The sequence below is a fragment of the Kushneria indalinina DSM 14324 genome (assembly GCF_003385845.1).
GTDB lineage: Bacteria > Pseudomonadota > Gammaproteobacteria > Pseudomonadales > Halomonadaceae > Kushneria > Kushneria indalinina.
On record NZ_QRDJ01000006.1, the window covers coordinates 401,538 to 457,925 of the forward strand.

A 56,388-nucleotide genomic window follows, 5' to 3' on the forward strand; every position below is an offset into this window, starting at 1 on the left:
GTGGATTTTCTGCTGACGGCAGGCGCGATCGGTATCCTGTGCAAGAAAAACGCCTCGATTTCGGGCGCGGAAGTCGGATGCCAGGGTGAAGTGGGGTCGGCCTGCGCCATGGCGGCGGCCGGACTTTGCCAGGTCATGGGTGGCACGCCCGAGCAGGTGGAAAATGCCGCCGAGATCGGCCTTGAGCACAATCTGGGTCTGACCTGCGACCCGGTTGGCGGTCTGGTGCAGGTGCCCTGCATCGAGCGCAATGCCATTGCCTCGGTCAAGGCCATCAATGCGGCGCAGTTTGCGCTCAACGGTGATGGCACCCACTTTATCTCGCTGGATCATGCCATTCGGACCATGCGTGATACCGGCCGGGACATGCAGAGCAAGTACAAGGAAACCTCGCTGGGCGGGCTTGCCATCAACTACGGTCTGGCCGTTAACGCCATCGAGTGTTGAACCTCGAGCGGGTCATGGGGATGGCCTCATGACCCGCTCATGACCACCAGCGCGTAGGCGGCCACCCCGGCCGCTACCGGCAGCCCGAGCGACCGCGTTGTGTACCAGCCCGAAAGTGTCGCAAGACTTCCCATCATCGTGGCGCCCCAGGTCAGTGCACTGCCGGGCTGGGGCGCCAGCGATATCCCCAGAAGCGCTGCAATCATCAGCGGTGCCAGCATCCCGGGCCATGCCGGTATGGCCGCCTCTCTTTCAGTGACAGACGCCTCGCTCCGCCGTCGCTGCATCCAGTAAAGTGGCAACATCCGGATCAGGAGCGTACCGAGGGCCGTGGCCCCTGCGGCCAGCCAGATGGCGTTATTCATGATGATGTCCTGTCCGCGGTTTCAGGTGAGAGATAAAGGCACAGCGCCCCGAGTGCCGCCGCCAGCGGAACAGCAACGTTGGTCAGGTTCAGAAGGGCGAGCAGCAGGGCAGAGAGGACACTTGCCAGCAGGGCCATGGCCCAGCGCATCGACGTGCATCGTGGTGCCAGCAGCACCAGAAACAGTGCCGGCAGCGCAAAGGCCAGCGCATCAGCCAGCAGTGGCCACTGCATGATCAACTGCTCACCGGCAAGGCTGCCCACCAGGGTGCCGCCGCCCCAGCCTGCCCATGCCACAAGGGCGGTGCTGGCAAACCAGCTCATGCGATCCCTTTCGGCCAGTAAAGGCAGGCGATAGTGCGCCAGAGCAAAAACCTGATCCGTCAGACCATGCATCAGCCATGGCCAGCGCCGACTGTCAGAAAGCCATGGCGCGAGCGAGAGGGAATAGACAACGTGTCGGGCATTGATCAAAAGCGTCATGACCACCGTCAGCCATAGCGATGCCCCGCCTGCAATCATGCCCACGAACAGAAACTGCGAGGCGCCGGCGTAGATCAAAAGTGACAGCGCCGTGGCTTCAAGGGCACTGAATCCGGCCTGACTGGCGACCAGCCCGAAGGAGAGTGCCACCGGCAAATAGCCACTCAGCAGCGGCAGGGCTTCACGCGCGCCCATTCGCCAGGCCGGGGCATTCATGCCAGACCCTCATCAGGATAAAAAATGGTCACCAGTACCCTGGCACCCTGGCTGCCTGCCAGGTAGGCGTGTGGCCGATCCGCCGTAAACTGATGCACTGCCTGCGCATTAAGCGGTACGAGTGCGTTTTCGGTCCCGGCCTGCAGGCTGCCGGCAATGACCTGAAGCGTTTCGCGTGTCCCCGTCGCGTGTGCACTGGCGTGGCGCTGGGCATTGGGGGCAAGTGCCATCAGATAGATATCCACCGACGGGGTATCATGCTGGCGATCAAGCAGGGACACCGAGATATCGTCCTCGGTCACGCAACTCTGCGCCGAGGCGATCAGCGCGCTGAAGGGGATCTCCAGCTGAAGTGCCAGACGCCACAGGGTATCCAGCGTCGGATTGCCCTTGCCCTGTTCCAGTCGCGACAGGTTAGATTTGGCAAGGCCGGCCCTGTCGGCCAGAAAGGTCAGAGACCACGCTCTATGCCGGCGCAGCGTAGCCACGCGGTCTCCCAGACGCTTCAAGTCATCATCGTTCATGGTATCTGCTGCCTATCGTTCTATATATGAAACGTTCTATATATGGAACGATGGATTGTCAACCCATGCTCCTGAGGCCCGCGACCGAAAGAGAAGAGGCCGCCGGTTGAATGAAGACTTATGAAGGGATTGTCACGCCAGTGACATAGTGGTGTAGGATCGTAGACTATCGTCTCGACTCGTGGGGAGTTTCGTGTTATGCGCCAACCCATGGTGTTACGTCTTCATGCCTCCGGCATTCCGATCGACTGGTTGACGCTTGAAGAAGCGGCGGTTTTGATGTCGCGCGCTTTTGAAGGTGGGGTGGTCTGGGCCGACGGCGAGGCCGCCTACCGCCTGCATGGCGGTACCAGTTCGCTGACCGGGCAACAGTCCTTTATCGATATTCCTGAAGTGATCGGCGTGTCGCCGCCCGTCAATGCCATGCTGGCGTTTGAGCATACCGGCTTCAATCGGGTGCTATGCAAGTATCGTGAAGGGCTTTGCTGCGCCTATTGCGGGGTTACGGTGACGCGCCAGGCGCTGACGATTGATCACATTCTGCCGCGCTCGCGCGGTGGGCAGCTCTCGATGCTCAACGCCGTGGCCTGTTGCCAGCGCTGCAATAGCCTCAAGGGCAATCGTACGCCGGAGGAAGCGGGCATGGCGCTGCTGTTGAAACCCTTTGTGCCCACCATGGCGGAAGTGCTCTACATGATGCGGCCTAAAGCCATGACGGCCAGACAGCTCTGGTATCTGAAATGTCAGTTCAAGAACGCGCCTCTTCGTGCCTATCTGACACAAGCTCTGGCGGCCTGAAGAACGTTGGCATTCAGTACTGCATCAGTTTCGTCATGCGCTCGCTCAAGAGCGTGCCTCCCAGCATGATCTGAGACGGGGCAATCGGCACGAAACGCTGATCCTTCCAGAGCGCGCTGTGGTGCTCATCGAAGGTGACAATGGGGGTGAGGTCGGTGCGCTGGGCCTGCGGTAGAATCAGCGGGGTCAGATTGTCGAGTATCAGATAACCGCCGTTATCCATCCGGTAACGTAAAACGGCGTGATAGGTTGGTGTCAGCGCGTCTCTGGCAGCCAGGAAGTCGAGCCTTTGCGCCGGCATGCCGGTCTCTCGCAGTATCTGGTACTTGGCGATGGCGAAGTCTTCGCAGTCGCCATGGCCCTCGCGTGTCAGGCGATTAAACCCCTTCCAGATATCGATCTCTTCTTCCTGCTGGCGCGCTGCATTGTTGATCACCCGATTGACGTATTGCAGCTGCGCCAGCCCTCCATATTGACCCACCTGTTTGACCAGCTCGGCTCTTGACTGGGTGATGGCCATCTCGGTGGTATCGTCCCACCAGGTAAAGGTGTGCGCCGATGCGGTCAGGGGGGCTGCAAGGCAACCGATCATCAGGGTGGCGGCGAGAACATGATGCGCAGACATGGGCGGTTACCGACAGGATCATGGGCGGGTGAAGAGCGACATCCCCATGATGGCCCGTGTCGATTGCAGACCATGGCATGATCAGGCCCCCCGGAAGAGGCCATTTTGCCCTTATCGGCTCGAAACGCCCTCGACGCCTTCCAGCACCGAGTCGTATTCGCCGGCACTGGCGATGACACTAAAGGCACCATCGGTTTCCAGCACGACCGCATGCACCTGTTCGATATCCGCCATGCCCCTTTCACGCACGGCCGCCAGGATTTCTGCTTTTACTACGCGCTCACGCTGCATGGCATCATCACAGTACTGGCCCTTGAAAAGCAGCAGGGTGGGCTGGGACTTGATCAGTTTGAGTACTCCGCGCGAGCGTACCGAGGTAAAGGTGATCACAAACTGCAAAAGCACGATCACGATAAAGGCGGTCACACTCTGGGCAAGGGAGACCTGCGTCGAGGTCAGCGCCGTGGCCAGAATGGACCCCAGCGCGATGGTGGTGACGAAATCAAACGCGTTCCATTTGGAGAGGGTGCGCTTGCCCGAGACGCGCAGAACGATGATCAGGGCCACGTAACTGAGGATACCGACCACAATCGTGTGCATGATGGGGTTCATGAACTGTACCTTTTGAGCAGGAAAGAAAGTAAGCCTTCAGGGTAGATGTACAAGTGGCCTGGTGTCAGACGCCCGCAGAAAAATGCCGACGCCGTGTCGTGTCAAAACGATAAATCCGGAGATGTCTCATGACGGACAAACCCTCACCGATACGCTGCCAGTGGGTTCAGGGCCACCCATTGCTGGCGCACTATCACGACCATGAATGGGGCGTACCGGAGCCTGATGGTCAGGCGCTGTGGGAGAAGCTGATACTCGATGGTTTCCAGGCAGGGCTGTCATGGCTGACCGTGCTGAAAAAGCGCGAGGCATTTCGTGAGGCCTTCGAGGGCTTCGACCCCGAGCGCGTTGCCCGTTTTAACGAACGCGATATCGAGCGTCTGCTCGGCAATGCCGGCATCATTCGCTCACGTGCCAAGATCGAGGCGGCCATCGGCAATGCCCGGGCATTTTTGCGCATGCAGGATCAGGGCGAGAATTTCGCCACGTTTTGCTGGTCGATGGTAGAACACCGGCCGCTTCAGAATTCGCCTCCGGTACCGGCGCATACGCCACTGTCTGTTTCCTTTTCAAAAGCACTCAGGGCCAGAGGCTTTAAATTTGCGGGGCCGACCATCGTGTATGCCTGGATGCAGGCCACGGGGATGGTCAATGATCACGCCCCTGACTGTCATCGGCGTCAGGTCGTGGCAGCCATGGGCGATACCACGATTGCGCGTCGATCATGAGGGCGTTTCAGGGCAGGGTGCCGGCCGACATGGGTCGGCCGGCGGCTCCTCTAGAGTTGAAGGTTAATGATTAATGAAACTGTCTTGCCCAGAGAATCAGGCAATGTGTTCATGAATGACAGCCTCGGGGAAATAGCGACGCAGCATGCGGTTTTGAAAGCCATCCACGAAGCTTGAGTTGATGATGATGATGAATCGCTCATAAGGCTGGTTCGGGTCTTCCTGCCGCAGCGCCTTTGCCCCGTGGAAGAGGCGATCATCACGCAAATGAAGCACGTCTCCGGGCTCCATGACCTGGTCGGCCAGCAACTCCTGGCCCGCACGATCAGCGTAAAGGACGCTTTCAGCACCGCTGACGTTGTGACGATCCAGTACCATGATGCTCAGGTAGCGGCAGCCATCGGCATGAATACCCTGTCCCTGCAGCGGATCAAGTTCGCCTGAACCCTTGACGCCGGTAATCTGCATCAGGATTGGCTCATTGGCATCAAGCCCCCACAGACCTGCCCAGGCTTCCACAAAGGCACGAACATCGGGGCGATCCAGAAAGTCCTGCTCCAGTGCCGGATACCAGCGCAACTTGTCCGCCATGCTTTCGGCATCGTTGTACTGTCCCCCCTGCGCCATGGGGCACTCACCCAGGCTTTTCATCCGGCCCTGCTCGTCAAGGGCAAGCCAGGACATGCGCTTCCAGCGGCGGTCAACGTAGGGGTCTCGAGGAAGGTCACGGGTAAATGCCTGCCATGCCCCCAGGTCGATACGATCGCGAACATGGGTAAAGCTCCAGTCATGTTCGGCCAGTGCTGTATGGACGTTTTGCTGCCACCAGGATTGTGCGTTGGTAGTAGTCATCTTTTTCTCCTGAAAGGATAAGGGATTACGCCGAGTGTCGGCATTTGCCGACAGCCAGCATCCTGATGTTATGGGCTTTCAGGGGGTGTTTGATGATTGTTGGCGGCAGTTGGGCAGGAATCACGGCCGCTATCAGCACATCGGTAAAGCTTCAATTATTCCTTTTGACATGTCGTAAGCTGTTATGCTGACAAAAGACGACAGTATTTTTTACCAGCCGAACCTTTAACCGGTCATATCAGGATTAATCGGAGATGCGCATTTCGCACAAGTATCCGCGCTACGGCCTTGTCCTCTGGATCGTGGGTCTGTTATCGGTGCTGGTCATTACACCTTTCATTGGTGCGCAAAATCTGGCGATCATGGTTCTAGGGTTGGCACTTCTGGTGGTTCTGCTGGCCTGGCATCGAAGCCGGCTGCGTAATCATCAGCTCTACCAGCAGCTTCATCATCCAGCCAACCGCTTAAGCAGCCATGAGCGGTTGCGCTATGATCGAAGCGAACAGCGCTTTCGAGCCCTGCTTGAAAGTCTGCCGCGCGTGGCGGTGCAGGGTTACGATCGTAAAAGACGCGTTATTTACTGGAATGCTGCCAGCACGCAGCTCTACGGCTATATGCCCGATGAGGTGATGGGCTGCCGGTTCGAGGAGCTGATTATTCCCGCGGGCATGCGCGAATCGGTGGTGCGTGCCCATCAGAGCTGGATTAATGAGGGGGTGGAAATCCCCGCCAGTGAAATGGAGCTGGTGCACAAGTCAGGGCGCAACGTGGCGGTGTTTTCTCACCATGTCATGCTTGGACAGCACACTGACAATCCGCTGATGTTCTGCGTCGATGTTGATCTTTCGGTACAAAAGCAGGCACATCGTGACCTGGAATTTATCCGGCGCTATGACCCTCTGACCCTGTTACCCAACCGGGCGGCCTTCGTTGCCGAACTCAATCGCGTGCTCGAAGACGAGGAACGCCAAAGGGCGCCGCTGGCGGTCTTTTTCATTGATATCGAAAATTTCTCCGCGATCAATGACACCCTGGGATATGAGCAGGGCAATCACCTGTTGACCCAGGTGGCCGAGCGGCTTTCGCAGCATTGCTATACCTCTGATCTGCTGGCACGTTTTGGTAACGACGAGTTCGTTATGGCCTGTACGCACCTTGATTCCAGACGCCATGCGCTTCAGTTGATCGACCGTGTCGACAGCATGTTTGAACTGCCTTTCATGCTGGATGGCGAGCCTCACCGCGTCACGGTCAGCCAGGGCATCAGTCTCTTCCCTGATAACGGCGAGGATGCCCAGTCGCTGATTTATGCCGCCAACGTGGCACGTAATCGGGCCAGAACACCCGGTGAAAACCGGTTTCAGATATTCAGTCATGAGTTTCATCGTGATCTTATCTACCAGCATGAGTTGCTCAAGCGCCTGGAAAACGCCATCGATCACCAGGAGCTGGCACTGCACTTTCAGCCTCAGATCTCGCGTAGCGGGCGTATCGAAAGCATGGAGGCATTACTGCGCTGGTTTCCCACCGGTGGCGGCATGGTCTCGCCGGCGGAGTTTATTCCCCTGGCCGAGCGTTTTGGGCTGATGGAGCAGTTGGGGAACTGGTCCATTGAGGCACTATGCTCTCAGCAGGCTCGATGGAAATCACAGGGGCTTCATGGCTACCGTGTGGATATCAATCTCTCCGGCGAGCATCTGCGCTCCACCGCGATGCTGGAGAAGCTGGAAAAAACCATGCAGCGCTACCAGCTGTCCATGCGTGATGTGGGTATCGAGATTACCGAAAACGTATTGGTGCAGGCCGATGAAACGGTGAAAGCCCATCTGCAGGCGCTTTATCACCGCGGCATGAAAATTGCCATCGACGACTTTGGTACCGGCTATTCATCGCTTGCCTATCTAAAACAGTTTCCCGTCACCTCACTCAAGATTGATCGTACCTTTGTGATGGATGCCCCCGAGAATCTACAGGATCGTGCCATTCTGGCCGGTATCGTCTTTATTGGTCATCGACTCGGTCTTGAGGTTATTGCCGAAGGTGTGGAGACCAGTGAACAGCTCGAACTTGTTCACGAGCTCAATGTCGATCTGATCCAGGGCTTTTATTACTTCCGCTCCATGCGTGCCGAGCGTATTACGCCCCTGCTCGAAACCCAGCCCCTGTTTCAGGGCCGGCACGGGCCTACCCTGAAAAAATGAGGAAGGTCGGGGTGGGGTGGTAGAAAACAGTCACGCCAAAAACTTCACGGGAATGTCATTTTGGTCATGTCTGCCAGCCCCCTGTATGGGCAGCCCAGCTGAGGGCCAATCCCGCTTGTTTCTTCTAAATGATTGATTTTTTGCTATTTACATAATCCAGGTTAGCGGCATTCCAGGCCGATTCGTCCAACAATAGCGTCTATCTTTGGACGGTAATGCATCAATTATTACTATAATACTGAGTGGCTTTATCAACGCTATTCAGGGGTGCATGCCATGTTGGACAGGGATCGCTGCCTGGTGCGTAACTTCAAATACTACTGTGCGCTTGACGAGACAGAAGCCGAACTTCTGGCAGCGCTGGAAAAGACGCCTCAGAACGTGTCGAATGCCCAGATGCTATGGGAAGAGAACCATCCCGCTGACACCCTGTGTGTTCTCAGCGAGGGCTGGGCTTATTCATATCGATCGATGGACGATGGTACCCGACAGATCCTGAATATCTTTTTGCCGGGGGATCTGGTCGGGCTGGGCGACTTGTCGCCTCGACGTCATCTCACGTCGGTGGCCATGCTGACAGAAGGGGTTATCTGTCGTTTTCCACTCACGAATCTGACGGACATTTTTACGACATCACCAAAATTGACCACGGTACTGTTTTCGCTGGCGGGGCAACAGCAGGCCATCATGGCAGAAAGACTGGTCAATATGGGCCGGCGCACCGCGCGTGAAAAGGTAGCCCATTTTATCTGTGAAATGCATCTGCGCTTAAGCAAGACCTGCCCAAACATTACGCATCGGTTCAACCTGCCACTTTCACAGCAGGTGCTGGCAGATGTTCTGGGACTTTCTGCCGTACATGTCAGTCGTACCTTTTCCGAACTACGTGAGGAAGGGCTTTTATATCGTGAGCGCAATCGAATCAACATTCCGGATCTGAAAGCCTTTTATGAAGTGGCCAATTTTTCGGATGCCTATCTCAGTGATAGTGTCGATGAGCTGCTGAAAATGTCTGAAAAGGGTAATAATGGTGTGGGCCTGCGTTGAGGCATTTACCTGAATACGGTTGAAGCCATCGCCGTTTTGAAGACCTGATGCATTTTCGGGACGGCCGGGGCCAGGGCAGTCTGCTACAGCCGCTCTTGCACTATCTGATCCAGCGTTACCATGTTCACGTCGCTGACAGGCCGCAGCGCACTCCGCTTATTCGGCGTCTCTCATGTCAGTCGGTTTCTCCCATTGGTTGCTGTTTCCTCTTTTTGTGGCTCACTATACTGCGGCAACAGGTTGGTATTCGACTCGAGCCGGTCTGCGACGTTCGGTGCCGGCAGGTATATCAGGCTGTTTTGGGCCAGGATTTAACGTATTTGTTGCGCCAGTGATAAACCCATAGTGGAGACAACCATGACGCAGTCCATCGAACAGTTGAGCGCCACCCGAAGCCATGGAGGATGGGTCAAGCGCTTCAGCCATCGCTCGCAGGTGCTTGATTGCGACATGACCTTTGGCATCTTTTTACCTCCGCAGGCAGAACAAGGCCCCGTACCGGTACTCTGGTGGCTGTCCGGACTGACCTGTAACGATGAAAACTTCATGCAAAAGGCCGGTGCCCAGAAAATGGCCGCCAGGCTGGGCATGGCCATCGTGTGTCCGGACACCAGTCCGCGAGGCACCGACCTGCCGGGCGAGCATGAAAGCTACGATTTTGGTTCGGGCGCCGGCTTTTATCTTAATGCTGGACAGGAGCCCTGGCGCCGGCACTATCACATGTATGACTATGTGACGAGCGAGCTGGCGTCACTGGTACGCGAACATTTCCCCATCAGCGAGCGCGAAGCCATCAGCGGCCATTCCATGGGCGGTCACGGCGCGTTGATCTGTGCGCTGAAACAGCCCGGCCGCTATGCCAGTGTCTCGGCCTTTTCACCTGTAGTGAATCCGGTGGACTGCCCCTGGGGCGAAAAGGCCTTCAGCCATTATCTGGGCGATGATCGCGCCGAGTGGTCGGATTGGGATGCCTGTGAGCTCGTGCTTGCCGGGGCTTCCAAACAGCCCATGCTTGTCGATCAGGGGGAGAACGATCAGTTTCTGACCGAACAGCTCAAGCCCGATCATCTGGAAAAAGCGTGTCACATTCAGGGCGTCTCGCTGAAGCTGCGTCGTCATGAAGGTTATGACCACAGCTATTTCTTCGTGGCAAGCTTCATTGATGACCATCTTGAGTATCATGCGCATCATCTTTTTGCAGATCAGGCATAACCGTTCACCGTGGTGACGGTCTGGTGTTTTCCGGGGCCCCTCTGCGAGCCCCGGTTGCGTATGGGTGATGAGCATATTGCAGGGGCATCCATGGGCCACTGCGTGTAACCTGTCGCCTTCAATAATCACCGGACGGCGCTGACTGACCCGGCAGGCGAGCGCGACGGCAAGGAAGAGGGGACGAAGCATTGATCGGACAGTTGCTGCGATGGTGTGTCAGAATTTTTTTGGGGGCCATCGTGCTTTCGATACTGCTGGTCATCCTGTTTCGTTTCGTGCCGCTGCCCGGTTCAATGGTCATGCTGGAGCGCAAGGTCGTCGCCATCATGGATCGTGAGCCCATGGCGCTTCAGTATCACTGGACGCCATGGCGCTCGCTGTCTGACCAGGCAAAACTGGCCGTCATTGCCGCCGAGGATCAGAAATTTCCCTATCACTACGGGTTTGATCTTGATCAGGTATATGCTGCCATCCAGGCCTGGAAGCAGGGCAAAAGCCTGCGCGGGGCCAGCACCATCAGCCAGCAGACGGCCAAGAATGTCTTTTTATGGTCGGATCGCAGCTGGCTTCGCAAGGGTCTTGAAGTCTGGTTTACGCTTTTGATCGAACTGATATGGCCCAAGGAGCGCATTCTGGAGGTCTATCTCAACGTTGTGGAGTGGGATCGAGGGGTGTTTGGACTGGAAGCGGCCGCCCAGCACTATTACGGCATCGGCGCCAGCCAGGTCACGGCAGACCAGGCCGCCCTGCTGGCCGCCATTTTGCCCAATCCTCGCGGCTGGAGCCCGACCGCGCCCAGCGCCCGCGTGGCACAGCGCAGTGCCTGGGTGAGACAGCAAATGAGACAGCTGGGCGGCACACGCTTTTTACAGCGTCTATAGTGGGTTGGGCCGCGGATGTGACGGGGCAGGCAATAAAGCCTTTAAAATTAATTACATGCAGTAACAAAGTCAGTTGAACTTAATTTGTCTTGCGGCGTCATAATGACAGTACGCATGCATTGAAAAGCAAAGGTAAGTCAGGAGGATGTTCATGAAACGTTTTGCCGCAGTTGTTTCCGCATCGCTGGTCGCGACCGGCCTCGCTGCCACGCCAGCACTTGCCGCTCAAGAGCAGCCGGCTCAGGGTGCCCAGGGCCAGCAGCAGTCACAGAATTTCAGCGATGACCAGCTGCAGAACTTTGCCTCTGCTTCTCAGGAAATTGCAGGCATCTCTCAGGATTACACCCAGCAGCTGCAGGGTGCTGACGATGCCGATGCTCAGCAGAGCATCCGCGAAGAGGCCAATCAGAAAATGGTTCAGGCTGTCCAAGACAACGATCTGGAAGTCGAGCAGTTCAACCAGATTGGTCAGGCCGTCCAGAACGATCCTCAGATGATGCAAAAGGTTCAGCAGATGGCGCAGCAACAGCAGTAAGCCTCTCGCCGAACCATGAAGGCCGCTTCCCCGGAAGCGGCTTTTTTTATGCCTGACAATGCGTTTTTACATTCATGGTTAGAGCAAACTTTAATTATCTACTAAAGTCTCACCCCTGGTAACTTAAGACCAGCAAAAGGCTGGTGACATTCAGGGATGAAGACGGACGTATATGACGGATCAAAAGGCCTCCAGCGGTATAGGCTACATACTTTCCATCTGCCTTGTGGCAGCACTGGGTGGCATCCTTTTCGGCTATGACACGGCCGTGATTTCAGGTGCCATCGATTCCATTACTACCTATTTTGATCTATCGCCCACCATGAAGGGCTGGGCAGTATCGAGCGTTGTCATCGGCAGCATTGTTGGTGCGCTGGGGGCCGGGTATCTGGCCAACATCCTGGGGCGTCGCATGACCATGATGACGGCGGCGGTACTGTTTCTGATTTCGGCGCTTGGGTCGGCACTGGCGCCGACCTTCTGGTTTTACATCATCCTGCGATTGGTTGGCGGTGTGGCCGTGGGTATCGCCAGTGTGGTGTCGCCCATGTACATGGGCGAGCTGGCACCGCAACACTGGCGTGGCCGTACGCTGAGCATGTTTCAGCAATCGCTTGTGGTCGGACAGACGATCGTTTTTTTCGTGAACTACTTTATCGCTCGCGATGTGGCCCAGTCCTGGCTTGATAACTACGGCTGGCGCTGGATGCTGGGTTCCGAGGCCATTCCGGCCATCCTTTTTGGGGCGCTGCTTTTCCTGGTTCCCGAGTCGCCGCGCTGGTGCATCATGCACGGTCAGCCAGACCGTGCTCGAAAGATCCTGGCAAAGTTCACGGCCAAAAAGGATATCGACCCGATGGTCGAGGAAGTGCGCAACTCCCTCGATGAGGGCAAATCCTCCGGTCGTCGCGCCATGAATCGCCAGCTTCGCCAGGAAAAGCGCAGCTCGCGCAGTGCACTCAGAAAGCCGGTCATGATGGGCATTGCGCTGGTCGGCATATTTCTATCCGCCGCGCAGCAGCTCTCCGGCATCAATGTGGTGATGTATTACGCTCCGACCGTGCTCTCGGGGGTGACCGACAGCACTGGCAGCGCGCTGTTGCAAACGGGCTATATCGGATTGATCTTCATAGTGGGCAATCTGGCGGGCATGTATCTGATCGACCGCGTCGGACGCGTCCAGCTTCTGACCATCGGTTCACTGGCCTGTATTGTAAGCATGGCCGTGTTGGGGACCGTGTTCTGGTTCGACGTACAGGGTTACACTGCCATGATCGCCATCATGGTGTACGTCACGGGCTATGCCATCTCCTGGGGGTGCTGCAGCTGGGCGCTGCTGTCGGAAATCTTCCCCAACGCCATTCGTGAATCCGGCATGGCGCTTGCCATGGGGGCTCAGTGGACCGCCGGCTTTATCGTCGCGCAGACCTTCCCGATGATGCGCGGCAGCGAGTGGCTCAACGACGTGTTCAACGGTGCCTTCCCGTTCTGGCTCTTTGGCGTCATTACGCTTGGCAGCCTGTTCATCGTCTGGCGCTTTGTACCGGAGACGAAGGGCGTGCCGCTGGAGTCCATGGAAACCCTCATGGGCGAAAAATTCCGTCAGGGACGGGTCAGGAACTTTTCGCAGTATCGCGAAGAGCAGGCACAAACGACCTGATCGACAACAATGAGAAAAACAAAAAAGGCCCCACCGGAGTGGGGCCTTTTTCGTGTTGAAAAGGCGTTGTTCAGGGCGCTAGATGACCCACATCAGCATCAGTGGCAAATAGATAAAGGAGGTTAGCGTCGAACACATGACCAGACTGGCCACGAACTCGGGGGAGCGACCGGCCTTTTGGGCAAAGAGATAGTTATAGACAGCAATCGGCATGCACATCATGACCATCAAAATGCCGCGCGTTTCTTCATTGAGTCCCAGCAAAAGCCCCACGCCCTGAGCGATCAGCCCGGCAACGACCACCCGGCCGAGGGCGAAGGCCAGACCGGCCGACAGGTTACGAGCGCGGATGCTGGCCAGCGCCACCCCGAGCGTGATCAGCATGATGGGAATGGTCATGCCTGCCAGAAGCTCGATGCTGTTGGCCATCCATGCCGGCAGCGTGATCTGCCAGGCCATCAGCACGATGGCAATGATGCTGGCATGGATGGTGGGGTTGGTCAGCATGCTTTTGACCGGGCGCGAGCTGCTGGTAATGCTGCCCACCACGAACTGGGCGATGGAAACAATGACAAACACGGCAATGGCCAGCGAGAACCCCTGACCTTCGCCAAAGGCATACATTGCCAGCGGCAGTCCCATATTACCGGTATTGGGAAACAGCACCGGCGGCAGAATAACCTTCCAGTGAATGCGAGAGACACGTGAGACGATAACCCCGACCAGCAGCAGGATAAGCAGACACAGCAGCGTGGCGCCGGCCATGCGCGAAAACGCTGAGAGCTCGACATGGGTGTCCGACAGGGCGTTGATGATCAGGCACGGGGTGCCCACGTTGAAAACCAGCTTGGTGACAAAGCCTGTCGGGTAGGGCTGGCGAAAACGCACCCAGAAATAGCCGACACCGGCACCGATCATGATGGGCATCATGACCGCCAGAAGTTGAGCAAACATGAGAAACCTTGAGGGCAGGGAGGTCGTTAGACGATAGTCTATATATTCTCCCGGGATTCTACCGTTGCTTGCAAGTCATCCCGAGTATGAAAAGGTCTAGTGTCGGGGTTTTGCGGGCAACGCAATGGTTCGGCCCCGGCGGGTGGCGAGTCGACTGTCCTGGCCGAGTTGCTGGGCGCCGTGGCGGGCGTGACTGATCAGTCCGGTAATCAGAACACGCTCGGGCATGTGACGCCAGAAGCGAGACGGCATGCTGCGTACCATCGTTTTTTCATTGAGTCGGGCGGGGTTGAAGGTGCTGGCATAGTAGGCAAGCCAGAGATCTTCGGCATCCTCTGCCATCTCTGTCAGCGGCTGGTAATTCTGCAGGGTAAAGGCGCCGGATTCGGGGCGCTCGATATGCCACTGCCGGCCATCGCAGACGATGGCGCCCTCGGGCGTCATGATCAGCCAGCTGTGCTGCCCCATCCGATCGATGAAGTGCCGGGCGGCGGCCTCCAGCACATCGTGGCGGGGCTCAAACCAGGCAATGAACTCGGGGGCGTGCTGCTCTCCGGCCCTGGCAGGCTGTGGGTGAAAGCGCAGAAAGGCGTGAATGTGATGCACTTCATGATTGACCGCCTTGACGCGCTGCTCGATCACGGCGCCGTCGCGGTCACCGGCCAGCAGTGCCTCGCCTTCTCCCAGCGCCAGTCGCCAGACCACTCGATAAAGCAGTGCCCAGCGACACTCCTGATGATGCGACGGCCAATAATGGGACGCACACTCAAGCCGGCGCAGCTCCTGTTTCGACAGCTTCAACGCCAGCGGGGTCTCGCTCGGCGGCGGTAGATCAGTCTCGCTACTGGCAAACAGATCACCTGCCGATGCCTCGCTTTGCCAGAGCACTTCTCCGGGAGAAACGCGTGCCGAGAGCAATCGGCGCGCATGGTCGCGCCAGCAGGCAAAATCCGCTTGTGTCATGTGGAGGGTGTACATCGACATTATGGCTCCCTTGAGGCTAGAGCAGCGCCATCTGCGCCGGGGCAGACGTCTGCATCTGAGCCAGCAGCGCCTGGCGTTCGAGACCGGCCTGACGCGGGCGGTAATCCTGCGTGGTGATAAAGGGCGCCAGCTTTTTCATGGAGCAGCCCAGCCGGGTCAGGTCGGCATAGCGAATGCGGCGTTCACGACGCAGGGTCTCGATGCGCCGTGCACTGGTGATCCCGATACCCGGTACCCTGGCGATCATGTACATGTCGGCGCGATCCAGATCGATGGGAAAGAGCTCACGGTGGTTGAGCGCCCAGGCAAGCTTGGGGTCAATGTCCAGCGACAGGTTGCCGGGGCCGGTCAAAAGCTCGTCGGCGTGAAAGCCATAGCCCCGGATCAGAAAGTCGGCCTGATAAAGGCGATGCTCACGCAGCAGCGGCGGGGCGATCAGCGGTACCGATGACGGGCTTTCGGGAATGGGCGAGAAGGCCGAGTAGTAGACCCGCTTGAGACGATAATCGCTGTACAGCGACTGGACGTTGCCCAGGATGGTGTGATCGTCGGTGTCATCAGCTCCCACGATCATCTGGGTGCTTTGTCCGCCGGGCGAGAAGCGCGGCGCTTTAGGTTCGGCGGTCGCCTCGTCCAGGCCGTCACGAATGGTCGACATGGCGTGGCGAATGGTGGTGTCGCTCTTTTCGGGCGCCAGCCGGTTCAGGCTCTGACTTGTGGGCAGCTCGACGTTGACGCTGAGTCGGTCGGCATGCAGTCCGGCCTGACGGATCAGATCCGGCGACGCGTCGGGAATGGTCTTGAGATGGATATAGCCACGAAAATGATGCTCGACGCGCAGCGTCCGGGCCACCCGGACCAGCGCCTCCATGGTGTAGTCGTTGGAGCGGATGATGCCAGAGCTTAAAAAAAGTCCGCTGATCAGATTGCGACGATAGAAATCGAGCGTCAGCCGCACGATTTCATCCACGCTGAAACGCGCTCTGGGCACGTTGCTTGAGCGTCGGTTGATGCAATACTGACAGTCATACAGACAGAAGTTGGTCATCAGTATCTTGAGCAGCGCCACGCAGCGGCCATCCGGCGTAAAGCTGTGGCAGATACCGTTGCCGTTGGTCGCCCCCAGTCCTTTCTGGCCCTTTGACGAGCGTTTGGGCGCGCCGCTGCTGGCGCACGAGGCATCATATTTGGCGGCGTCAGCCAGAACGATCAGCTTGTCGGTGAGCTGCATGGGCGCTCCTCTATACTGTATTTGTATACAGTAATCGTGATGCGCAACCACAACAACTGAATTGCATTCATCCTTTAGACCGCTTTGCTGAGAAGCGTTTTTTGGGGTCAGTAAAGGGACGGCATGGCTGTGGTGATCACGGCGGTCAGCGCATGATCATTCATGTCGGCAAGATCACCGATCAGGCGTGCTCCCGGCTGCCATGCGTCGCTGAGCACACGATCCAGTACCAGAATGCACTGGCTCGATGTTGCTGTGGGGTCGATCTCTTCGATAAAGGCGTCGTGGAAATAAAAACGTGTCCCGGTCAGGGGGTAGAGCGCCTTGAAAAGGCTCTCCTTGAGCGAGAAGGTCAACGTGATTACGCGTGCGCGCTGCTTCGGTGTGAAGGCCTGAATGGCCTGATGCTCGCGCCGTGTCAGAATCGAGGCGGCGAGATAGTCAGCGCGCTCGGGGGTCAGCCAGCGCTCGGCATCCACCCCCAGCCCCTGATGGTCCGGCGCGGTACTGACCAGCGCAGCGGCAAGATCGTGAGCATGGGTAATGGAGCCCCGAGCCGGTGTCGGCCAGTCGACCTGGCGGTCGGCAAGGCTTGGGAGGGCATCAACATGAATATCAAGTGCGGCCAGGGCGTGCCTGGCGCAAACCCTGCCGGCCAGATATTCGGCACGTCGCTTGGTGATCGCGCGGGTGAGGTTTTCCGGCAGCGCCATGCCATGGGTGGCGAAGGCGCTGTCATCAAAGCGCTGAACATCGAAGGCAGTCATGCTTAATCGCGCCCCGCGGGCCGGGGAGCTAAAGGGCCAGTAGAAATGCGGGGGCGCGATGGCATCAGACATGAGAAACCGACGTTACAGTGACAGCAGGCCGACGATGATACCGCCGAAAATCAGCCATTTGATCACGTAGTACAGCGTCTTGTTCTTCTTTTTAAGACGCTTGCCGGCTTCACGGACCTTGTAGATGTACTTGAAGGCACGGTTGAGCCCGCCGGTGTGATCGTTTTCATCGTTGGGCGAGGCGGCGGCGGCCATGACGTTGCGGCTGAACCAGCGATTGACCGCCGCGGCCCAGCGATACTTCATGGGACGCTCGATGTCACAGAAAAGGATCAGACGGTTCTGCTCGGTATCGTTCTGGGCATAGTGGATGTAGGTCTCATCAAAGAGCACTGCCTCACCGTCACGCCAGCTGTAGTCAATGCCATCAACATTAATGCGGCAGCGATCGTCATTGGGCGTGCGCAGCCCCAGGTGATAGCGGATTGAGCCTGCATAGGGGTCGCGATGCTTCATCAGCTTGCTGCCGGCAGGCAGCTCGGCAAACATCGCGGCCTTGACGCCGGGGATGCCGGCCAGAATCTCGGTCGTGCGCGGGCAGAGCTGACGGGCTGATTCGTGGCTATCGCCATACCACTTGAGATAAAAGCGCTTCCAGCCGCGGCGGAAAAACGAATTAAACCCGGCGTCGTCCTTTTTGGCCGACCCCTTGATGTGATTTTCAAGCGTCAGGGCTTCGTCGCGAATCTCTTCCCAGTGCGCGGTCAGGGTCGCGACGCCCGGAAAATCCTCGGCACGGTGATAGGGGCGATCCGGAACCTTTGAAAACAGATACATGAACCCGTTGATGGGCGCCATGAAGCTGGAGTGATCCGACAGCTGGCGGAAGGGCTTGTGACGAACACGGCCACGAAAATGCACATAAAGAATGCTGGCCACGATCAGGGCCACAATTGTCCATTTGATCATAGCGATCTCTTTTTCGGGATGATCGCCGGTAGGTTCGGCGATGGTATTGGCTTGTCAACTGGCGGCGCAGTCTCGCATGTCCGCGAAAGGGTGTCATTATGGAAGTCTGACGGCCTCATCGAACAGGGCGATCATGCCTCTGGTGGATTCATCTGTCGATATGATTTGCACACTAACGACTTGAAAGCAGCGTCGCAGGGCCTAATGTCAGTATGTGGATATCAAACGTTCACGGTCGGTGGCCGTGAAGCCGTTACCAGGTGCCTTCGGGCGCCAACTGACAGGAGGTCACATGATTCCCGATATTGGTCTGGGCACTTATCGACTCAAGGGGCAAGAGGTCATCGACTCGGTGACCACGGCGCTCAAGCTGGGGTATCGCCATATCGATACCGCACAGGTGTACGGCAACGAAGCCGAAGTCGGGCAGGCCATCGCCGATAGCAATGTCCCGCGTGAAGAGATCTTTCTGACCACCAAAATCTGGACGGACCGCTTCCACCATGACGACCTGATCAAGAGTCTTGAAGAGAGTCTGGAAAGGCTCGGTACCGATTACGTGGACCTGGTGCTGCTGCACTGGCCCTCTCCGGATAATGAAGTGCCGATCGCCGAGTCCATCAGTGCACTGGCTGAGGCAAAATCGCGCGGTCTTACCCGTGATATCGGTGTCTCCAACTTCACCATGTCCCAGATTGACGAGGCGCTCGGTGTTGAAGGTGGTGACCAGCTTGTGACCAATCAGATCGAGGTGCATCCCTTCCTGGCCAACAAGGCGCTGGTTAATCATTGCAAGGAAAAGGGCCTCAGGGTTACCGGCTATATGCCGCTGGCGGTGGGCAAGGTGATGGAGGATGACACACTCCAGCAGATCGCCGACAGCCACGATGTGACACCTGCCCAGATAGCGCTGGCCTGGGTGGCGGCGCGCGATATCGTGGTGATTCCTTCCTCGACGAAGCGTGCCCACCAGCAGTCCAATCTGGATGCCATGACGCTGTCACTGAGCAACGATGAGATCGAGCGCATCAACGCGCTTGATCGCGGCGAGCGCATCGCCAACCCATCCTTTGCGCCGGCATGGGATGAGTAATTCTCTCCGCTGGCCTGGCATCAGGACAGTAAAGCACCTGGTGACACGAGAAGGGGGGCGCCCGGTGGGCGCCCCCTTTTGTCGTTAATGGAACAGAAGCGGCAGTGGCCTCAGGAGCTGAGCAGTGACGGGTTGAGTGTCAGCATCTGCATCGAAAAGGCTGTCGGCGTTTTCGGTTTGCCGTCGGCATCGACAAAGTACAGCTCAAACCCCGTGCATTGGCGGCGTGTCTTGCTGCCGTTGACGTAACTGCCCAGATGCTTGAGGCCATCAAAGCGGATGCCTCGATCTTCCACGGTGATCTGAATCAACGGGTTATCCAGCAGATACTCGGTCACCAGCTTGATCGTTCCTTCACTTGTGACCTGATTGGTCGTGAAGCACCCCAGACCTCGACTGAGCTTGTCCTGTCGCCACAGGAAATGCTGCGGTATGCCGGTGGTCAGCTTGACCTTTTCGCCCTTGATCATCATCTCGCTGACACCCGTCAGGCCCACTGTGGGGACACCGGCGGCGTTGCGGGTCAGGCTGTAGTGCTCATAGAGGTCGTCCCCCTTGGCGATGGAAATGGCACCAGAGAATGCGCCTTTTTCATGATCCTCGAGCGCCAGCGGCCCGCCCTTGGTTCGAAGGGTAATCCCTCGAGGAGCGGCTGCACTGTTCTTGCCGGCCTCGATGGCAAAGGTGGGCAGATAGCACCATTTGTCAGCCTGCTGAATGATGTTGTCGGGCGTAACGCGCATCGCACGACCGGCAGCGGTTCTCACCACCACGGCACCACCGTGGGTAGATACACCGCCCATGCGAGAGTCGTTGAGCAGGGAGCTGAAGACGTTACGCCAGCCCCAGGTCACCTTGTTGCCGGCGGCAAAGCAGTTCATGATCTGCTGATAGCTGCTACAGCGAATGGCCGGGTAACCATCTTCATCATCCTTTTCATCAGCGGGTGCCACCAGCGGGACCTCGGCAGCCGTTCCCGTGTTACGACGCCTCTCCCACCAGTTGCCGATAAAGTTGCAGTCGTAGATGTGCGACGCGACCAGTGCATCACCGCTCATGAACTCGAAGATATTGTCCTGAAAGGTGGAGCCATTGATCTGGCGACGGAAAACGAATGCGTTACCGCAGTTGTTGAACTCGTTGCGCAAAAAGCGCGCTGTGGTTGAATAACTGTTCTTGCTGTCATGACAGTAGAGACCGGAGCCTACCTGAATGAAAACACAATCCTTGAGCGTAAAATTGACAAGGATTTCATCGACATGAATGGCTCGCCCAATGTTGCTGAAGTGAATGTTACTAAAGACACTGTTGTAACCATTGGCTTCAAAGACAGTCTTGTTGTCGCTTTCTCCCTGACCCGAAATGTACATGTTTTCGACAACAGCGCCCTGATTGCGAAAAAGGGGGCCATTGATCTTGCTGCCTGGCCTGATATAGGCACCACCATGCTGGTTCTCACGGAAGCGGCCAGCACCGCACATGTTCTTGCGGTTCAGATCTACCGTTTTGGCAATGACGTATGAACCGGGTGGAACCATGACGGTAGCCACTTCATTTGATGCAGCAGCATCAATGAACGCTTGAGCGCTATCAGTCTTGCCGGTTGCATCGGCGCCAAAATCCAGAACGGTTTTTACGGTAGCTGTGGTCATGAGTATTCTCCAAAGATAACCATGTTGGTGTCGTGGCGTTACCCTTTTTGGATAACGTGTAATCATGGTTAATCATTTGGTTAATACGGTCAAGCCTAAATTGCTTATTTTGGTTAATTTTAAAGGGTTGGTCCGAATAATCCTTTTTAACCAATAATTTATTAACGGATTGGCAGGAGGCTAACGACGCAGCATCATCTGCGCCATGACGACACCGATGATTCGACAGTGTGGCCCCAGCGTCATGTATTGCTGTGCCCAGCCACGGTTCAACGCCTTGAGCATGGGTGGTTGCCCCGGCTCCTCGATATAGCGCTTGAAGGTGGCCTCGGCGCTGCCGTGCTCCTCACACTGCACGATTACGTCATCCCCCGACATTGCCTGTACGTCAGGATCCACAAAGATCAGTGTTCCCTGCGGATAGACTTCCATCATCGACTCCCCGCGCACGCGCAGCACAAAACAGCTCGGACCACAGTTGGGCGGACGAGGAAAAAACTCCTGTTCCCCATGATCGATGATACTGGCCGAGGTTTCTGTCCAGGCGCCCGCCTGTACCCAGCTGAGCAGAGGTGCCATCCCTTCCATGAAAGGCGCCTGTTCAATGCTGTTGTCACTGCGTGGTGGCATGGCGACCACGTTGTCTTCATGAGGCTGGGGCGTCTCGTGAACGCTGTCCAGCCAGCCATCTTCCTTGCCAAAGGCTGTCTCGATGCGACGCGCAAAGTCATCACCGATATTGCGCGTTGCCTTGTTGCTCAATACCCGGCTGGCCGCTGGTGGTTCAACGCCAACGCACTCGGCAAATGCCTTGTTGCTTCCGGCTTGATCGCGCAGCGCGCGCGCGTTGTCACGTCGTATCTCACTCACTCTCTGCATAATCATTCCTTCTGGAAGTATTAAAACTTTTCCAAAATTGCCCTTGATGGTTAACTTGGGCGTGTGCATACTCGGGTTTGTTAACCAAATGTGTGCATATTGTGCATCCGGTGACCGGATATTGCCATGTGAAAGTAAGCGAGTCCCGGCTTGTCAGTGGTGCTTCACAAAGAACCCATACACATGGAGAGTCTCATGAACGAATCGCAACGCAGCAAGATTATCCTCGCTCTGATGAAACGTGAAGGTGGGTTTGTCGACCATCCCGATGACCGGGGGGGAGCCACCAACTACGGCATTACGCAGCGCGTGGCTGGCGAGCATGGTTACCACGGCAGCATGCGTGATTTAACGCAGGGGCTTGCCGAGAAAATCTATCTGAAAACCTACTGGCATGCGATGAAGCTTGACGAAATCAGTGCGCGTGCGCCCGCGCTGGCTATCGCAATGCTTGATTACGGCGTACATAGCGGCACTGGACGTGCCGGACGACAACTGCAGGAGGTGCTGAATGTACTGAGTAACAATGGCCGGCGCTGGCCCGCCATTGAGATAGACGGTTGCATTGGAACGCAGACGCTAAGGGCAATGGACGCCATGCTCAAACTTCGCGGTGTTGATAGTGGCAATACACTCGCGAGTACCATTAACGCGCTGCGTCTGGCGTGGCTGGTTGAACTGGCAAGGCGCGATGTCTCGCAGCAGGCATTTGCCCAGGGCTGGATAGACCGAGTCGTCAGGCTTAAAGAGGCTATGTATGACATCGAACCTGACACTGGTCGACATGGAGAGTCCAGAGATCGCCGAGGATCTCGTCATGGAATGGCGTGACGTGAGGCGGCGTCTCGCCGGTGAGGCGCCCGAGGTGGCGCAACTGTTTGATAGTCCTGTGACCTGTGAGGCGGCAGGCGCCATCGTGGCCGCCACTCTGGGCTGCTGGAAGGATACGTCTTCACGTGCTGTGTTACAGGCGCTGGAAGAACAGCCGGAATTGATGGAGCGAATCCGGCTGCTGGATGTCGAGAGGATTCGGCTACAGCTGGGGGCCATCGATCACAAGGCTTCTACCTCCCTGCCGGTGGATATTGCAGTAACAGGGCTTTTCAAGAACGACTGGCGAGCAGGGGTTGGCTGGACACTGTGCGGCATGCTGGCGCTCATGTCTCTGGCCATCTGCATCACGGTCATCAGGTCGCCGGATCGAATTCATGACTGCGTTGAGATCATGACATGGCTGATCTTTTCAGCCAGCGGTATCCTGGGCATTAACCTTCACGGCAACAGTGTAGAGCGCCGTGCCATGATGGAGGAAACGCATATGGGAATGAATGATCGTGGTCCGGAGGCTGCGCCGCCACGACCAAGGGAGATTCAGGATTGAATGTACTTTATTTCCCTTGAACGCCCGGCTTGGCCGGGCGTTTTTGCGTCATGAGATGACCTGGTTCATTGCTTGATCAAGCGGGCATTGAGCTTGATCGGGATGCTGTCATTCAGGCTACGATATCCCAGCAATGACATGACGGTCTGTGCGTTGTCCAGCTGCATCAGCTGCCGGGTATCCACACTGATGGGCTCGGCAAGGGTCAGGTGATAGTACTGTTGATTCAGACGCTCAAGCGTCAGAGGCAGCTGTTCGCTGCGCTCGAAATGGTTGCCACTGGCCGTCAATGTCACGTTGCGGGTTGTCGCCTCACCCGGCTGTAGATTGCTCAACCAGGCCGGATTGACCTGCGTTGACAGCGTCACCATGGCCGAGTCGGAAGAAAGTCCTGACAAAAGGCCGCCCAGGCTACCCTGTTTGTCCAACAGATCGGTCTGCTCAAGGCGCAGTGGCATCTCGAAGTAACCCTCATCATTGATGGTGCCCGCCAGATCCGAAACATGATAGGTGCGCTCCATCGGCCCACGCTGCCCCTGGCCTGCCACGTGGGCGGTAATCTCACTGTCGGCCGGGATAAACCGCCAGGCCGCCTGCGCCGGGGTCGTCAACGCAAGCGTTAAGCCTGCCACGCCCAGCATCTTCCAGAAACGATCACCCATGCGCTCACTCCTTGTTAATAAACGACACTGGCCTCACGGCGGTGCTTTGGGTATCATACGCAACCGCATTATAAGGGCCTATAGCTCAGTTGGTTAGAGCAGGGGACTCATAATCCCTTGGTCGCAGGTTCGAGTCCTGCTGGGCCCACCATACGAATCAGATAGTTATGAGATGATTGGACAGCCTGCTCAATGGTTGGTTGTAGCCTGGATGCTGATAAAGGCAACTCTGCGACCGTGTTATCTCATCTCACAGGGTGTTTTGGTGTCCATCGACTGGTGATAGTCAATCATAAATGCTCTGTCAGGTTCTGAACATTCATCGTTGACCAGTAATAACGTATGGTTGTATCGGACGTTTTGACAACAAACATCTGACTCTTTGATCCTGACCTCAGTTTGCTCGGTAGCACCTCACCTTATATTGATTGTGGTGTCGAGAAGCAGTGCATTTACTATTGCGCAGTTTCCATTTTCAGTTGAATCACCTCTGGTCTTCATTACTTATCTGGTTGGACTTGAGCCCGCTACCTCGTGGTTAATGTCCTGGACGCCGGTATTATCTGGAAAATCAGCTTTCCTGTACTGAAGATAAAACAGCATCACCCTGTGCATAGCCATAGCCATAGCCATAGCCATAGCCATAGCCATAGCCATAGCCATAGCCATAGCCATAGCCATGGCCATGACAAAACATTAAGCCTGGTAAGCAAATGGAGAGCTGTAACACTGAGGGCGATACTATTTATTTTTGGGAATAAAAAGAGGCCAGCGGAAAATCATGAGTCAGACCAATACTCCGCCAAGTTATAAACCTGGCTCATAATTAAAAAACCTTTTTACAAGGTATCTGGAAAAGCTGATTTACTTTATCAGCTGACAAGCTCTTCCCACTGTTTGATAATGTTTTCAAGTCTGAATTTCGGCGATGATGAGTAAGCGGCTCTTGAAAATTTGATTCGTTCATTTCGATGTTCGATCAGGTACTTGAGTTTTTCGGCCAACTCATCAATATCTTCGGGGGCCGCGAGTAAACCTGAGACTTTATCCTCGACAACTTCAGACGGCCCGGTCAGGCAATTAAAAGAGACGATAGGTAATCCATAAGCATTTGCCTCAATAAGCACCATGGGAAGGCCTTCAAAGCGGGAGCTCATGCAATATATCCCGGCTTCCCGATAGTGGTTCTCAATATCCTTTGTGGGCGGACAAAAAGTAACGCTATCTTCAATGCCCAATTCCTGGACCTGCGTTTGAAGCGCTGCACCATCCTCGCCATTACCCACGATTCTCAGTTCCCATCCCTGAGTATCCCTGACCACTTGTGCCCAAGCAGATAAAAGAGAATCAAAGCCTTTTTGATATGAAAATCTACCAATAGCCAGCACGACCCTTGCATCCGGATTGTAATTGTACTCTTCCTGTGCAAAGGGGAGAGGGTTATTAATGGGAAGGATTTCGGCGCGTGGCTTTGTCCTTTTTTTCCAGACCTCTGCATCGAGATGGGTTAATGTTACTACTGTATCGGCCATCCATGCTGCTACATAACGAGAAATCGTTCTGAGTTTTGAGCCGTTACTGGCGGTAAAGTTATAGTGTTCCCAGTTGACATGCCTGACTTTCTTTGCAAAAAGCGCAGGCGCAACGAAAAGTGACAGAGTCGATTCCACATTGATAACCGTGTCAAAGTCGTGCGTTGTCACAAATGAGCGAATTTTTTTTACGATAGAAAAATAACCAAGATAAAAAGAGGCTTTGCTGGTAGAAAGGCAGTTAACCTTTACTCTGGGTGAAATGTTGAAGAAAGCCACATTATCGTCCTGCCATAGATTGAGCAGGGTGATATCGTGTCCTTTATCGGCCAAGGTATTAATAATGGTGAGCGCGACACGTTCAGTGCCACCCCCTAATCCCATGTTATTAATGATAAAGCATACTTTTTTCATATTAAAATATCCACTGGAGGCAGCTTAAGTAAATTTTTTTATATATGAATAGAGGTTGGAGAGCGCGGGTGATAAAAAAAGCATGCGCGTATTAAAGGGTACGTCAACATCAATATTTTTTTTGTGGCGATTAACCTTTTTTACGATACGGCTTATATCGCTGATGGGTCTGAAGTAACCTTTCATATCGTTAGAAATGCTTTTGTAAAAAAGCGCTCCCTGGCAGGCCACAAGCATCATCATCTTTTTGTTGAAAGAATTGTTTTCTCTGGCGCTCATTTCAAGGTAATAATCGATAACCGATTCGATATCGGTCAGATCCTTGCTTGAGGGATTTTTGGTGATACCTTCCGGATTGACTCGATAGCCAACCAGTGCCTCATCAATACCCGTTATGCAGGTGGCGCGCAGATAAAGCTGAGGTATCAGCATCATATCCTCATAACTTTTTCCAGGCGGAAATTGCACGTCTTCAAACAATTCACTTTTATAAATGCGGGCCCATGGAAACCAGTAGGCATGAGAAAATATTTTGCTGACGACGTCTTCATCGCTGTTACAGTAATAATTGCCACAGACGTTTGTTTTAAATAAGGATGCGGCCTGGTGGTTACCATTTTTCAGGTGAGAAAACCTGATTGCATTAAACTCTATAATGTCCGGCTCACAGTCTCCCCGATTCAGGATTTCCAAAAGCTTTTCGTAGTAATGCGGCAGAAGGTGATCATCACCATCAAGAAAGGCCACATAACGGCCCTTGATGACTTTTAGCCCAGCATTTCGTGCTTCGCTGACGCCGCTGTTTGGTTGGCTGATAATATGAAGTTGCTGTCCAAGAGGGTGGGAAGCGTATATCGATTCTATTTCCCCAAGAGTATTGTCTCTGGAACCGTCATTGATAACGATCACTTCAACACGCTTATCGATTTGATCGAGGACAGACAGCAAAGCCTCACCTATATATTTTTCAACATTATAAGCGGCCACAATAATTGACAGCCAGACATTATCCATGACGCGTTCCAAAAACCATTTTTAAAAGTCCCAGACGAAAACAGAAAAACAATAAGGCAAGGAAGCTTAAAGTTTCAGTAAATAGCAGGGTCCACGCGCCTCCCACTGCCCCGAGCCAATAAGCCATTGGAAATACAATGCCAAGGTGAATAAAAGCCATAATTGTTGGTATTTGTGTATAAATTTTCCGGTAGCCAAAAGGCAGCAGCATATAATTGCCAAAAATAACCGATGTTGTGACAAGAAATACCATGGGCGCCATTATTCTAATAATATGGGCTGCGTTACTATACTGTTCGCCCAGAGCAAAATTCGCGATAAAATCGGCAAGAAGGAAAAGTGTCAGAGAAGTCGTCAAAGTTACAAAGCACTGACCAAAGATTATCTTTTTGATAAATCTACCGGCTTTTTCCTGACTTTCTGTCAATAAAGCATTGACTCGGGGGAAAAACGCATTACCTAAAATAAGAAAAGCACTGGTAATGGCATTTCGGATTTTATCCGAGGCATTAAAAAGCCCTACCTGTTCATGGCTGGAGATAATGCCAAGTACCACGGTGGTGCTCATGGTGTACAGGCTTATGGCGATCGAGGCAATAAAGACGGGAAAGCCGTCTTTTAGAGCTTCCTTGACCTGTTGGGGCGACACTTTTTCAAAACAGACTGCCTTGTATCGATACACCATATAGCAGGCAACAATGCCGGCCATATTAGTGGTCATGGCCTGAATCACTACTGCAAGCCAGAGATCTTCCGGGTTGTGAACGAAAAAGAAAATGAGAGGAACAGCAGTTGCTCGAGCTGCAAGACTCGAAATAGTCACTGCCCATAGTCTTTCTATTCCCTGGAAAAGCCAGCTGGGTAGTAAAATCGATCCAATCAGCTGCAATGAAGCCAACAGGATAATAAAAGAAATCTCTTTAAAGGAAGGGACTGCATAAATGGTACACAAGAGAAAGAAGAAAACCAGAATGGCAAGAAAGCTTTTCGAGGCCATTGTTGTCCAGAATACTTCCGAGACCCTTCTTTTTGAGTCTTTGTTTTCTGCTATTTTTTTTGTGGCCGTTAGATTGAAGCCATAGTCTATAAACAGCATGCAGTATTGCATGATGGCAAAGGAGAGACCCATGATGCCAAAGCCTTCAGGCTCCAACACCCTTGCCAGATAAGGGAAGGTAATAAGAGGAAGAATATATTGACCACCCTGTAACACAAACAGGGAGATAAAATTGCTTAATAAATTTGACCGCATCTTTATGCCCTGGTAACGGCAAGCTTTCTCTAGAATTTAATCCAGCAGTAAGTGACTTCCTAAATGTCTGCTGATATGCGTTTTGAATGAGCAGCTTATCAGGATTATGAACAGCAGGAAGCGATCGCAAGGATTTTGATCGCTTTGGGGGCATGACGCTATGCTGTAAGCGCTTTGTTTAGCATTTGATCAGGAAATGTTCGAAAGCCATAAAAAATTATGAGTTTATGTTCTCCTGCTCATGCGAAAGTCTGGGGTTGTTGCTGAAAGCTATTGGTTTTAGAAAGGTCGTTTTTCTAAACGTAAGCCTTGGGTAATCATTGCGAGCTTAGGGAGAAGGGACGATAAAACTCCTGTAGGGCTGCTGGTGCCTACGGTTTTACGTAAAAAGCGGGCAGTGCGGGGAAGCGTTATATCCCTCTGAAAGGTCTTTTCGCCTGTTTCTATGTATATTCAATGCTATAAATGAAATCTTTGTGCCGATCAGGCGGCCGTATCGATATTTTTTCCTCTATGGCGAGCTTTCGACCATTGCCGATAAAAATTGATTGCAGTGTTCGCGATCTATCCGAACACCTTCAGACAGGCAGTACGGCGATCACATTGACAGGAGAGAAGCGATAGGAAGTGATGCCTCTGTTCAATGATAAGGTGGGCGTTAAAGAATGTCCTTAAGGCTTATGGGCAATTTTCAAAATGATCATGACAGACACAGCACAGCTTGTTGCCATCAGGGTCGCGTAGATAAGCACCATAAAAATAGTCGTGATACTGCGAGCGAATAGCTGGGCTTCCTTCGTCCGTTGCGCCCAGCGCCATGCCGATGGCATGAAACTGATCCACCAGCTCGTGGCCGTGCGCGCTGAAGGCGACCAGCGTACCGTTGCCATGGGTCGCAGGGCCCTGGTCATAGGGGGTGCAGACGATAAAAAGGATCCGCTCCTGTGGCGCGGCGTAACACAGCCATTGAGCATCACCGTCATCGTTATCCTGTCGATAAAGGCCGATGCAGCTTAATAATGAATCGTAAAACTCTCCGGCGCGCGCCAGATTGTTACTCCCCACCATGACATGACTCAGCATGATTATATCGCTCCCGCATCTGCTGTTCTGGCAGGTGTTCTTTGGCACAGCCGAGTGTACGGCCATTTTGGTGCGCCATTATGATTGAACGAACAGACAATAACAGTGCCATGATGGCTGAATCATCATGATCGCCATCAATGATGCTAAAAAGGCCTTGTCTGGCAGGCAGGGTGAGGCGTTCGAGAGGGCATAAAAATCGCGGTTACTGTCGCAAGACAGTAACCGCGGTCAGCTTCCATGCTGATGGAAGCACTCCATGCTTCAGGCAGTCCATGCACGGCGTGAATCCTTCCACACGTTCAGACTATTCACACCGGCAGCGGCGTGCCATAGCCCCCGTGCAAAAAAGAGAAGAATCCAGCATCGGTCATAAAATGATTCAGATTATCGATCCATTTTATTAGGCGTACTTCTGGAGATAGTGCCCAGTGGGCGATCTCAGGTGAAAAATGACATGAGATCGCGCAACAGTTGAAGGGTATTGCTGATGGCTTCTGCCATGAGAGTGATCTCCATAATGAGCGGCTGCTGACAAGGCGCTTTCAATAACTCTTATAGCCTCGGCCAACAGTCAATGGCAATGATCAAAAGCAGCCGGACGCATGGATGCCTGGTCCGGGCGCTGGCTTCAAAGAGGTATCAATGGTCAATCGGCCATCCTGAGCAGCAGAAACCAGTATGGCGCGCTACCTCACGATCAGCGAGTGGAACGATAGGCAAAGTCATCGTTCTCCCGCTGATAGCGACTCACGCCCAGGGGACCGGCCTCGGCGCGTTCACCGTTTCGCTGAATGGCCTGGCAGGTGATATCGGTCTGGCCGCTAAAGGGTCTCAGGCCTGTCCTGACCGCCGTCTCCAGCAGTGAATAGCAGACACCGTTGTTGAAGGGCTCCAGTTCTGCATCACCATAGTGATGGTCCCCCGAATACGTCAGTTCAACGGTAATATCGTCAGTGGTCAACGAGCGAATGTTATAGCTGACCAGCCGTTCATCCTTGAGCATCTTGTCCAGGGCTTCGGCAAACGGGGCATCAGGCAGTGCTTCGGCCCGAGCGGTGGAAAGGCCACTCGTTAAGCAAAGCCCGGTCAGCAGAAACACGGATAAAAATTTCCAGTTCATGACGCTCTCATTGTGTTGATGTACTAATATTTTGGGTTCTTTGGGACTAGATCGCTGTGCCGAAAAAAAGATGGCATGTGTTAAATTGGCGCCGGGTTAAATTCTTGCCTAGGCTGCAAAGTGCCTGTTTTCGAAAAGGAGAATTCGAAATGACGTTCAAGGGTATCGCTACTACCGCAGTACTTGCATCCGTTATCGGACTGGCGGGTTGTTCCGGCAACGATGTACAAAATCAATCACCCTATGCACAGGCTGATGGTCGTTATCAGGGCACGCTGCCGTGTGCTGACTGTGCCGGCATCAAGACAAGCCTTGAGATCCGCAATCAGGACAATACTGGTGCGAGCTTCACGCTGGACAGCACGCGTCTGGGCCAGAGCGAGAAGCCGCTGCGCACTCAGGGTCAGGTGCTGATCAAGGAAAATGTTGGCCCCAACAGCTATCCGATGGTCTATGAATTGAAAAACGGTCAGGGCAACACCATTTATAACCTGCTGCCGGTAGGTAATGGTGACATGCGTCTGCTGGATCGCAACTATTCGCGTATCGACTCCAGCGACAACCTGACACTCAAGCGCATCAACTAATGAACGTTTGAGCCTGAATAACCCGGCCCCTGCGGCCGGGTTTATTGTAGGTATCAACGATCTTGTACAGGAGATTGATATGGGTGATCTGTCTGAAGAGATGAGGATGCCAACCGCGTGTCCTGAATGTGGCAGTCATAGCGTTCGCCTGTCAGAAGTCAAAAATCCTGACGACAAGGTATTTTGTTCATCGTGCAACACCGTGCGGGGGCAGTACGCCGACCTGCAAAAAGAGCTGGATAACAAGCCAAAAAGCGAAGCTGAACGGCTTCTGGAAGAAGTGGTCAACAAAAAGAGCGATGCCCCGGATCAATCGTCATAGTTTGAAGAATGTCTTGAGCGTTCAACCGTATTAAGAGGGCCCGCTTCCATGGAAGCGGGCCCTTGTCTTGATGGCCAATCGATCTGCCTGCTCAGCTCTTGATACCGCCCCAGTTGCGTCGATGGCAGTCACACTTGCTGTTCTGACAGGGCTGATTGTCCGGATGCGACGACGCGCAGGCTTCGCAGCAAAAGGATTTGCCGTTGACCACGGGCGCGGTATCGGGAACGACGCACTCGCAGTAGGTGCAGTCACAGATGCGTTGTGTCATGAAAGACTCTCCTTTTATGAGACAGTAAGGGTTGCATATCCTGACTCAAGCATAGGCCATCAGGGACCAGGTGTGCCCTGAATGCTAGCCCATGAAAGCATTGGCAACGAAAAGCCCCGCAAGCGCTGTTACCCAGCCAAGCGTGGTCGGCACGGACACCACCAGCATCTGATGTTTGGCATTCTTGACGCCCAGCATGCGGTTGACCACCCAGAAATAGCTGTCGTTGAAGTAGCTGAAAAACAGCGCGCCAAGACAGGCTGCCTGAGCGGCAAGTACCATGTTGACCTCCGGCATGGCAGACAGGATCGGCGCTGAAATGGAGGCGCCCGTAATCATCGACACCGTGCCACTGCCCTGAGCAAAGCGCACCAGTGTGGCAATGATGAAGGGGATCAGAAACGCCGGCAGGGCCAGCGAGGCGACCTGAGTGCCGATATAGTCCCCCGCGCCGCTGGCTCGCAGCACCGCCCCCAGTGCGCCGCCGGCACCGGTGACCAGCAAAATGATGCCGGCGCTTTCCACGCCCTTTTCCAGATGGCCGAGCACATCCTCACGCGGCATTTTGGGCACCAGCCCGTATACCGCCACCAAAACGCCAATGCCCACGGCGATGACCGGGTTACCGAAAAAGGTGATCAGCTGCCCGATCAGGGAGTTCTCGACGGCCAGGCTCTCATCAAGGCTTGCAAAGGCACTGAACAGCGTATTGAAAAATATCAGACCGATCGGCAGTGCGATGGGCAATACAGAGCGCATCAGAGAGGGCAGTTCGTGCTCGCCGAGCTGCGGCGTCTCGTTGGCGTTCGCGGCAAGACTCAGGCTCTGGCCCGTGTCGCGCTCAATCATGGCCTCGATGCGCGGGCCCATAAAGCGCGCGTAGATTACCATCACGATCAGCGCCGGCGTGGTGAACACAATCCCCCAGGCAATCATCAGGCCGATATCAATACCGAAGATGCCCGCGACCCCCAGCGGTCCGGGCGTCGGCGGTACGGCGCTGTGGGTCACGATCAACCCCGAGCCCAGCGCGATCCCCAGAGTCAGGACCGAGCGCCCACTATTGCGCGCCAACGCCCGTACCAGCGGATTGAGAATCACATAGGCCGAGTCACAAAAGATCGGAATCGAGACGATATAGCCGGTCAACGCCATCGCCCAGTCTTCGCGCTCCTTGCCCAGCAGACGCAGAATGCTGCGCGCCAGGCGCTGTCCGGCGCCGGACACCTCCAGAATACGCCCCATCATCACGCCAAACCCGATGACCAGACCGATAGTGGCCAGCGTCGCCCCGAACCCGGTCGTAATGGCGCCGATGACTTCGTTGGCCGGCATGCCGCCGATCAAGCCGGCGAGCGAGGCCGCCGCGACCAGTGCCAGCAACGCATGCACACGGGTCTTCAATACCAGAAAGATCATCACAAAGATGGCAATCCCCAGACCGATAATGACCTGGGGACCCGCAGCGGTGGCTTCTGTCATGACAGTTTACTCCCGTAAAGGGGGGGGATCGCCCGGCGCACCAGGCGATAGCAGGGGTCAGACGTTTTGATCGGCCAGGTAGCGCTGGTGGGCGCGCACGATGTCATCAAAGCGCTCATCAACGTCAAAGCCCAGCGACAGGGCATGCTGGTTGTCAAACAGCGGCGCCCAGCTGTAGACAATCGACTCGATCTGCGCGTCACGCTCGTAACGAATCAGTGCCGCCGCCTCCGGTCCGGCCACACGCGCCAGACTCTCGACCATCTCCCGGACCTGGATCGACATGCCTGGCAGGTTGACGGTGCGACAGTTCCCCATGCGCTCGCCATCAAGTGACAGCGCATGGGCGAGATTGTTGATGATGGTCTCCGGCGAGCAGATCCAGATGGCGAACTCGGGATCGATCGGACAGATCGCCTCTTCACCACTCAGCGGCTCGCGAATGATCGAACTGGCAAATGACGAGGCCGCCCGGTTGGGGCGCCCGGGGCGCACCACAATGGTCGGCAAACGACAGACCCTACCGTCGACAAACCCTCGGCGGCTGTAGTCATTGACCAGCAGTTCCCCCATGGCCTTTTGCGTACCGTAGGAGGAGAGCGGCTGCGGCGCGGTCTGCTCGGTGAGCGGTTCAGGCATGCCGGGGCCGAAAACGGCCAGCGAGCTGCTGAACAGAAAGCGGATGTGCCCCCCTCGATGGCGACAGGCTTCCAGCAGCGCGCGGGTGGCATCGAAATTGACCCTCATGCCCTCATCGAACTCCGCCTCGGCATGCGAGCTGACGATGGCCGCCAGATGGCACACGGCGATCGTATCCTCGCGAAAGGCACGTTCGATCACATCGGGGTCACTGATATCGCCGACCACTGAATCGATGCGCGCGTCTTCCACCGGACAGGGCGCCAGATCCAGGCTGGTGACATGGCTGATGGACTGGCCGTCGAGCGAGCCCTGCTCAAGCAGTTTCGCCGCCAGTCGTGCGCCCAGAAATCCTGCGGCGCCGGTAATGATGATATGCATGGCCTGCTCCCTTTCACTGGTTGTCAGACAGCTTTGTCAAAAAGCCGTTTATACCTGCCGACTAGAGCGCCTGCGGCGAAGCCGTTAGCGTTCTCAATCGATATCATTCCAAGGACGTATTGAGTCTTTGCCCTTTTTTTGTGATGTTGTCTGACAACTATCGAGCGGGGCAATATGATCATTGGTCGAACAGCAGGTGCCGATGGATTGATGTTATCGGGGCGCAGGCTGAAACAAGGTGGTGGATATCATGGCTGAGACGTTGTCGGATCGCTCGCCGGGATTTGCCGAACAGATTGCCGGCGCCCTGACGCGCGCCATTCATGGTGGTGAGCTGCGCGCCGGTGCGCGTTTGCCCACCGAGGCGGCGCTTTGGGAGCGTTATGGCGTCAGCCGCTCGGTGGTGCGCGAGGCGATCTCGATGCTGCGCAGTGCCGGGCTGGCGGTGTCCCGACGGGGCAGCGGCAGTTTTGTCGCCGATGAACCGCAGGTATCGCTGGTGCAGGCGCTGCCCGGCGGCTCGCTGGCCTCGGTGCTGCACCTGCTGGAGCTGCGCCGTGCGCTGGAAGGCGAGGCGGCCTGTCTCGCCGCCACGCGCTGCTCGCGCTCGCAGCTGCGGCGGTTGCGTAACGTCACAGTCGAGATCGACGAGGCGGTGGAAGCCGGCGAGTCCGGTGTGGATCAGGATCTGGCCTTTCACCGTGCCATTGCCGAGGCTTCGAACAATGAGTATTTCGTCACGGTGCTGGATTTTTACAACCGCTTTCTGCATCAGGCCATCGGTCTGACTCGCCGCAACGAGGCACGGCGCGAGACGTTCGTCGCCCAGGTGATCAGCGAGCATGAGGCGATCATCGATGCCATCGCGTCCGGCGATGGCGACCACGCCCGGCGGGCGGCGTGGTGGCATATGGATCAGGCGCGTCGCCGGCTCAACGATATTCCGCCGTCGCTGATCGAGGGGTTCGAACACGCCTGCAACGATCATCAGAACTAACCACACGAGGGAACGCGGATATGGCAGACAGGCTCAGGACAGGCGTCATCGGGCTCGGATCAATGGGGCTGGGTATGGCCACCTCACTGGTGCGGGAAGGCTTTGACACCCGTGGATGTGACATCAACCCCGCTGCGCTTGAAAAGCTGGCCGAGGCGGGCGGTACCCCGGTGCAAAGACCGGCTGACATGGGCAGCGGTGTCGATATCGTTTTTCTGGTGGTGGTCAATGCCGAGCAGATGCGCCAGGTGCTCTTTGGTGACAACGGCCTCGCGACCACGCTCTCGCCCGGCAGCATCGTGGTGGGCTGTGCCACCGCCGCACCGGAGGCCGTGATTGCGCTGGCCGAGGAACTGGCGGCACAGCAGATTCACTATCTCGACATTCCCATCTCCGGTGGCGCGGTCAAATCCGCCGCCGGTGAGCTGACGCTGATGGCCTCCGGCCCCGCCGAGGTCTTCGAGCGTGCCCAGCCGGCACTGGATGCGATCGCCGCCACCATTTTTCGCCTCGGCGAGGCACCGGGGGAGGGCTCTCAGGTCAAGCTGGTCAATCAGCTGCTGGCGGGGGTGCACATTGCCGCGGCGGCCGAGGCGATGGCCTACGGCATCAAAAGTGGCTGTGATCCGCAAACGCTGTATGAGGTGATCACCCAAAGCGCCGGCAACTCCTGGATGTTCGAAAACCGCGTGCCGCACATTATTGATGGTGACTACACCCCGCGCTCGGCGGTGGACATCTTCGTCAAGGATCTGGGGCTGGTGCACGACACCGCTCGCGCCAATCGCTTCCCGCTGCCGATGACCGCCCAGGCCTTGACCATGTTCAGCCAGGCTTCCTCCATGGGATATGGCCGCGAGGATGATGCCGGCGTCGTGCGTATCTTCCCGGGGATCGATTTACCCACTTGTGCTGCCAACGACTAATTCTGCCAATCAGGGAGAGCCCCATGCCTTTACTGGGCTGTATTGCAGATGACTTTACCGGTGCCACCGATCTGGCCAGTCAGCTGGTCAGTATCGGCATGCGCACCGTGCAGACCATCGGCGTCCCCGATCAGGGACTGGCCGACGAGCTGAAGGACGTTGATGCCGTGGTAGTCGCACTCAAGAGCCGCACAATTCCGGCGGCAGAGGCGATCTCGCAGTCGCTGGCGGCGCTTGAATGGCTCCAGGCCCGCGGCTGCGAGCAGTTCTACTTCAAGTACTGCTCGACCTTTGACTCTACCGCCGAGGGCAACATCGGGCCGGTCACCGATGCGCTGATGGAAGCACTTGAGGTGCCCTTTACCGTGGCCTGTCCGGCACTGCCGGCCAATCGCCGCACCGTCTACAACGGCTATCTGTTTGCGGGTGGCGTGCCGCTCAATGAAAGCGGTATGCAGGACCACCCGCTGACGCCCATGACGGACGCCAACCTGGTGCGCGTCATGGGCAGCCAGACCCGCCACCGGGTCGGACTGGTCGACTTTGATTGCGTGCGCCAGGGCAGCGAGGCGGTGCGACACCGCTTTGACGCGCTGCAGGCGGAGGGCGTCGGTGTGGCGATTCTCGACGCCGTCGAGCAGCGCGATCTGGAAACGCTGGGCGAGGCCTGTCGTGACCTGACGCTTTTGACCGCGGGGTCCGGTCTGGCGCTGGGCCTTCGCACGCGCTGGGCGGATCAGCTCACGGGGGATAGCGCCGCCGAACTGCCGGCCGTTTCGGGTCGTGAGGCCATTCTGAGCGGCAGCTGCTCAAGGGCCACGCTGGCCCAGGTGGAGCACGCCCGAGCGCACTATCCTCATTACCGTCTCGATGCCCTGGCACTGGCCGAAGACTTCCGTGGGGAAGTGGATGCAGGACTGTCGATGGCGCGTGATCATCTCGATCAGTCGCCTGTACTGATCTATGCCAGTGCCTCTCCTGACAATGTCAAAAAGGCGCAACAGGCGCTGGGCGTACAGGAAGCCGGCGAGATCGTCGAGCGCGCGCTGGGCGAGATCGCCGCGACGCTGGTCAGTGAACTGGGCGTGCGCCGTCTGCTGGTCGCCGGGGGCGAAAGCTCAGGCGCCGTGGTCAGTGCGCTCAACGTGAAAGGTCTTCAGATCGGGCCGAGTATCGATCCGGGCGTGCCCTGGACCGTCACACTGGGCAGCAGTGAGCGGCTTGCGCTGGCGCTCAAGTCGGGCAATTTCGGCGGTGAAGACTTCATGACAAAGGCCTGGGAGAGCATGCCATGAGCCATATCAATACCCACAGCGAAGAAAATCGCCTGCGTGAAGAGATCAGCGAGATCGGGCGCGCCTTTCGCCAGTTGGGTCTCGCCCCCGGCACCTCCGGCAACCTCAGCGCCAAATGTGACGGCGGCTGGCTGATGACGCCCACCAACGCGAGCCTGGGCGCGCTGGACCCGGCCGAGATCTCGATGCTCGACTGGGAGGGCAACCTGATCTCCGGCAAGCCGCCGACCAAGGAGTCCTTTCTCCACCGCGCCTTCTATGAGTCGCGCGAGGAAGCCGGCGGTGTCATCCATCTGCATTCGACCTACGCCTCAGCGGTCTCCTGCCTCAAGGGGCTGGATGAGCGCTCCTGTATCCCGCCGATCACGCCCTATTTCGTGATGCGCGTGGGCCGTCTGCCGCTGCTGCCCTATTTCCAGCCCGGCGATCCGGCGATGGGCGAGGCCGTGCGTGACTACGCCCCGGAGTACAGCGCCGTACTGCTGGCCAACCACGGCCCGGTGGTGGCCGGCAAGAGTCTGGAAGCGGCGCGCAACGCCATCGAGGAGCTGGAAGAGACCGCGCGTCTGTTTCTGCTGCTTCAGGGTCAGCAGATCAATACCCTGGATGAAGCGCAGATCGATGGGCTGCGCCAGCAGTTCGGTGCCCGCTGGTAGTGATCCGGCCCGCGGTGCCCGCCGGTGCCGGGGGCTATCCTGTCATCCCTTTTCAAGGAGCGCTCATGCCGCGTTTTGCTGCCAACCTCACCACGATGTTCAACGAAGTCTCGTTTATGCAGCGCTTTGGAGAGGCTGCCGGACAGGGCTTTGAAGCGGTGGAATATCTCTTTCCCTACGCCTTTGACCCCGATGAGATTGCCCGGGAGCTCAAGCGTCATGACCTGAAACAGGTCCTGTTCAACCTGCCGGCGGGCGACTGGGACGCCGGCGAGCGCGGGCTTGCCGCGCTGCCCGGGCGCGAAAGCGAGTTTCGTGACAGCGTGGAGACGGCGATTCGCTACGCCCGCGCGCTGAACTGCCCCAGGGTGCACGCCATGGCCGGGGTGGCCGGCGAGGGGGCGGATCCTGCGGTCATGCACGATACCTATCTGGACAACATTCGCTTCGCCGCGCGACGACTTCAGGAGGAGGGCATTACGCTGCTGCTCGAGCCGATCAACAGCCGCGACATGCCGGGTTATTTCATCAACTATCAGCATGAAGCGCATGACGTGATCGAGACGCTGGGCGAGCCCAATGTGCAGGTACAGATGGACTTCTATCACACCCAGATCATGGAAGGGGACATCTGGGAAACCTTCCGGGAGTACCGCGAGGGCGTCGGCCATATCCAGGTTGCCGGCGTGCCCGAGCGACACGAGCCCGACAGCGGCGAGGTCAACTACGCCTGGCTTTTTGAGCAGCTCGACCAGGCCGGTTTCGACGGCTGGCTGGGCTGTGAGTACAAGCCCCGCGGTGAGACAGCCGCAGGGCTTGGGTGGTTTGCACCCTGGCGTCGGGGCTAACGCCAGAGCAGTCGGGGGCTACGGCCGGGGCTCAGTCGCCTCTGGTCAGGCTGAGCATCGAGCCCTCCTTTTCGGCGGCAATATGCCAGGCCAGTGCTTTTTCCAGGCAGTGGGGCGTATGGCCGCCGCGCTGGCACGCTTCACTGAAATACTCCCGCAGCGCCGGACGATACAGCGGGTCGGCGCAGTGCTCGATAATGACCCCGGCACGTTCTCGCGGGGCCAGGCCGCGCAGGTCGGCCAGACCATGCTCGGTGACCAGGATATCGACGTCGTGCTCATTGTGATCCACGTGGCTGACGAAGGGCACCAGGCTTGAAAGCGCGCCGTTTTTGGCGGTCGACTTGGTAATGAAGATCGACAGATGGCCGTTGCGGGCGAAATCGCCCGAGCCGCCGATGCCGTTCATCATTTTCGTGCCGTTGACGTGGGTCGAGTTCACGTTGCCGTAGATGTCGGCCTCGAGCGCGGTATTGATGGCAATAATGCCCAGGCGTCGCACGATGCCCGGGTGGTTCGACATCTCCTGCGGGCGCAGCACGATGCGGTCGCGATAGTCCGCCAGATGGGACCAGACCCTTTTGCCGCACTCCTCGGACAGCGTGATCGAACTGCCCGAAGCAAAGGTCATCCTGCCGCTGTCGAGCAGATTGAACGTGCTGTCCTGGAGTACCTCCGAGTACATGGTCAGATTCTCGAACGGCCCGTCGAGCAGGCCGTTGAGCACGGCATTGGCCATGGTGCCGATGCCGGCCTGCAGCGGCATCAGCGACGGCGGCAGCCGGCCCACTTCCACTTCGTGTTCGAAAAAATCGATCAAATGCCGGGCGATGCGCCGGGTGTCTTCGTTGGGCACACCCACCGTGGAGGGGCTGTCCTGGCCCTCGGTCAGCACGATGGCGGCGATTTTGTCCGAGTCGATGGCGATGTGGGGCGTGCCGATACGGCTGCCGGCATCCGTCACCGGGATGGGCTGGCGGGACGGGCGCATCTGCGGAATATAGATGTCATGCAGACCGATCAGCGCCTCGGGCGTGTTGAGGTTGATCTCGACGATCACCCTGTCGGCCAGAATCGCAAAGCTTGCCGAGTTGCCTACCGAAGCCGTGGGGACGATGCCGCCGTCCTCAGTAATCGCACAGGCCTCGATGACGGCCACATCGATATGGCCGAGCTGCTTGTTGCGCAGCTGCTCGACGGTTTCCGACAGGTGCTGGTCAATGAACATTACCTCGCCGCGATTGATGGCCGCTCTGAGCGTGGCGTCCACCTGAAAGGGCATGCGCCGTGCCAGCACGCCGGCCTCGGTCAGATGGCGGTCGATGTCATTGCCCAGCGATGCCCCGGTCATCAGGCTGATCTTCAACGGATCGCGCTGTGCCCGGCGTGCCAGCGCCAGCGGCACGTCCTTGGCTTCCCCGGCCCGGGTAAAGCCGCTCATGCCGACAATCATGCCGTCCTGAATCAGTTCGGCGGCTTCATCGGCGCTCATCAGGCGCGATTCCCATCCCTTCAACTGACAGCGGTCGCTGGCGGTGACTTTCATGTCGCTTCTCCTTCCCGAATCATCCCGGATAACGGCGCGGGGGATACGTTGATGTCATACAACTCTCTGATACCCAACGTTATACGCTTGCAGCAGGGCAATCCGTGCGCCAGATCAAAAACCACGAAAAAGGGCCCTCGAAAGGGCCCTGACAGGAAGCAGGAGATGGCTTACATCAGCTCTCTTTTGGGGCCGGTGCGCACGTGCGTGCTGTAGAGCGTCAGCCCCGTAAAGGCCAGCCCGCCGGTCAGGTTGCCCAGCACGGTGGGGATCTCGTTCCACCACATGTAGTCCCACACCGAGAAATCACCGCCCATGATCAGCGCCGAGGGGAAAAGAAACATGTTGACGATCGAGTGCTCAAAGCCCATGTAGAAAAACAGCATGATCGGCATCCACATGGCAATTGCCTTGCCGCTGACCGAGGTGGAGACCATGGCACCGACCACGCCCATCGAGACCATCCAGTTGCACAGCATGCCGCGCATGAAGATGGTGAACCAGCCGGCCAGACCGTGCTCGGCGTAGCCCAGGGTGCGCGCCTTGCCGATGCTGGCAATCCGATCACCGATCTCCCCCGGGGCGATGGAAAAGCCGTAGGTGAGAATGAAGGCCATCATGAAGGCCACCGTCAGTGCCCCGCCCAGGTTGCCCAGAAATACCCAGCCCCAGTTGCGCAGGATGCCGCCGGGGGTCACGCCCGGGCGCCGATCCAGCAGTGCCAGCGGGGTGAGCATGAACACGCCCGTGAGCAGGTCAAAGCCCATCAGATAGAGCATGACAAAGCCGACCGGGAAGAGTATCGCGCCTACCAATGGCTGGCCGGTCTGGACGGTAATGGTGATCGCAAAGGCGGCGGCCAGCGCCAGGATAGCGCCGGCCATGAAGGCACGAATCAGCGTGTCGCGCGTGGACATCGAAATCTTGGACGCGCCGGAATCCACCATTTTGGTGGCGAATTCCGCAGGGGTCAGATAGGACATGGTATGGCCTCGGATGGTGTTGTTATGCCATGGATCGGCAAAGGGCGGGGCAGCAGCGCGATTTTTTGTGGTTGTTCTCGAGATGGATTCTCGAATTGGTCATCGCAATGCGCTGTCGCCGATGCCCGGTGCCGACAGTGTTTGAACCAGCAGCGTCTGAAACCGCCTCGACGGCGGTTTCAGACAGTCGGCAGTAAAACCGGCGAGATCAGTCAATGACGACACGCTCGCCCTCAATCCGCACATTAAAGGTGTCAAGACGCACCCGGTCGTCTTCCAGGCAGACGCCGTCGGTGAGCCGGAAGTGCTGCTTGTAGATGGGCGAGGCAACCACCGGTTCGCCATCCTTGTCGCCCACAATGCCGCGACCGATCACGTTGGCCTTCGAGAAGGGGTCATGGTTGGCGATGGCGAACACCTCGGGCCCGCTCTGGCGATCGCGCCCTTTAGGCAGATAAAACAGCGCAATCTGGCGGCCGTCGTGCAAGGCCACTACGCCCGAGTCATCGACCAGATCCTGGACATCACACAGCACCCGGGGTGTGTTGTTGATCGCAGTTGCAGTGCTCATCAGCGGATCTCCACGGCAAGGGACTCGATTTCGTCGGCGCGCGCCGGACGAGGCTGGTCACGTTCGGTGACGTTGATGATGTCCGGGTCGCTGCTGTTGTCGTTGACGAAGGTGCGAAAACGCTTGAGCTTTTCCGGGTCCTTCAGCGCGTTGGCCCACTCGCACTCATAGGTCTCCACGATGTGGTGCATCTGGCGTTCGAGTTCGTCACCCAGCCCCAGACTGTCGTCGATAACCACCTCCTTCAAGAAGTCGAGGCCGCCTTCGAGGCTTTCCCGCCACACCGAGGTGCGCTGCAGCTTGTCGGCGGTGCGCACGTAGAACATCAAAAAGCGATCGATGGTGCGAATCAGGGTGGCGCTGTCGATATCAGTGGCAAAAAGTTCGGCGTGGCGCGGGCGCATGCCGCCGTTGCCGCACACGTACAGATTCCAGCCGGCCTCGGTGGCGATCACGCCGATATCCTTGCCCTGGGCCTCGGCGCATTCACGGGTGCAGCCCGACACGCCCATCTTGACCTTGTGCGGGGTGCGAAGCCCCTTGTAGCGATGCTCGAGTTCCAGTGCCATGGCGACACTGTCCTGCACGCCGTAGCGACACCAGGTGTTGCCCACGCAGGACTTCACCGTGCGCAGCGACTTGCCGTAGGCATGACCGGTTTCAAAGCCGGCATTGATCAATTCTTCCCAGATGTCCGGCAGCTCGTGAAGCTCGGCACCGAAGAGGTCAATGCGCTGACCGCCGGTGATCTTGGTGTAGAGGTCATATTTTTTGGCCACTTCCCCCAGTGCGACCAGCTTATCGGGGGTGATCTCGCCGCCGGCGACCCTGGGCATGACCGAGTAGGTGCCGTTTTTCTGCATATTGGCCATGAAGGTGTCGTTGGTGTCCTGCAGTGCCACGTTCTGCGGGTCCATGATCGGCTGGTTCCAGCAGGTGGCGAGAATCGAGCCGATGGTCGGCTTGCAGATATCGCACCCCAGCCCGTGGCCGTGCTTTTCCAGCAGCTCGTCAAAGGAGGTGATCTCCTCGACGCGTACCAGGGCGTAGAGCTCCTGACGGGTGTACTGGAAGTGCTCGCAGAGGCTTTTGTCCACTTCCATGCCGCGGGACTCGAGCTCGTGCTCGAACACCTGCTTCAAGAGTGCCGCGCAGCCGCCGCAGCCGGTGCTGGCCTTTGTCTCGATCTTGAGGGCGGCAATATCGGCGCAGCCCTCGTCAACGGCCCGGCAGACGGCGCCCTTGGTGACGTTGTGACACGAGCAGACCATGGCGGTGTCGGGCAGGGCATCAGCGCCCAGCATCAAAGCACCGCCCTCGCTTTGCGGCAGAATCAGCGCGGCCGGGTCCTCGGGCAGGTCGATACCGTTCTGGACGTACTGCAGCAGGGTGTCGTAGTAGCTGTTATCGCCGACCAGGATCGCGCCCAGCGCCTTCTTGCCATCGCTTGAAACCACCAGCCGGCGATAGCCGCTGCCGGCCTCGTCGATCCAGCGATAGCTTTTGGCCCCCTCGGTGGTGGCGAAGGCGTCGCCGATCGAGCCCACATCGACGCCCAGCAGCTTGAGCTTGGTCGACATGTCCGCGCCGCTGAAGGGCTCACATACATCGGTGAGACAGCCGGCCACGGTGCGCGCCATGGTGTAGCCCGGCGCCACCAGGCCGAAGATCTGCCCGTTCCACAGGGCGCATTCGCCGATGGCAAAGATCTCCGGATCGGAGGTGCGACAGGTCTCGTCGATGACGATGCCGCCGCGCTCGCCGATCTCCAGACCGCAGTCGCGGGCAAGCCCATCCTGCGGGCGAATGCCGGCAGAGAAGAGCACCAGATCGGTATCAAGATGTTCGCCGTCCTGGAAGTTCATACGGTAGGCGTACTCACCGTCCGGCTTGGCCACGATCGCTTCGGTGGCACAGTCGGTATGCACGCCCACACCCAGCGCCTCGATGCGCTCGCGAAGGGCGGTGCCGCCCTGATCGTCCAGCTGGACCGGCATCAGGCGCGGGGCAAACTCCACCACGTGGGCTTCAAGGCCGAGGGATTTGAGCGCGTTGGCGGCTTCAAGGCCCAAAAGCCCACCGCCGATCACCACGCCGCGGCGGGCGTTAGCGGCGTGATAGCGAATGGCGTCAAGATCGTCCAGGGTGCGATAGACCAGCCTGGCCTGCGGGTGCTCGCTGACTTCCGGCCCGGGAATAGGCGGCACGAAGGGGTACGAGCCGGTGGCGATGATCAGGCTATCGTAGGGCAGACGACCGTCAGCCGTGATGATCTCGCCCCTGTCGCGATCGATCCGCGTGATACGCACGCCCAGATGCAGCGAGACGCCGTGCGTTGCGTGCAGATCGGCTTCGCCCAGGGCGAGGGCGTCGGCGTCCTTGCCGGAGAAATACTCTGACAGGTGCACGCGGTCATAGGCGCGGTGGCGCTCGTCGCCGAAAACGTGAATCTGATAGTGCTGTGTCGCGCCGCGTTCGATCAGCTGTTCGACGCAGTGGTGGCCCACCATGCCGTTGCCGATGATGACGAGCTGTTTCTTGTCCTGCTGGATCGCCGCTTCATGAGTCGTCAGGTGTTGCATGATCAGGCAGCCTCCTCAAGCTGTTGGATGGCATCCGTGGCGCCAAAAAGCAGGGTGTCGCGACAGGGCGAGAGATCGTTTTGATCCACGCTCTGGCGGAAATACCAGGGGCCATCACGGGTATCGCCGTAGAGCACGGCGCCGACAAGTCGGTTGTTGCGCAGAATCAGGCGGCGGTAGTCGCCGTGGTCGGCGTCGAGATAGCGCAGCACCTCGTCACCGGGTTCGGGGGCCAGCAGGCCGAAGGTGTAGAGCTCGACGCCGCTGACCTTGAGCCGCGTGGCGCTGGGTGTCAGGGCGTAGCGCCGGTCACCGCCGCAGAGCCGGTCGGCCATTACCTCGACCTGCGCCCAGATGGGATCGACCAGGCCAAAGGTGGTGCGCTCGAACTCGCAGCACTCGCCCAGCGCCATGACGGAGGCGTCACTGGTGGTCAGGGTGTCGTCCACGCGGATCGCCCGATCGCCAGCCAGTCCCGCCTCGAACCCGGGCTCGGCGTTGGGCACGATGCCGGCGGCGACCACCACCAGTCCGGCCTCGAGATGTTCGCCGTCATCCAGCCTCACACCGGCGACATGGGTGCCATTGACGCTTTCATAGGCGACGGGGTGGCGCTCAAGACGCAGTGTCAGGCCACGGCCCTGAAGCTCGTCGGCCAGCAGCTCGGCGGCGCGGTCATCGAGCTGGCGGTTCATCAGATGCGCGCCGCGATGCACCACAGTGACCTCAAGACCACGTTTGCGAAGCCCTTCGGCCGCCTCGAGTCCCAGCAGCCCGCCGCCGATCACCACGGCGCGGCGCGTGTGCTCTCCGGCCGCCATCAGCGAGGCCACATCCCCGGTGGTGCGAAAGCCGTGGATGCTCTGGAGTTCAGCGCCGGGCAGATCGAAAAGGCGCGCGCGCGAGCCGGTGGCAATGATCAAATGGTCATAGCCGTGACGCTCATCCCGGTCATCGATGATCTGTCGCGCTGTCCGGTCGATGGCCGTGATGCGTCGGCCGCAGTGCAGCGTGATGTTGTGGGCCTCGAACCAGTCCCGGTTGCGCAGGCCGATCGCTGCCTCGTCGACCTCGCCGGCCAGCAGGGGCGAGAGCAGGATGCGGTTGTAGGCCGGAGTGCCTTCATCGCCGAAGACGTGAATCTCCGGCGGCCGCTCGGGCCGGGTCACCAGCGCTTCCAGCAGGCGCTGGGTGGCCATGCCGTTGCCGATAATCAGCACGCGCTGCGGGGTAACGTCTGGTTGGGGGTCACGGACCGTTGTCATGGGGGTTCTCCCGGCGTGATCGACATGCGGTTGCCTGTCGGTCGGTGCTGCGGCCCCCCTTTAGGGGCGCGGCGCACCGACGATGCTGCGCATGACCAAGCGAATGCCGTGCCAGAAAGCGGAGAATGCTTTGATTTCAGTCGTTTTTGCGAGCGTGTTTGCTGGCGAGTGGTGCACAGCGGGCGCGTGATGTCACCACAAGGGTGCAGCCGGTACGGGTGTGGTCATCCGTTGGTGCATCCAGCACGTGCCACGCCCGAAATCGGTGCGCCAGCGCCTTCCTGTCACGGTAAAAACCCTGTTCTGGCCCGGATATTGCTCGTTCAGGCTATCAATACGGGTCGCGTTCTTTTTTGATGGATATCAGGTTTTGGTCGATCGATGGGGATATCCGGGACGTGGCGCTGGCGGTTCGAGACGGGGCCGGCCGATTCAGGGTCGTTGCCTGCCGAAAAGGGGATTTTCATGGAAACGAACACCACCTGTCCCTACTGCGGCGTCGGCTGTGGCGTTGTGGCGCAGCATGACGCCGGGCGTGGTGACACGCTTGCGGGCGTGACGGGCGACAAGACGCACCCGGCCAACGAGGGCCGGCTCTGCGTCAAGGGCTCGGCGCTGGCACAAACGCTGGGTCACGAAGGGCGGCTGACACACCCTCGAATCGATGGGGTTACGGTCAGCTGGGAAACGGCGCTTTCGGCGGTGGCCTCACGTCTGGGCAGCATACGCGCGCAACACGGTGGCGGTGCCATCGCCGGCTATCTCTCGGGGCAGCTTCTGACCGAGGACTATTACATTGCCAACAAGTTCTTCAAGGGCTTTGTCGGCACCCCGCATGTGGATACCAATTCACGGCTGTGCATGGCCTCGGCGGTGGCAGGCTACAAGCGGGCCTTTGGCGCGGACGCCGTGCCCTGCTGCTATGAGGATCTGGAAACGGCCGAGCTGGTGGTGCTGACCGGCAGCAATCTGGCCTGGAACCATCCGGTGCTCTATCAGCGTCTGCGCGCGGCCAAAAGCCGCAATCCGTTGATGCGGATCGTGGTGATCGACCCGCGGGTCACGGATACCTGCGAGCTGGCCGATCTCTTTTTGCAGATCGCCCCGGGCAGCGATATCGCGCTCTTTAATGGGCTCTTGAGCTATATGGCGGGCAAGGGCAGGCTGGATCGTGATTTTATCGAGCACCACACCGAAGGCTTCGATGACGCGCTGGCCGCGGCGCAGCAGGAGGTGCCGGACATCGCCACTGCCGCCGAGCGATGCGGCGTCGATGCCGAACGGCTGGAGACCTTCTACTACTGGTTTGCCACTCAGCTGCATGTGGTGACGCTCTACTCCCAGGGCATCAATCAGTCCAGCGGCGGCACCGATCGGGTCAACGCCATCATCAACGCTCATCTGGCCGGCGGCAGTATCGGCCTGCCGGGAGCCGGGCCCTTCTCGATTACCGGCCAGCCCAATGCCATGGGCGGGCGCGAGGTCGGCGGCCTGGCCAACCAGCTGGCGGCGCACATGGATTACCACACCCCCGGTGCGCTGGATCGGGTCACGCGCTTCTGGACCACGCCCAACCTTGTACCTGCGCTGCCGGACGGGCCCGGCCACAAGGCATTGGCACTTGTCGAGGCGATCGAGCGCGGTGAGGTTCAGGCACTGTGGATCATGGCGACCAATCCGCTGGTCAGCCTGCCGGATGCCAACCGGGTGCGCGCGGCCATTCAAAAGTGCCCGCTGGTGATCGTCTCCGACTGCGTGGCGCGCAATGATACCCTGGCGTATGCCGATATCGTCCTGCCGGCCAGCGGCTGGGCCGAGAAGGACGGCACCGTGACCAACTCCGAACGGCGCATCTCGCGACAGCGCGGAATACTGCCGCCGCCGGGTGAGGCGCGCCACGACTGGTGGATCATCCGTGAAGTGGCCCGCCACATGGGCTTTGGCGAGGCGTTCGATTATCAGGGCGTACACGAGATCTTTGATGAGCATGCCAGGCTTTCAGGCTTTGAAAACGATCCTCAGGCCACGCCGGACACCGGCTATCGTCTGTTTGATATCTCGGGTCTGGCGGGGATGGATCGCGCTCGCTATGACGCGCTCGCGCCGATCCAGTGGCCGGTGAACGCTGATGCGCCTCGTGGTACGGCGCGATTGTTCGAGCGTGCGCGCTTCATGACGCCCAACGGCCGGGCAAGACTGATCGCGGTCGCCTCCAGCCCCGCGATTCAGCAGCCTGACGGGGAAGCCAGGCTTGTGCTCAATACCGGGCGCATTCGCGATCAGTGGCACACCATGACCCGCACCGCACGGGCACCGCGACTCATGCATCACCGCAGCGAGCCCTTTATCGAAGTGCACCCCGAGGATGCACGCCACGCCAGCGTACAAAACGGACAGATCGCACGACTGCATAATACGCTGGGCGAATATCTGGGCCGCGTGCGCGTCACCACCGCCCAGCGTCGCGGCGAGCTTTTCATCCCCATCCACTGGAACGATCAGTTCGCCCACCAGGCGCGGGCTTCCGCGCTGATCGCCGCCGTCTGTGATCCGCTTTCCGGTCAGCCCGAGTCCAAGCAGGGGCGGGTGGCATTGTCACCGATCACCGCGCAGTGGGAGGCCTGTCTGCTGTTGGGACATGATGCTCGGGCGCCGCTGGGAGAGAGCGACTGGTGGGCACGTATCCCGCTGACGCACTGCCAGCGCTTCCAGATGATGGGCGAGAAGACGCCTGACTGGATGACGTGGTGTGAACGCGCGCTGGGCCAGGTACCGACGCTGTGGAGCGAAGACCACGGGCGCAGGCACTTTCGCGCGGCCTGCCTTCACAAGGGCAGGGTTGTCTGGTGGCTGGCGGTGGCGCCGGTGGGCACGCTCAATGCGATGCTGGGGGATGTTGGCTGGCTGGACGATTGTTTTGCACTCGAGGCACTCGAGAGTCCGCAACGACGTCGGCTGCTGGCCGGCCGGGCGGCCAGCGGCGAGGATACCGGCGCGACCGTGTGCAGCTGCCACCAGGTGGGCGAGAAAACCATCCATCGCGCCATCGCCGATGGCTGCAACAGCGTCGAGGCGCTGGGGGAGACACTGGCCTGCGGGACCGAGTGCGGCTCCTGTATCCCGGAGCTCAAGCAACTTATCGCGGCGCAGCACGCGCGCCGCGATGAAGCCACCGAGCAGGTATCAGTGTGATGGTCAGCCGGCGTCGAGGCTGACATCGATCAGGGGCACGCTGCCGGACTGCACTGAAAGCGTCACGGGATAGCGGTGCGGCAGCAAAAAGCCTGCCAGTGTGATCGAGAGCTGACGCGTCTCGCCGTGGATCAGCATCTCGACGCTGCCGTGATCGACCCACCACTGGAGATGAATTCGCCGGCCATCCAGCTCGCCGGCGCGCCGCTCGCCGGGGAAGTGCTGATCAAAGCGCGCCACGCCGCTTTGTCCCTCACGGCGATAGGCGACTTCGGTGGTGTCCTCGCCGGTACAGAGAATCAACTGCTGCTGCGTGCCCTGCTGCAGCGACAGCGCCAGCCGGCTGCCGGCGGCCGGTTCCAGCGTCAGCTCGCCGCGCACCAGATCGGCGCCGGGCGTGGCCAGCAGATGATCACCTTCCTTCAGCGGCGCATTAAAGGGTGCCACCTCAAGCGGTGAGACCGACCGGGCCAGCTCCGACGCAAAGCGCTGGTGCAGGCGCACCCCCTGATCAGTGGCCGCCAGAGTCAGTTCGCGGGGCAGGGTCATGGCGCCGCGCCAGCCCGCCTGGGGCGCGTGACCGGCGTACTGCCAGTTGTTGAGCCAGGCGATCGCCAGACGTCGGTCGGGCACATCCGAGAAGCTCTGTACGGCGTAGAAATCGCGCCCCTGATCCATCAACAACAGCGGCGCCTCGGGGGAGTCGTTGTGAAAGCGCTCGCCGTCGAAGTGGCCGATAAAGTACTGGGTGAAGGAGCCCATGGTGTCCTGCGGTCCCTCGTGGTCGATCCCCACGCCCACGATCAGCACCCAGCGGCTGGCGGATGCCTCGCCACCTTCAACGGGCAGTTCGAACAGATCGGGGCACTCCCAGGGGCCGTCGGTGTGACACCCCTGGTTGTGGCCGAATTCGCTTGCCAGCTGCCAGTCGAGCAGGTTGTTGGAGACGTAGAAGCGAATCTGCTGGCCGCAGGCCAGCGCCATCACCCACCGGCCGCTGCGTTCGTGGTAGATCACTTTCGGATCGCGAAAGTCGCGAAATCCTGGCGCGGCGATGATGGGGTTGCCGGCATACTTGTGCCAGCTGCGACCATTGTCGCGGCTCCAGGCGAGGTGCTGCTCCTGCTCGTAGTGTTCTTCGTCATCGCCCAGAAAGCGGTGTGCGGTATAGAAGGCCACCAGGCCCTCGCCGCCATCGAACAGACCGATCACGTCATGGCGATCCACCACGGCGCTGCCAGAAAAGCACATGCCGTGATCGTCAGGGGCCAGTGCCATCGGCAGGTGCTGCCAGGTACAGAGGTCACGGCTGACCGCGTGTCCCCAGTGCATTGGCCCCCAGATGAGACTGTCGGGGTGGTACTGGTAGAACAGATGGTACTCACCGTCGTGGTAGACCAGTCCGTTGGGGTCGTTCATCCAGCCCTGCGGTGGGGTGAAGTGGCGCAGCGGCCGCTCGTTGGAGGCTGCCATGGTGTCGGAGCCGCTCATGTCGTCATCCTGTCAATGGGTTGATAAATCCGGTGTCAGTGCTCGCCCGTCACGAGGTATTCAGGCGCGCCGGTGCGAGCGCCCCAGCGTGGTCGAGAAGGGGATGGTCACTGTTTCAGGCGGTGGATCGCCGTCGAGCAGCAGCGTCATGGCCCGGCGGCCCATCTCAAGATGCGGTAGCGCCATGGTGGTCAGCGACGGCGTCAGCGCCCCCGAGATGGGCTGCTGATCATCGAAGCTGACCACTGCCAGATCCCGGCCGGGGGACAGTCCGCGCCGTGCCAGCGCCAGATAGAGCTGCAGGGCGATGCGGTCCTGGCCGCAGAGAATCGCCGTGGGCGGGGTGGCCTCACTCATCAGCTGTACCAGTGCCGTCTCGACCCGATATTCTTCTTCGCCGCCTGGCGTCCCCACGCAGGCGGTGATAACCGGCATCAATGAAGGCTCGAGCCCGGCCTCGATCAGGGCGTCATGAAAACCTGCCGTGCGCAGCGGTGTGGCCACCGATCGCGGGTTGGGCGCCAGAAAGGCGATATGTCGATGCCCTTCGGCCAGCAGCAGACGGGTGGCCTGCTGCGCGGCGAGGCGTTCGTCGGGCACCAGCGCGGGCAGGGCCGTGGTGGTGCTGAAGCCGTTGACCAGCACGGCGGGCAGCTGCTGCATCTCCGGGGGCAGCTCGACGTCGCGGTGGTAGTCGCAGGCGTAGAGCAGGCCGTCGACGCGCTGCTCCATCAGCAGTTCAAAGGCGCGTCGTCGGTGGTCGTCACCGGCCTCGCCATCGATATTGAACAACAACAGCAGACGGCCGTGTGCGTCGGCCATCTGCTGGGCGCCGCGCAGGATGTCCCCCGAGTGGGGCTGGGTGGTGACGCGGTCGGAGAGAAAGCCGATGATATTGGAGCGGGCGCTGCGCATCATGCGGGCCCCGCTGTGGGGCCGATATCCCAGCGCCTGAATCGCTTCGTTGACCCGTTCGCGGGTCGCGGGCCGCACCCGCTGATCGCCGTTGATGACCCGCGAGACGGTCTTGAAGGAGGTCTCGGCGTGGCGTGCCACGTCCTTGATCGACACCATGTATTGCCCCTGCGATGCGCCTCTCTCACCGAATCAGGCCGGCTGCGCCGTGGCTGCGTCGCTCACGAAGGGCTCGCCGTAGACATCCTCGTCATCCCTTTTGAGCACGAAGAACGCATAGAGCCCGGCGACGAGCACGATCGCGCTGATGATGGAGAAGGTGGTCTGATACCCGACGCTGTCGCGCAGCATGCCCAGCAGCGGCGAGAGGATGATGTTGCCGCCCTGCGCCGAAATCTGAAAGCCGACCAGATAGAGCGTGGCCGACAGCGCCGGATTGAAGTGCAGCGTAAAGTAGCGAAAGATCGCCAGCACGAACAGGGGCACCTCAATGGCGTGAAACATCTTGACCAGCGAGATGAGTATCGGATCCTGCAATACCGCGCTGCCCAGAATGCGCAGAAACATCACCAGCGCCCCCAGCAGGATGGTGTTGCGCACCCCGATGCGGTGCATGAGCAGCGGCACCAGCCCCATCATGGCCGCCTCCAGAAACACCTGCGCCGAGTTGAGCATGCCGTAGAACTGCTGGCCGCGTGCGGGAGCGTCGAAAAGTCGGGTATAAAACTCCGGGAACATCTGCTGGTCGTAGACGGTGTAGAAGGTCCAGGAGAAGAACACGAAAATAATCAGCTTCCACAGCGTGCCGATTTTGAACACGTCGATCATGTCGCGCAGCGAGGGCACCTGCTGCTCGTGCTCGGTGGGCGATTGTGCCTCGACCGGCGCCTTCCAGACCAGCAGCATCACCAGCAGGGCAACCCCGAACAGCGAGCCCATCCAGAAGATCAGACGCGCATCAAGGGTAAACAGAAAGCCTGCCAGCAACGCGACCACGGCGTAGCCTGCCGAGCCCCACATGCGCGCCTGACCATATTCAAAGCCGCTGCGACGGCTGATGCGCTCGGCGATCGCCTCAAACAGCGCAAAGGCCGCCAGAAACCCGGCCGACAGGAAAATAGCACCCACGGTCACGCCGAGTGCAAAACTGTTCTCCAGCAGCGGGCGGTAGACCCAGATCATGAAGGGCCCTACCAGTGAGGCGGCGCTGGCAGCCAGAATCGCCAGATGGCGGCGGGTCCCCAGGCGGTCCTGCAGGGTGCCATAAGCGATCATGAAAAAGAGTGTGGCCAGCGAATTGGCGGCGTAGACGATGCCCACCGAGGTGCCGTCCAGGCCCAGACCGTTCTCCTCGCTGGTCAGCCAGATCTGGAAGAAGGACCACCAGATGCCCCAGGAGGCGAAAAACAGCAGCAGGCTGAAGGAGCTCTGCAGGTAAGCGCGGGTCAGTGAAATACCGAAAAAATGTGTCAAGCCAGTCTCTCCGTGCAGCGAGCGAAACGATCAGCCTTTCATCGGCTGTGACAACGTTGTCACGCTACTCTAGGGAGCGGCTTTCGGTCTGTCTTTACGACTTTTGCCCAGGGAGGGTCAGGCAGAGGCAGGGAGGGAGATCAGCGATAGCCCGCGGCCTGCAGCTCGAACAGCTCGGCGTAGCGCCCGCGGGCGGCGATCAGTTCATCGTGACTGCCGCGCTCGATAATGCGGCCGCGATCCATGACCACGATCACACCGGCACTTCTTACGGTCGAGAAGCGATGTGAAATCAGAATCGAGGTGCGATCACGGCTGTGTTCGCGAAAGCGGTGGAACACCGCGGCCTCGGCAGCGGCATCCATGGCGGCGGTGGGCTCGTCGAGCACCAGAATATCGGCGCCTTCACGCATCCAGGCTCTTGAGAGCGCAATTTTCTGCCACTGGCCGCCGGAGAGCTCCTGACCGTTCTTGAACCAGCGCCCAAGCTGGGTGTGATAGCCGGAGGGCAGACGCTGGATAAAGTCATCGGCCAGCCCACGCTGTGCGGCCGCCTGCCAGCGGGCTTCATCAGCGAAGGCGTGGGTGTCGCCCACGCCCAGATTTTCGCCCACGGAAAACTGATAGCGCACGAAGTCCTGAAAGATGACGCCGACCCGTCGACGCAGCGCCTGGCTGTCCCAGTCGCGCAGATCGCTGCCATCGAGCAGGATGCGGCCGTGACTGGGATGATAGAGACGGGTCAGCAGCTTGATCAACGTGGTCTTGCCGGAGCCGTTTTCGCCCACCAGTGCCAGGCTCTGCCCGGGAATCAGATGCAGTGAAATATCTTCCAGTACCTGCTCGCCGCCGGGGTAGGCAAAGCTGACGCGTTCAAAGCGCAGCCCATCGCCTGGCGTGTCGCCTTCGGTCAGCGTGCCGGCTTCCCGCTCGGTGGGCTGCTCGAGGAATTCGTAAAGATTGGAGAGATAGAGGTTGTCCTCGAACATGCCGCTGACCGCGGTGAGACTGGCCGACAGCGCCCCCTGGCTTTGCTTGAATACCAGCAGATACATGGTCATCTGCCCTAGCGTCAGAGTGCCGATAATGGTTTCAAGCACCACCCAGCCATAGGCGGCGTAAAAGGTGAGCGTGCCCAGAAGCCCCAGCACGAAGCCCCAAAGCGTGCGCCGGAGCGTGAGGCGGCGCTCTTCACTGTAGAGGTTGTCAAAGATGGCGCGATAGCGCGCCAGAAAAAGGCGTTCCAGACCGTAGAGCTTGACCTCCTTGATGCTGTCCTCGCGCGCCAGCAGGGTTTCGAGATAGCGCTGCTCGCGCATCTGTGGCGAGCGCCAGCGAAAAAGGCGAAAGGCGTCGCCGGAGAATTTGGCCTCGGAGGCAAACACGGGCAGGGCGCCAACGACAATAATCAACAGTGCCCAGGGGGAGAACTGCACCAGCAGCACGCTGAAGCTCACCAGCGAGATGGCGTTTTGCAACAGCGAAAAGGTTTTGGTGACCAGCGCCAGTGGCCGCGTCGAGGCTTCACGACGGGCACGAGTGAGCTGGTCATAGACCTCGGAGTCCTCGAACTGCGCAAGCGACAGCTCACCGGCCTTGTCGAGCAGCATGACGTTGACCTTCTGCCCCAGTTGCGCACGCAAAAGCGACTGCTGCGCTTCCAGCACGCGCTGGGCCAGAGCCATCAGGGCGATCAGGACGCCTTCGATCACCACCAGAGACAGCACCGGGGACAGTACGGTCGATAGATCCGTGGCCTGATCCGGGTAAGCACTCATCGCCGTGACCACGCCATCCACGATCAGCTGGCCGACACAGGCCACCACGGCCGGCAGTACACCCGCGACCAGGGTAGCCAGCGCCAGGCCCAGCATCATCACGCGCGAGGTCTGCCAGACCAGGGTCAGTGCCCGGCGGGTGTAGCGAAAGACATTGAAAACATCGCCCGGTACGGCGGCCAGGCGATGTTTGAGGTGGGGGCGCGGCATGATTACATCGGTATCACAAGAGCTGACGTGAACGCTTTCTGAGGGTGGCGCCCTGACGAGGCGCGCGGCGCGTCCTGATATTGCCCTGCCAGAGGTGAACAAGCGCGGGGAACAGGGGGGTGACCGACGACCGTCTGGTCTGGCGAGGCCCGGGCGCCGGTTTGCCGCGCTGGCCTTCCCGGACGCAGACGCCCAGGCTGATGATTACCATGGCGCCTGCCACCAGAAGGCTGGCCACACTGCTGATGATAATCAGGGCTGCGGCGGCCACGCCCAACGCGATCAGCATCACGGCGAGACAGATGTCACGTGAAAACCCTCGCCACAGGCCGTAACCGCCCAGAGCGATGGCAAGGGATGCTATCCATAGCAGACTGATCATAACGTCACGCTCACTCTTGGTCGGGCACGTGATGCCCAATATGTCCTTTATATGATTTTAGTGCATTTTGTGACAAAAACACGCCAAAGACTGTCAGCCATGAAGAAAAATGTCGTCATGCGGCATCCCTCTGATGAAGGCAGTCGGCGAGTGTGCCGCACTGCGGCAACAACAATAACGGCAGGGCAAGGGGGCAGGTTGATGCCTGATGCCGTAGCAGACCATCCAGTAACGCCTTCCAGGCGTTGCCCGCTGGCATGCTATCCTCATCACCATCGCGGTATCAAAGACCCGTCGACGCACGGGTCTTTTTCACGCCTATACGCCGCTTTTTTCAACGACGCAGGAGCATGGGTCATGGCTATCGGGCATCGCAGAGGCTGGGGTATTACCGCCGGTATTGCCGTGCTAGTGGCCGGCAGCATCTATTTCGCCGGGCCCTGGGCATTGAAAAACTGGGCGGTCAAAAGGCTCAGCGACACTACCGGTCAGTCGGTCACAATGAATCACCTGAGCTTCAATCCCTTTACGGCGACGGCGTCACTGACTGGATTGAGCATTGGTGATGGCGAGACACCGGTCATTCATGTCGATGAAGGCGAGATCACGCTGGCGTGGCGTACGCTTTGGGCGTCAGGCATTCATATTAACCGTATTGATCTGGACGGTCCTCGTCTGCATCTGGTGCAAACCGCTGAAGGCGAGCTCAACATCACACAGCTGGGCAGTGACGATTCCGGCGAGAGTACCGCGCTGAGCATTGATCGCATCAGCGTGGGGCAGGGTCGAATTGACTGGATCAACCAGAATCAGTCGCCGCCAACGCAGCTGTCGGTGACCGAGCTGGCGCTGACGCTTGAAGGCTATGGCAGCCAGACCTCATCTCCCATGCGGGGGCAGGCGACAGGCACCCTGAACGGAGGACAGCTCAGTGTAAGGGGGCAGTTTGGTTTAAGCCCCCTGACCGGTGATCTACAAGTGGAGAGCCAGCAGATAGGCCTTTCCCTGATCAACCCCTGGCTTGCGCAAATGAGTGCCGTACAGATCGATAGAGGCACGTTGAGCGGTCAGGGAACGCTTGCCTTTGGTGAGGCAAGACAGGGTCAGCTGCAGTGGCAGGGGGATCTGGATACGAATTCGGTCTCCCTGCTTGATGGCCGTGGCCGGCCGTTGTTCAGTGCTGATCAGGCCCGGCTTGCAGGTATGGACCTGCTGACCGGGGATCATCTGCGCGCTGATCGCCTGTCCATGTCAGGCTCATCGATGATGGCCATTATCGATGAGCAGGGGGATTTCAACCTCACGACATCGCTGGGCCTGCAATCTGAAGACTCGTCGTCACAGGACGGTGGCGCGGAACAGGCCGAGGCACAGCATGATGATGATTCCCCCCAGGGCGACGCGCAGCA

The 56,388-nt window shown here is 58.4% G+C and carries 55 protein-coding genes, 1 tRNA gene and 1 pseudogene (2 of these 57 running past the window's edge); 23 read left to right on the forward strand and 34 right to left on the reverse strand.

Annotation, left to right across the window (positions count from 1 at the left end; translation table 11 throughout):
- Positions 1-447: the end of an L-serine ammonia-lyase gene (locus tag C8D72_RS01895; RefSeq protein ID WP_115852716.1), read on the forward strand. It extends 942 nt beyond the left edge of the window; 447 of the gene's 1,389 nt are visible here — the last part of the coding sequence; its start codon lies off the left edge, out of view; its stop codon occupies positions 445-447.
- 26 nt (positions 448-473) lie between these two features.
- Here C8D72_RS01895 and C8D72_RS01900 read toward each other — a convergent pair whose 3' ends face one another.
- Genes C8D72_RS01900 through C8D72_RS01910 form a run of 3 tightly spaced genes read right to left on the reverse strand, consistent with a single transcriptional unit; the run spans position 474 to position 2,034 of the window.
- Positions 474-812, reverse strand: a complete 339-nt coding sequence (locus C8D72_RS01900; RefSeq protein WP_115852717.1) for an AzlD domain-containing protein — start codon at positions 810-812, stop codon at positions 474-476.
- Positions 809-1,510, reverse strand: a complete 702-nt coding sequence (locus tag C8D72_RS01905; protein ID WP_115852718.1) for an AzlC family ABC transporter permease — start codon at positions 1,508-1,510, stop codon at positions 809-811. Before C8D72_RS01905 ends, C8D72_RS01900 begins: the two co-directional genes overlap by 4 nt.
- The gene (locus C8D72_RS01910; protein WP_115852719.1) at positions 1,507-2,034 is read right to left on the reverse strand and encodes a helix-turn-helix domain-containing protein; all 528 of its coding nucleotides are present in this window, start codon (positions 2,032-2,034) and stop codon (positions 1,507-1,509) included. The genes C8D72_RS01905 and C8D72_RS01910 overlap by 4 nt, the downstream gene beginning before the upstream one ends.
- A gap of 198 nt (positions 2,035-2,232) precedes the next feature.
- Here C8D72_RS01910 and C8D72_RS01915 point away from each other — a divergent pair, with 198 nt between their 5' ends.
- A complete protein-coding gene (locus C8D72_RS01915; RefSeq protein WP_115852720.1) occupies positions 2,233-2,832 on the forward strand; it encodes an HNH endonuclease in 600 nt (199 codons plus the stop codon).
- Positions 2,833-2,845: 13 nt separating this feature from the next.
- On the opposite strand, the gene C8D72_RS01920 is transcribed toward C8D72_RS01915, so the two are convergent.
- Complete coding sequence (locus tag C8D72_RS01920) at positions 2,846-3,457, reverse strand: transglutaminase-like cysteine peptidase (protein ID WP_115852721.1); 612 nt, start codon at positions 3,455-3,457, stop codon at positions 2,846-2,848.
- Between the two features lie 111 nt (positions 3,458-3,568).
- The gene (locus C8D72_RS01925) at positions 3,569-4,069 is read right to left on the reverse strand and encodes a DUF421 domain-containing protein (RefSeq protein WP_115852722.1); all 501 of its coding nucleotides are present in this window, start codon (positions 4,067-4,069) and stop codon (positions 3,569-3,571) included.
- Positions 4,070-4,197: 128 nt separating this feature from the next.
- Between C8D72_RS01925 and C8D72_RS01930 the strand changes: the two genes are divergently transcribed.
- Complete coding sequence (locus tag C8D72_RS01930) at positions 4,198-4,797, forward strand: DNA-3-methyladenine glycosylase I (RefSeq protein WP_115852723.1); 600 nt, start codon at positions 4,198-4,200, stop codon at positions 4,795-4,797.
- Positions 4,798-4,893: 96 nt separating this feature from the next.
- On the opposite strand, the gene C8D72_RS01935 is transcribed toward C8D72_RS01930, so the two are convergent.
- Positions 4,894-5,649, reverse strand: a complete 756-nt coding sequence (locus C8D72_RS01935; RefSeq protein ID WP_115852724.1) for a 2OG-Fe dioxygenase family protein — start codon at positions 5,647-5,649, stop codon at positions 4,894-4,896.
- A 254-nt stretch (positions 5,650-5,903) separates the two neighbouring features.
- On the opposite strand from C8D72_RS01935, the gene C8D72_RS01940 reads away from it, so the two are divergent.
- From C8D72_RS01940 to C8D72_RS01965, 6 genes are all read left to right on the forward strand, one after another.
- On the forward strand, positions 5,904-7,850 hold the full coding sequence (locus C8D72_RS01940) for a putative bifunctional diguanylate cyclase/phosphodiesterase (protein WP_245955112.1): 1,947 nt from the start codon (positions 5,904-5,906) through the stop codon (positions 7,848-7,850).
- 276 nt (positions 7,851-8,126) lie between these two features.
- On the forward strand, positions 8,127-8,897 hold the full coding sequence (locus tag C8D72_RS01945; RefSeq protein WP_245955113.1) for a Crp/Fnr family transcriptional regulator: 771 nt from the start codon (positions 8,127-8,129) through the stop codon (positions 8,895-8,897).
- Between the two features lie 357 nt (positions 8,898-9,254).
- On the forward strand, positions 9,255-10,109 hold the full coding sequence (gene fghA, locus C8D72_RS01950; protein ID WP_115852725.1) for an S-formylglutathione hydrolase: 855 nt from the start codon (positions 9,255-9,257) through the stop codon (positions 10,107-10,109).
- A gap of 191 nt (positions 10,110-10,300) precedes the next feature.
- On the forward strand, positions 10,301-10,990 hold the full coding sequence (mtgA, locus tag C8D72_RS01955) for a monofunctional biosynthetic peptidoglycan transglycosylase (protein WP_115853570.1): 690 nt from the start codon (positions 10,301-10,303) through the stop codon (positions 10,988-10,990).
- Positions 10,991-11,141: 151 nt separating this feature from the next.
- The gene (locus C8D72_RS01960; protein ID WP_115852726.1) at positions 11,142-11,525 is read left to right on the forward strand and encodes a DUF4168 domain-containing protein; all 384 of its coding nucleotides are present in this window, start codon (positions 11,142-11,144) and stop codon (positions 11,523-11,525) included.
- Between the two features lie 172 nt (positions 11,526-11,697).
- On the forward strand, positions 11,698-13,185 hold the full coding sequence (locus tag C8D72_RS01965) for a sugar porter family MFS transporter (protein WP_115852727.1): 1,488 nt from the start codon (positions 11,698-11,700) through the stop codon (positions 13,183-13,185).
- A gap of 78 nt (positions 13,186-13,263) precedes the next feature.
- Here C8D72_RS01965 and C8D72_RS01970 read toward each other — a convergent pair whose 3' ends face one another.
- From C8D72_RS01970 to lpxO, 5 genes are all read right to left on the reverse strand, one after another.
- Positions 13,264-14,139, reverse strand: coding sequence for an AEC family transporter (locus C8D72_RS01970; protein ID WP_115852728.1), 876 nt, complete (start codon positions 14,137-14,139; stop codon positions 13,264-13,266).
- 96 nt (positions 14,140-14,235) lie between these two features.
- Positions 14,236-15,123 carry a TIGR03915 family putative DNA repair protein gene (locus tag C8D72_RS01975; RefSeq protein ID WP_115852729.1) on the reverse strand — a complete coding sequence of 296 codons (888 nt, stop codon included), beginning with the start codon at positions 15,121-15,123 and terminating at the stop codon, positions 14,236-14,238.
- Between the two features lie 16 nt (positions 15,124-15,139).
- The gene (locus C8D72_RS01980; RefSeq protein WP_115852730.1) at positions 15,140-16,354 is read right to left on the reverse strand and encodes a putative DNA modification/repair radical SAM protein; all 1,215 of its coding nucleotides are present in this window, start codon (positions 16,352-16,354) and stop codon (positions 15,140-15,142) included.
- A 107-nt stretch (positions 16,355-16,461) separates the two neighbouring features.
- Positions 16,462-17,121 carry a 4'-phosphopantetheinyl transferase family protein gene (locus C8D72_RS01985; protein WP_170140460.1) on the reverse strand — a complete coding sequence of 220 codons (660 nt, stop codon included), beginning with the start codon at positions 17,119-17,121 and terminating at the stop codon, positions 16,462-16,464.
- 84 nt (positions 17,122-17,205) lie between these two features.
- A complete protein-coding gene (lpxO, locus tag C8D72_RS01990; RefSeq protein WP_211308743.1) occupies positions 17,206-18,102 on the reverse strand; it encodes a lipid A hydroxylase LpxO in 897 nt (298 codons plus the stop codon).
- Between the two features lie 292 nt (positions 18,103-18,394).
- On the opposite strand from lpxO, the gene dkgB reads away from it, so the two are divergent.
- Positions 18,395-19,195: a 2,5-didehydrogluconate reductase DkgB gene (gene dkgB / locus C8D72_RS01995; protein ID WP_115852732.1), complete on the forward strand. Its 801-nt coding sequence runs from the start codon at positions 18,395-18,397 to the stop codon at positions 19,193-19,195.
- Positions 19,196-19,305: 110 nt separating this feature from the next.
- On the opposite strand, the gene C8D72_RS02000 is transcribed toward dkgB, so the two are convergent.
- Positions 19,306-20,343, reverse strand: a complete 1,038-nt coding sequence (locus C8D72_RS02000) for a hypothetical protein (RefSeq protein WP_245955114.1) — start codon at positions 20,341-20,343, stop codon at positions 19,306-19,308.
- Between the two features lie 36 nt (positions 20,344-20,379).
- Between C8D72_RS02000 and C8D72_RS17625 the strand changes: the two genes are divergently transcribed.
- Entirely contained in the window at positions 20,380-20,718 is a 339-nt protein-coding gene (locus tag C8D72_RS17625) for a hypothetical protein (protein ID WP_245955115.1), read from the forward strand.
- A gap of 3 nt (positions 20,719-20,721) precedes the next feature.
- On the opposite strand, the pseudogene C8D72_RS17810 reads toward C8D72_RS17625, so the two are convergent.
- Positions 20,722-20,913 (reverse strand): annotated as a pseudogene (locus C8D72_RS17810) (hypothetical protein); the annotation flags it as partial.
- 114 nt (positions 20,914-21,027) lie between these two features.
- A complete protein-coding gene (locus C8D72_RS02005) occupies positions 21,028-21,726 on the reverse strand; it encodes a S24 family peptidase (protein ID WP_170140462.1) in 699 nt (232 codons plus the stop codon).
- A 195-nt stretch (positions 21,727-21,921) separates the two neighbouring features.
- Between C8D72_RS02005 and C8D72_RS02010 the strand changes: the two genes are divergently transcribed.
- Positions 21,922-22,557 (forward strand): glycoside hydrolase family 108 protein, encoded by a 636-nt coding sequence (locus tag C8D72_RS02010; RefSeq protein ID WP_170140463.1) that lies wholly within the window; start codon positions 21,922-21,924, stop codon positions 22,555-22,557.
- Positions 22,544-23,107 carry a hypothetical protein gene (locus tag C8D72_RS02015; protein ID WP_115852736.1) on the forward strand — a complete coding sequence of 188 codons (564 nt, stop codon included), beginning with the start codon at positions 22,544-22,546 and terminating at the stop codon, positions 23,105-23,107. The genes C8D72_RS02010 and C8D72_RS02015 overlap by 14 nt, the downstream gene beginning before the upstream one ends.
- Before the next feature lie 65 nt (positions 23,108-23,172).
- On the opposite strand, the gene C8D72_RS02020 is transcribed toward C8D72_RS02015, so the two are convergent.
- On the reverse strand, positions 23,173-23,769 hold the full coding sequence (locus C8D72_RS02020) for a hypothetical protein (RefSeq protein WP_115852737.1): 597 nt from the start codon (positions 23,767-23,769) through the stop codon (positions 23,173-23,175).
- 74 nt (positions 23,770-23,843) lie between these two features.
- On the opposite strand from C8D72_RS02020, the gene C8D72_RS02025 reads away from it, so the two are divergent.
- Positions 23,844-23,920, forward strand: a tRNA-Ile gene (locus C8D72_RS02025).
- A gap of 420 nt (positions 23,921-24,340) precedes the next feature.
- Here the strand turns inward: C8D72_RS02025 and C8D72_RS17720 are convergent.
- From C8D72_RS17720 to C8D72_RS02055, 6 genes are all read right to left on the reverse strand, one after another.
- Positions 24,341-24,466, reverse strand: coding sequence for a hypothetical protein (locus C8D72_RS17720; protein ID WP_281271596.1), 126 nt, complete (start codon positions 24,464-24,466; stop codon positions 24,341-24,343).
- 175 nt (positions 24,467-24,641) lie between these two features.
- Positions 24,642-25,715, reverse strand: coding sequence for a glycosyltransferase family 4 protein (locus C8D72_RS02035; protein WP_115852738.1), 1,074 nt, complete (start codon positions 25,713-25,715; stop codon positions 24,642-24,644).
- Between the two features lie 24 nt (positions 25,716-25,739).
- Complete coding sequence (locus C8D72_RS02040) at positions 25,740-26,729, reverse strand: glycosyltransferase family 2 protein (RefSeq protein WP_115852739.1); 990 nt, start codon at positions 26,727-26,729, stop codon at positions 25,740-25,742.
- Complete coding sequence (locus C8D72_RS02045) at positions 26,722-27,981, reverse strand: flippase (protein ID WP_115852740.1); 1,260 nt, start codon at positions 27,979-27,981, stop codon at positions 26,722-26,724. Before C8D72_RS02045 ends, C8D72_RS02040 begins: the two co-directional genes overlap by 8 nt.
- Positions 27,982-28,659: 678 nt before the next feature.
- Positions 28,660-29,064, reverse strand: coding sequence for a VOC family protein (locus tag C8D72_RS02050; protein ID WP_115852741.1), 405 nt, complete (start codon positions 29,062-29,064; stop codon positions 28,660-28,662).
- A 700-nt stretch (positions 29,065-29,764) separates the two neighbouring features.
- Complete coding sequence (locus tag C8D72_RS02055) at positions 29,765-30,187, reverse strand: hypothetical protein (RefSeq protein WP_115852742.1); 423 nt, start codon at positions 30,185-30,187, stop codon at positions 29,765-29,767.
- Between the two features lie 149 nt (positions 30,188-30,336).
- On the opposite strand from C8D72_RS02055, the gene C8D72_RS02060 reads away from it, so the two are divergent.
- Complete coding sequence (locus tag C8D72_RS02060; protein ID WP_115852743.1) at positions 30,337-30,774, forward strand: copper resistance protein NlpE N-terminal domain-containing protein; 438 nt, start codon at positions 30,337-30,339, stop codon at positions 30,772-30,774.
- 79 nt (positions 30,775-30,853) lie between these two features.
- The gene (locus C8D72_RS02065; RefSeq protein WP_115853572.1) at positions 30,854-31,096 is read left to right on the forward strand and encodes a hypothetical protein; all 243 of its coding nucleotides are present in this window, start codon (positions 30,854-30,856) and stop codon (positions 31,094-31,096) included.
- 91 nt (positions 31,097-31,187) lie between these two features.
- On the opposite strand, the gene C8D72_RS02070 is transcribed toward C8D72_RS02065, so the two are convergent.
- The 3 genes from C8D72_RS02070 to denD form a co-directional block, all read right to left on the reverse strand.
- Positions 31,188-31,367, reverse strand: a complete 180-nt coding sequence (locus C8D72_RS02070; protein ID WP_115852744.1) for a metallothionein — start codon at positions 31,365-31,367, stop codon at positions 31,188-31,190.
- An 84-nt stretch (positions 31,368-31,451) separates the two neighbouring features.
- A complete protein-coding gene (locus C8D72_RS02075; RefSeq protein ID WP_115852745.1) occupies positions 31,452-32,849 on the reverse strand; it encodes a GntP family permease in 1,398 nt (465 codons plus the stop codon).
- Positions 32,850-32,906: 57 nt separating this feature from the next.
- Positions 32,907-33,869, reverse strand: coding sequence for a D-erythronate dehydrogenase (gene denD, locus C8D72_RS02080; RefSeq protein WP_115852746.1), 963 nt, complete (start codon positions 33,867-33,869; stop codon positions 32,907-32,909).
- A 250-nt stretch (positions 33,870-34,119) separates the two neighbouring features.
- Here denD and C8D72_RS02085 point away from each other — a divergent pair, with 250 nt between their 5' ends.
- From C8D72_RS02085 to otnI, 5 genes are all read left to right on the forward strand, one after another.
- Positions 34,120-34,866 carry a FadR/GntR family transcriptional regulator gene (locus tag C8D72_RS02085; RefSeq protein WP_115853573.1) on the forward strand — a complete coding sequence of 249 codons (747 nt, stop codon included), beginning with the start codon at positions 34,120-34,122 and terminating at the stop codon, positions 34,864-34,866.
- A gap of 20 nt (positions 34,867-34,886) precedes the next feature.
- Entirely contained in the window at positions 34,887-35,792 is a 906-nt protein-coding gene (gene ltnD, locus C8D72_RS02090) for an L-threonate dehydrogenase (protein ID WP_115852747.1), read from the forward strand.
- A 23-nt stretch (positions 35,793-35,815) separates the two neighbouring features.
- Entirely contained in the window at positions 35,816-37,087 is a 1,272-nt protein-coding gene (gene otnK / locus C8D72_RS02095) for a 3-oxo-tetronate kinase (protein WP_115852748.1), read from the forward strand.
- Positions 37,084-37,743: a 3-oxo-tetronate 4-phosphate decarboxylase gene (gene otnC / locus C8D72_RS02100; RefSeq protein ID WP_115852749.1), complete on the forward strand. Its 660-nt coding sequence runs from the start codon at positions 37,084-37,086 to the stop codon at positions 37,741-37,743. The genes otnK and otnC overlap by 4 nt, the downstream gene beginning before the upstream one ends.
- A gap of 65 nt (positions 37,744-37,808) precedes the next feature.
- Positions 37,809-38,591, forward strand: coding sequence for a 2-oxo-tetronate isomerase (gene otnI / locus C8D72_RS02105; RefSeq protein WP_115852750.1), 783 nt, complete (start codon positions 37,809-37,811; stop codon positions 38,589-38,591).
- 31 nt (positions 38,592-38,622) lie between these two features.
- Here the strand turns inward: otnI and scpC are convergent, their stop codons facing one another.
- From scpC to C8D72_RS02130, 5 genes are all read right to left on the reverse strand, one after another.
- Positions 38,623-40,137 (reverse strand): succinyl-CoA:acetate CoA-transferase ScpC, encoded by a 1,515-nt coding sequence (gene scpC / locus C8D72_RS02110; protein ID WP_115852751.1) that lies wholly within the window; start codon positions 40,135-40,137, stop codon positions 38,623-38,625.
- Between the two features lie 170 nt (positions 40,138-40,307).
- The gene (locus C8D72_RS02115; RefSeq protein ID WP_115852752.1) at positions 40,308-41,120 is read right to left on the reverse strand and encodes a formate/nitrite transporter family protein; all 813 of its coding nucleotides are present in this window, start codon (positions 41,118-41,120) and stop codon (positions 40,308-40,310) included.
- Positions 41,121-41,328: 208 nt separating this feature from the next.
- Positions 41,329-41,691 carry a nitrite reductase small subunit NirD gene (gene nirD / locus C8D72_RS02120; protein WP_115852753.1) on the reverse strand — a complete coding sequence of 121 codons (363 nt, stop codon included), beginning with the start codon at positions 41,689-41,691 and terminating at the stop codon, positions 41,329-41,331.
- On the reverse strand, positions 41,691-44,273 hold the full coding sequence (gene nirB / locus C8D72_RS02125; protein WP_115852754.1) for a nitrite reductase large subunit NirB: 2,583 nt from the start codon (positions 44,271-44,273) through the stop codon (positions 41,691-41,693). The genes nirD and nirB overlap by 1 nt, the downstream gene beginning before the upstream one ends.
- A 2-nt stretch (positions 44,274-44,275) precedes the next feature.
- Positions 44,276-45,538, reverse strand: coding sequence for an NAD(P)/FAD-dependent oxidoreductase (locus tag C8D72_RS02130; RefSeq protein WP_115852755.1), 1,263 nt, complete (start codon positions 45,536-45,538; stop codon positions 44,276-44,278).
- A 465-nt stretch (positions 45,539-46,003) separates the two neighbouring features.
- On the opposite strand from C8D72_RS02130, the gene C8D72_RS02135 reads away from it, so the two are divergent.
- Complete coding sequence (locus C8D72_RS02135) at positions 46,004-48,730, forward strand: nitrate reductase (RefSeq protein ID WP_115852756.1); 2,727 nt, start codon at positions 46,004-46,006, stop codon at positions 48,728-48,730.
- A 3-nt stretch (positions 48,731-48,733) separates the two neighbouring features.
- Here C8D72_RS02135 and C8D72_RS02140 read toward each other — a convergent pair whose 3' ends face one another.
- The 5 genes from C8D72_RS02140 to C8D72_RS02160 form a co-directional block, all read right to left on the reverse strand.
- Positions 48,734-50,221 carry a glycoside hydrolase family 32 protein gene (locus tag C8D72_RS02140; RefSeq protein ID WP_245955116.1) on the reverse strand — a complete coding sequence of 496 codons (1,488 nt, stop codon included), beginning with the start codon at positions 50,219-50,221 and terminating at the stop codon, positions 48,734-48,736.
- 60 nt (positions 50,222-50,281) lie between these two features.
- Positions 50,282-51,295 carry a LacI family DNA-binding transcriptional regulator gene (locus tag C8D72_RS02145; RefSeq protein ID WP_115852757.1) on the reverse strand — a complete coding sequence of 338 codons (1,014 nt, stop codon included), beginning with the start codon at positions 51,293-51,295 and terminating at the stop codon, positions 50,282-50,284.
- A 33-nt stretch (positions 51,296-51,328) separates the two neighbouring features.
- Complete coding sequence (locus C8D72_RS02150; protein ID WP_115852758.1) at positions 51,329-52,609, reverse strand: oligosaccharide MFS transporter; 1,281 nt, start codon at positions 52,607-52,609, stop codon at positions 51,329-51,331.
- Between the two features lie 140 nt (positions 52,610-52,749).
- Complete coding sequence (locus tag C8D72_RS02155; protein WP_245955117.1) at positions 52,750-54,597, reverse strand: ABC transporter ATP-binding protein; 1,848 nt, start codon at positions 54,595-54,597, stop codon at positions 52,750-52,752.
- A gap of 13 nt (positions 54,598-54,610) precedes the next feature.
- Complete coding sequence (locus tag C8D72_RS02160) at positions 54,611-54,979, reverse strand: hypothetical protein (RefSeq protein WP_115852759.1); 369 nt, start codon at positions 54,977-54,979, stop codon at positions 54,611-54,613.
- 357 nt (positions 54,980-55,336) lie between these two features.
- Between C8D72_RS02160 and C8D72_RS02165 the strand changes: the two genes are divergently transcribed.
- Positions 55,337-56,388, forward strand: partial view of a DUF748 domain-containing protein gene (locus C8D72_RS02165; RefSeq protein WP_170140464.1) — the 5' portion only. 712 nt of this gene lie beyond the right edge of the window; only the first 1,052 of its 1,764 coding nucleotides appear in the window; the start codon lies at positions 55,337-55,339; its stop codon lies off the right edge, out of view.

Bases quoted from the DNA above. Each gene is read 5' to 3' on its own strand.
- C8D72_RS02015 (WP_115852736.1), top strand. From the start codon at position 22,544: ATGGAATGGCGTGACGTGAGGCGGCGTCTCGCCGGTGAGGCGCCCGAG.
- C8D72_RS02045 (WP_115852740.1), bottom strand. From the start codon at position 27,981: ATGCGGTCAAATTTATTAAGCAATTTTATCTCCCTGTTTGTGTTACAG.
- C8D72_RS01920 (WP_115852721.1), bottom strand. From the start codon at position 3,457: ATGTCTGCGCATCATGTTCTCGCCGCCACCCTGATGATCGGTTGCCTT.
- C8D72_RS02070 (WP_115852744.1), bottom strand. From the start codon at position 31,367: ATGACACAACGCATCTGTGACTGCACCTACTGCGAGTGCGTCGTTCCC.
- C8D72_RS01960 (WP_115852726.1), top strand. From the start codon at position 11,142: ATGAAACGTTTTGCCGCAGTTGTTTCCGCATCGCTGGTCGCGACCGGC.
- ltnD (WP_115852747.1), top strand. From the start codon at position 34,887: ATGGCAGACAGGCTCAGGACAGGCGTCATCGGGCTCGGATCAATGGGG.
- C8D72_RS17720 (WP_281271596.1), bottom strand. From the start codon at position 24,466: ATGTTTTGTCATGGCCATGGCTATGGCTATGGCTATGGCTATGGCTAT.
- C8D72_RS02115 (WP_115852752.1), bottom strand. From the start codon at position 41,120: ATGTCCTATCTGACCCCTGCGGAATTCGCCACCAAAATGGTGGATTCC.
- scpC (WP_115852751.1), bottom strand. From the start codon at position 40,137: ATGAAAGTCACCGCCAGCGACCGCTGTCAGTTGAAGGGATGGGAATCG.
- C8D72_RS01980 (WP_115852730.1), bottom strand. From the start codon at position 16,354: ATGCAGCTCACCGACAAGCTGATCGTTCTGGCTGACGCCGCCAAATAT.
- C8D72_RS02085 (WP_115853573.1), top strand. From the start codon at position 34,120: ATGGCTGAGACGTTGTCGGATCGCTCGCCGGGATTTGCCGAACAGATT.
- denD (WP_115852746.1), bottom strand. From the start codon at position 33,869: ATGCATATCATCATTACCGGCGCCGCAGGATTTCTGGGCGCACGACTG.
- C8D72_RS02055 (WP_115852742.1), bottom strand. From the start codon at position 30,187: ATGAACTGGAAATTTTTATCCGTGTTTCTGCTGACCGGGCTTTGCTTA.
- C8D72_RS02065 (WP_115853572.1), top strand. From the start codon at position 30,854: ATGGGTGATCTGTCTGAAGAGATGAGGATGCCAACCGCGTGTCCTGAA.
- C8D72_RS02075 (WP_115852745.1), bottom strand. From the start codon at position 32,849: ATGACAGAAGCCACCGCTGCGGGTCCCCAGGTCATTATCGGTCTGGGG.
- C8D72_RS02145 (WP_115852757.1), bottom strand. From the start codon at position 51,295: ATGGTGTCGATCAAGGACGTGGCACGCCACGCCGAGACCTCCTTCAAG.
- C8D72_RS02155 (WP_245955117.1), bottom strand. From the start codon at position 54,597: ATGCCGCGCCCCCACCTCAAACATCGCCTGGCCGCCGTACCGGGCGAT.
- C8D72_RS02160 (WP_115852759.1), bottom strand. From the start codon at position 54,979: ATGATCAGTCTGCTATGGATAGCATCCCTTGCCATCGCTCTGGGCGGT.
- C8D72_RS01905 (WP_115852718.1), bottom strand. From the start codon at position 1,510: ATGAATGCCCCGGCCTGGCGAATGGGCGCGCGTGAAGCCCTGCCGCTG.
- C8D72_RS01975 (WP_115852729.1), bottom strand. From the start codon at position 15,123: ATGTCGATGTACACCCTCCACATGACACAAGCGGATTTTGCCTGCTGG.
- C8D72_RS02010 (WP_170140463.1), top strand. From the start codon at position 21,922: ATGAACGAATCGCAACGCAGCAAGATTATCCTCGCTCTGATGAAACGT.
- C8D72_RS01970 (WP_115852728.1), bottom strand. From the start codon at position 14,139: ATGTTTGCTCAACTTCTGGCGGTCATGATGCCCATCATGATCGGTGCC.
- otnK (WP_115852748.1), top strand. From the start codon at position 35,816: ATGCCTTTACTGGGCTGTATTGCAGATGACTTTACCGGTGCCACCGAT.
- C8D72_RS01910 (WP_115852719.1), bottom strand. From the start codon at position 2,034: ATGAACGATGATGACTTGAAGCGTCTGGGAGACCGCGTGGCTACGCTG.
- C8D72_RS02040 (WP_115852739.1), bottom strand. From the start codon at position 26,729: ATGGATAATGTCTGGCTGTCAATTATTGTGGCCGCTTATAATGTTGAA.
- C8D72_RS01965 (WP_115852727.1), top strand. From the start codon at position 11,698: ATGACGGATCAAAAGGCCTCCAGCGGTATAGGCTACATACTTTCCATC.
- C8D72_RS01940 (WP_245955112.1), top strand. From the start codon at position 5,904: ATGCGCATTTCGCACAAGTATCCGCGCTACGGCCTTGTCCTCTGGATC.
- C8D72_RS02035 (WP_115852738.1), bottom strand. From the start codon at position 25,715: ATGAAAAAAGTATGCTTTATCATTAATAACATGGGATTAGGGGGTGGC.
- C8D72_RS01915 (WP_115852720.1), top strand. From the start codon at position 2,233: ATGCGCCAACCCATGGTGTTACGTCTTCATGCCTCCGGCATTCCGATC.
- C8D72_RS01900 (WP_115852717.1), bottom strand. From the start codon at position 812: ATGAATAACGCCATCTGGCTGGCCGCAGGGGCCACGGCCCTCGGTACG.
- C8D72_RS17625 (WP_245955115.1), top strand. From the start codon at position 20,380: ATGACAGTAGAGACCGGAGCCTACCTGAATGAAAACACAATCCTTGAG.
- nirD (WP_115852753.1), bottom strand. From the start codon at position 41,691: ATGAGCACTGCAACTGCGATCAACAACACACCCCGGGTGCTGTGTGAT.
- C8D72_RS01930 (WP_115852723.1), top strand. From the start codon at position 4,198: ATGACGGACAAACCCTCACCGATACGCTGCCAGTGGGTTCAGGGCCAC.
- C8D72_RS01945 (WP_245955113.1), top strand. From the start codon at position 8,127: ATGTTGGACAGGGATCGCTGCCTGGTGCGTAACTTCAAATACTACTGT.
- C8D72_RS02130 (WP_115852755.1), bottom strand. From the start codon at position 45,538: ATGACAACGGTCCGTGACCCCCAACCAGACGTTACCCCGCAGCGCGTG.
- dkgB (WP_115852732.1), top strand. From the start codon at position 18,395: ATGATTCCCGATATTGGTCTGGGCACTTATCGACTCAAGGGGCAAGAG.
- otnC (WP_115852749.1), top strand. From the start codon at position 37,084: ATGAGCCATATCAATACCCACAGCGAAGAAAATCGCCTGCGTGAAGAG.
- C8D72_RS01925 (WP_115852722.1), bottom strand. From the start codon at position 4,069: ATGAACCCCATCATGCACACGATTGTGGTCGGTATCCTCAGTTACGTG.
- C8D72_RS02060 (WP_115852743.1), top strand. From the start codon at position 30,337: ATGACGTTCAAGGGTATCGCTACTACCGCAGTACTTGCATCCGTTATC.
- C8D72_RS02050 (WP_115852741.1), bottom strand. From the start codon at position 29,064: ATGCTGAGTCATGTCATGGTGGGGAGTAACAATCTGGCGCGCGCCGGA.
- C8D72_RS02140 (WP_245955116.1), bottom strand. From the start codon at position 50,221: ATGAGCGGCTCCGACACCATGGCAGCCTCCAACGAGCGGCCGCTGCGC.
- fghA (WP_115852725.1), top strand. From the start codon at position 9,255: ATGACGCAGTCCATCGAACAGTTGAGCGCCACCCGAAGCCATGGAGGA.
- C8D72_RS02135 (WP_115852756.1), top strand. From the start codon at position 46,004: ATGGAAACGAACACCACCTGTCCCTACTGCGGCGTCGGCTGTGGCGTT.
- C8D72_RS01935 (WP_115852724.1), bottom strand. From the start codon at position 5,649: ATGACTACTACCAACGCACAATCCTGGTGGCAGCAAAACGTCCATACA.
- nirB (WP_115852754.1), bottom strand. From the start codon at position 44,273: ATGCAACACCTGACGACTCATGAAGCGGCGATCCAGCAGGACAAGAAA.
- C8D72_RS01985 (WP_170140460.1), bottom strand. From the start codon at position 17,121: ATGACTGCCTTCGATGTTCAGCGCTTTGATGACAGCGCCTTCGCCACC.
- C8D72_RS02020 (WP_115852737.1), bottom strand. From the start codon at position 23,769: ATGGGTGATCGTTTCTGGAAGATGCTGGGCGTGGCAGGCTTAACGCTT.
- otnI (WP_115852750.1), top strand. From the start codon at position 37,809: ATGCCGCGTTTTGCTGCCAACCTCACCACGATGTTCAACGAAGTCTCG.
- C8D72_RS02005 (WP_170140462.1), bottom strand. From the start codon at position 21,726: ATGCAGAGAGTGAGTGAGATACGACGTGACAACGCGCGCGCGCTGCGC.
- lpxO (WP_211308743.1), bottom strand. From the start codon at position 18,102: ATGATCAAATGGACAATTGTGGCCCTGATCGTGGCCAGCATTCTTTAT.